This is a genomic window from Desulfobulbus alkaliphilus, from assembly GCF_016918545.1.
Lineage (GTDB): Bacteria > Desulfobacterota > Desulfobulbia > Desulfobulbales > Desulfobulbaceae > Desulfobulbus > Desulfobulbus alkaliphilus.
Genome location: NZ_JAFFQC010000016.1, coordinates 1 through 57,164, shown reverse-complemented (window position 1 = coordinate 57,164; position 57,164 = coordinate 1). Strand labels below are relative to the sequence as shown.

Here is a 57,164-nt window from a genome sequence, read left to right as displayed (position 1 = left end):
CAAGCTGATATCCTGCCACACACGGAGGAAGATGAGGAGGAGTAGCGTCCAAACCACCTTTCGACCGCAATCGCCTTGACCCACCACTATCTGTACATACAGGACCACCGTTGCCCATGGCCTACATCCATGCTTCTCTTGATCGTTTTTCTCCTCTATGCATTTATGGTAAGGTACACCGCATCGTCGGCTTGGTTGTCGAAGGCTCCTGTCCGCGCTCTTCCATCGGCAGCCTCTGCGAAATCTCCCCGTTAAAGGGCGGGCGACCTGTTCCCGCCGAGATTGTCGGTTTCAATAGTGACCGGGCTTTACTGATGCCGCTGGGGGAAATCCGTGGCCTCGGCCCCGGTAGTCGAATCCGGGTCAAAAAAGAACAGGCTGTTATCAACGTGGGGGAAGCTCTCCTCGGCCGGATCCTCGACGGCATGGCCCAACCACTCGACCAGGGTCCGCCGCTGTTATTACCCCGGGAAAAAGCACTGTATTCCCTACCGCCCGGCCCCATGCAACGTCAGACCATCAGCCAGCCCCTTGACCTTGGAATCCGAGCTATCAATGGCCTGCTGACTTGTGGTATCGGCCAGAGAATGGGCATTTTAGCCGGATCAGGAGTCGGCAAGAGTGTCCTGCTCGGCATGATGGCCAATTTTGCCAGGGCCGATGTCAATGTCATCGCCTTGATCGGTGAACGTGGTCGGGAGGTCAAGGAGTTCATCGAACGTAACCTTGGTCCGGAAGGTCTGCAACGATCAGTCATCATTGCTGTCACCTCGGATCAATCACCGCTCCTGCGCATGCGTGGCGCCTTTGTCGCCACTGCCGTTGCCGAGTACTTTTCCAACCAGGGAAAAAATGTCCTGCTGATGATGGATTCCATCACCCGGTTTGCCATGGCCATGCGGGAAATCGGCCTTTCCATCGGCGAACCCCCCACCACCAAGGGATACACTCCCAGTGTCTTTGCCACCCTGCCGAAATTACTGGAAAGGGCCGGTAATTTCCAGGATCAGGGTTCGATTACCGGACTGTACACTGTCCTGGTCGACGGTGATGACCTCACCGAACCGGTCGCGGATGCAGTCCGTTCCATCCTGGATGGTCACATTGTCCTCTCCCGCAACATAGCCGCCAAAAACCATTACCCGGCCATTGATATCATGATGTCGGCCAGCAGGGTGATGCGGGAAATCACCTCCCCCAGACACCAGGAACTGGCCGGTAAAATACGCAGCGTCCTGGCCGTCTACCGCGAATCCGAGGATCTGATTAACATTGGCGCCTACGCGGCCGGCAGCAATAAAAAAATCGATTACGCTCTTTCCCGCATTGATGCCATCAATGCCTTCCTGGCCCAGAAATTCTCGGAAACCTCTTCACTGGAGGAAACCATCACCACCCTGGGTGAACTGGTCAGTGACCGCCAGGGCACTGACCGTCGTCGAGCCGGTCGCAAAGGATATGACCGAAGAAAAACTGATCAACCGGTTCAAGATACGCCATGAAACCCTTCACTATGCACGCTGTCCTCAAATATCGACAACAACTGGAAGACGTTGCCAGAAAAAATTTGCATCGCGCCCTGGAACAGGCGACCCGACTAGAGGAGGCTTTGTTACGCTCGCAGGACGAACTGGCGGCCCTGCACAAGGACCTGCGCCGGGAAAGCGAACATGGCACCAACTCCGACCGTCTCCTGCTTTTTGAACGAAGAATACGTCTGGTTCAAGAGGAGATCATCCGCCGTCAAAAAGACTTTGACAAGCATCAAATCATGGTCACAAAAAAACGGCAACAACTGGTCAGTGCGAGCAAGGACAGAAAGGTGATGGAAAAATTGCGGGAACAACAGAATACAGCCTTCAGAAACAGCCTTGCCCGAAAAGAAGCCGCCATGCTCGACGAAATCGCCGTCCTTTCCCATGGACGGCAGGGAGACTCGGGTACATCATAAAAAAAATAGCTATTGAGGACCAGCAGCCCGTAACGGCCGGCCACTGATCATGAAACATGTTTTTTTCATCCTATTGCTTTTCAAGCTGACCCTTGCCATGTCGATCACCGCCGAAGCCCAGCCTGACGAATCCTCCATACCGGACGGAACGGGACCATTCCAATCCGTGGAAGAACGCCGATTGATGGAATCGTTGCGTGCACCAGACAGTGGCTCCCTGGCGCAAAAACGAGCTGAGCTGGAAAACAGAAAAATGGAGCTAAAGGTCTTGGAAGAGGAGGTCGATAAGAGAATCGGACAACTCAACCAACTCCGCCAACAGATCGAAGCACTGCTTGCGGAAAAGGAGGCAGAGGAACTCAATCGTATTGAGGAACTGGCCCGGATGTATGAACGAATGAATGCAGAGAAAGCAGCGCAGGTTATGGCATCCATTGATGAGCAACTGGCCGTGGCCATTCTCGGGGCAATGCGGACCAAAGCAGCCGCCGGTGTTCTCAATAACATGGAACGGGAAAAAGCTGCCAGCCTGACCCGAGCCTTTTCAACCTTGGACAACCGGTAACCCATGCATTTTTCTCCTTTTATATCCGCTGAAATGCTTTCCGGTGGGCCACCAGATGGAAAACCGGCCAGCAAAGCCGGAGCAAAGGGCCTTTTTGCTGACCATCTCATCTCTGCCGCCCATAAACAGGCCGATATATCCCCGCATATCGCCGCGAAAAAAGCCTCGCGAGACGATCTCATGGCACTGTTCGCCGCCCTCCCCGCCAAGGAGGGACATGATGCCCATAACGAGGCATTCCCATTCAGCCAGCTTGGTTATCCTTATCCGCCAGCTCCGGGGGAGGAGGTCTCCTCGTTGCCGCAAGCAATGAGTGCAGCCACTCCCGCCGTCGTGTTCACCAATGTCCTTTTATCTGACAAAGGTGAACATCTGCCACCGCAAAGATCTGCCAGGGAGATTTCGGCAATAGCAGATTCCGCCAGAGGACTGAACCATCTAGCTGATAGCGATACCGTGGTACAGCAAAGATCCGCCAGGGAGATTCCCGCGGCATCCAAATCTGCCGGAGGGCTCCCCCATACCCTGAAAGAGGCATCTTCCGGAACCAGGGGTTCAATGCCCAAGGATGCTAACGTCGAGGCCGGACCGCAGCTGACAAACATTCCTGCAAGCTCGGTGACCAACGCCTCTGGACGAAACGTCAGCCATGATGGTGGCATACCGCCGCTGGCGGTATTCGACAACACGGGCAACGGACATCGATCAGGACAGGCTATGGAGCGAGGAGTCGGTCACGGCGACCGATTCAAGGAACATCCGGGCGAAGCTGCTGTCATGCGGGACAACGGCGGTAGAACCATCATCGTCCGCCAATTCAACCAGACAGAGGAAATGCCTTCTCCTTCGGCAAGCGGCAACAGGCCTGTTATCGAAACTCATGGCTCGCCTCAGGACACCAGAGCCCATTATATCCACGCCAACCTGCCCAACAGGGTTCCGCAGGGTGAGAGTGATTCAAAAAACGGTCAACAGCAGGAAAACACCAGTAATCAACACAAAGGATCCGATCCGTCAAGATCGGTCCAGCAGGGTCATTCTGACATCCGCACCGCATCGTCCCCCCTGGCAATGACCGGAGGAGAGAGCGAACCGCTTTTGTTCCCCCATGTTACGATGACCACCCCACCGGTCACAACCAGTCCCCAGAGCGAACTGGGCATGCTCCGGCTCCCCTCCGGCATCATGGTCCCCGAGGGCACGGTGATCGATCAGCTCATTGCCCATTTCTCGGCAAACCGGCGGTTGGATTCCGGATCGATCAACCTCCAGATCCATCCACGTGAACTGGGCGCGCTGCGTATGGAAATCAAAGTGGAGCAGGAGAACATCAAGGCCCATATCACCGTTCAGAACCCCCAGGCTCAGGAAATGATCGACCGTCATCTGCCCCGGTTGCGTGAAGCCCTGGAGCAGCAGGGGTTGCATTTGCAACAGATAGAGGTGACCCTTGCCGCCGAAGACAACACCAATGGACGGCCGTTTCAGGAGAACCATCCCCAACAGCAGCAGGCGGGCCGTTTCCCGCGCAACAGCTTCACCCCTTCGACCCCTGTCCTGGAATCCGAGTCAGCCGGCGACCAGCCGCCCGGAACAACGGGTAACATCAGCGTCCACGCTTGACGACGGGAGAAATGCCCATGGTGACCAACGTAGCCGGCCTCAACTCCGCCTCACCCGCACCCACGTCCACCAAGAACAATACCCTTGGTCAGGAACAGTTCCTGACCCTGCTGGTGGCACAAATGCAGAATCAGAATCCTCTCAACCCTGCCGACGCCACGGAGTTCACCGCGCAATTAGCCCAATACAGCCAACTGGAGCAGCTTTTCAATCTCAACAGCACCATGGATAAGCTGGCCGAGGCACAAAACAACTCCGAACGTCTATCCGCCCTTTCCCTGATCGGCAAGGAAGTGGTGGTCGAAGGTTCGTCCTTCTCCTTTGACGGCAATGAAGCGCGGGTTGGGTATAAAGTGGACGGAATCGCCTCGGAGATCACTCTGCAGATCCGCAACGGCCTCGGCCAGACCGTGGCCACCATCAACGCCACCGATACCGACAAGGGAAATCATTTTCTTTCGTGGAACGGACGGGACAGTGCCGGCAACCAACTAGAAGCCGGCACCTATTCCATTGTCATCAATGCTAAAAGCGCTGGTGACGGTTCATCGGTTGCTGTTGCACCGTTAGTGCGTGCGGAAGTCACCGGGGTTGATCTGAGCGGCACTGAACCCCTCATTGTCACCGTCGCCGGTGAATACAGAATCCCCGCCATCCACGGTGCCTACGACAAGGGCGAACATGAAGCGGCGACTATTGCGGACCGGCAACAACAGCCACCACCCACAGCTTCCGTACAGGATCCCGCGGCGGCTAGCAGCACCCTTGAAGAATTCATCTCTGCAGCAACGGACGGCGCGGGGATAATTGAGGAGAACTGGACCGAACTACCGGCTGATTGAGCCGGAACGCCACGATCCTTCTCCAAATTTTTCATCAATTATCCACAGTTTAACCACGCAGGAGGTTGTGTATGAGCATCCAGAGCGCGATGTACAGCGGAGTCAGCGGACTCAACACCAATTCCCAGGCCATGAGCGTCATCGGCAACAATCTGGCCAACACCAATACCATCGGGTTTAAAGGGGCGCGCACCGTCTTTTCCGACCTGCTCTCCAGCAATATCACCGGTTCCGGCGGCTCATCACAAGTGGGGCGCGGTGTCGGCCTGTCAACAGTTGACAACATCTTCAGCCAGGGTACCTTTGAAACCACCTCCTCCGGGACGGATGTGGCCATCGAGGGACCGGGGTTTTTTATCCTCAAGGAACCGGGAAGCGATATCACCTATTACAGCCGGGCCGGAGCCTTCCGTTTCGATGAGGATGGCTTCCTGATCAACCCGGAAGGCCTCAGGGTTCAAGGAAAGCAATTCGATTTTATCAATAATGACGAACTGCTCCCTGCCGACCCCAATGATATCCAGGTGGCAAATGTCGGCCTGCTCGAAGCCAGCGCCACCACCGAACTGTCCTTCACGTCCAACCTCGACGAAAAATCAGTGGAATTAGGTGGGGGAGCAGGTGACATAGATCCCGCAGATCGCGCCACCTACAGCTATTCCGCCTCGGCCCAGATTTTCGACTCCCTGGGGCAATCCCACCTGGTTACCGTCTACTGGCGACATGTCGACGATGCCAATAATACCTGGGCTTCGGGGTACACCATCAACAACGACCCAGCCACCTTCCAGGCAATCCCGGAACTCCTCGTTTTTGATGAAAAAGGTAATCGGGTGGATGGGGATGGAGATGGTTTACCTGATGATTTCACCGTAGCCATCAATTTGCCCGATCCCGGCGACCCCGGAGCCAACTGGCCCAACGGGGCCGCTCCTCAGGTCATCAATCTCACTTTTGACACTACCCAGTACGACAGCAATTCAACCGTCCTTGGCCATAAACAGGACGGCTTCGCTGCCGGTGACTTGATCAATGTGGCGATCAACAACGAAGGCATTGTGGTCGCCTCCTATTCCAACGGTCGCCAAGTCAACATGGCCCAGTTGGTGATGGCCAAATTCCAGAATCCCGGTGGCCTGCAACTGGCCGGTGCCAACCAGTACATAGCCCCGGCCGAAGTCGGTGCCATCCGCGTCGGCCTACCGGGTCCGGAATTGGGTAAAATTTTCACCAACTCCCTGGAACAGTCCAATGTTGACATGGGACAGGAATTTGTCAAAATGATCTCCACCCAGCGCGGTTTCCAGGCCAACTCAAAAATTATCACCACAGTGGATGAGATGCTGGGCGAACTGATCAACTTGAAACGGTAAGACAAGTCAAATCATTGACAAGACCTGAACCCGTGACGACTGGACTCTTGCTTCGGATATATCTTGTGTAATCAGCTTATAAATGAAGCAGCATCCTTAACAATAACCTTCACCAGCCGCCTTCGGGGCGTCCGATCACGGATCCAGGAAGAGGCTGCCCTGTGTATCAGAGCGGCCTCCGTCCCTTCACAAGACGTCCTCGTCGCCAGCCTTGTAGCCGTATATCAGCACCTTATCTCTCACCAAGCAGGCGTACGGAGACAAGCTTGCCTCTATCCGATACCCTGCCACCTCGCAAAAAAAGCGCTGATCATGTATTCCAGGTCCGGCCAATGAAATCGAATGCTTGTGTCCACCCGCCGTCAAGCTTAATCTTTTGAGGAATAAAGTCGCCGGTACTCCTCGAAGGATAACAAATGACCTCGTTTGCGGATAGACATTTGCTCGCTCCAGAAAAGACTTCCCTCCTCAAAAGCTCCCCTCGCAACAAGCCAAAGCATTTGGCACCATGCTTGCAAACTTGCCTTTGCCATTATTTTTCGGTACACTTTATAAAAATATCCGCTAAAAATACGTGACCAATACAATATGCAGACATGGTTCTGTCCACGGTATTGTAGTATCGTCACCGAATAATTAACCTGAAACCCGACCGACCCATTCCTGACACTATCAATCTGGCCGGTACCGATCAGTCTCAATCCGGATTTTTGTCCCACGGCTGCATCGACACCACCATGTAACCATACGTTCTCTGAGAAAAAGACAAGTGGATATTGCAACCATAATCGGTATCGTTGTTGCCTTTACCCTGATGATTTGGGCGATCCTCATGGGCGGTCCCATGAGTATATTCATAAATCCGGCTGCCATGGCCATTGTCTTTGGGGGCACTGCAGGGGTCACCCTGATCAATTTTCCCCTCTCCGATGTTGTCGGTACCATGGCTGTTTTTAAAAAAACTGTCCTCATCAAGGAGACCGACACCAATAAACTGATCGCGCAGATGATGGAGTTCGCCAACAAGGCTCGCAAAGGAGGCATCCTTTCCCTCCAGGGCTCCATTGACTCCATTGAGGACGAGTTCATGGTCAAGGCCCTGCAGATGGCGGTAGACGGCCAGGAACCCTCGGAACTCAAGGCTATGCTCCAGACCGAGATTGACAATATCGCCGCTCGCCACGCCAACGGTGCGGAAATCCTCAACACCATGGGCGTAATCGCTCCGGCCATGGGCATGGTCGGCACATTGATCGGCCTGGTACAGATGCTGGTCAACCTGGATGATCCGACCGCCATCGGCCCGGCCATGTCCATTGCCCTGTTGACCACCTTTTACGGTTCGGTGCTTGCCAACATCCTGTTCATTCCCATGGCCGGCAAATTGCGGACACGCTCGAAAACCGAAATCCTCCAGAAAACAGTCATAACTGAAGGTATGGAGTCCATTCTTTCCGGAGAGAACCCTCGAATCATGGAACAGAAACTGCATGCGTACATCGCCCCGAAAAAACGGGAATCGATTTTCAAACAATAGCTGCGAGCACAACAATGGCGAGAGAAAAACAAAAACAATGCCCCCCAGGACTGCCCATCTGGATATTGACCTACAGTGACATGGTCACCTTGCTGCTTGTGTTTTTCGTTCTTCTCCTCAGTATGGCCAATTTGGATCCCATCAAATTTCTCCAGGCAAAAACCTCACTCAGAGACGCCTTTGGCTGGCGGTCGATTCAGGAGCCGGTACAATTTTCCATTCCGATCATTCCCTCGCCGCCACGGACTCAGTTTACCCCCATTCCCATGGAGACATCAATCCAGCATCTGCGCCGCATCAAGACCGATCTGCAGACAGTCCGCATCGACCACCAGGTTGAGGTTCTCCAGAAGGATAACGATTCGATCATCCTCCGAATCAACGAATCCGTTCTCTTTGATGTGGGATCAGCCACCCTCAAGCCCTCTTCCTACCCCATTCTGCGCAAGGTGGCCTCCATAGTCAGACCCCTGCCGATGTCCAAACGCATTGAAGGGCATTCCGACAACATACCCATGATCGCCGGCCCCAGAACCAACTGGGACCTTTCGGTGGATCGAGCGGTGGCGGTCATGGCATTTTATCACCGGGGTGATCTTTTCCCCCAGGACCGCATGTCCGCTGCCGGGTATGGTGACTTCAGACCAATCGCCGCCAACACCACCGCGGAAGGCCGAGCATTGAACAGACGGGTCGACTTTATCCTGCGCAGTGATCGTTCCATCGCCCAGGAAGGCACACCTTCCACCCCCATCCCCTTCTAGCCCGCCGGCCATCGTTGGCAAGGAAACGACCTTATGGCAGAGAAAGAAAAAAAACAAGACAGTAAAGGCGGTAAAAAAAAGCTGATGCTACTCGTCGCAATGGCTGTTTTCCTCCTTGGCGCCGGAGGTGCTGCCTATTACTTCCTGGTGATGAAAAAAGCGCAGGATATCGATCCCAGCAAGGCGGCTTCATTAATCAGCCCTCCTCCGAGTCAGGCCCACATCGGTCCCATGGTGGAAGTCAGAGAGTTCATCGTCAATATCATTGGGGTGGATACACCCCATTACGTCAAGGCCGCCATGGTCCTCGAACTCGATCGGCAAAGCACCGTGGATGAAGTGAACAGGAGAATGCCGCAGATTCGGGACGCCATCCTTCTCCTGATCGGTAATAAAACCTTTGAGGAGCTACAGGACATTCAAGGGAAAAATCAGGTCAAGGCCGAGGTCAAGGCCAAAATCAATTCTTTCCTTGTCACCGGCAGGGTTGACAACGTGTATCTCACCGATTTCGTCGTCCAGTGACAGCATGGAACCGATACTGACAAAAGAGGAAATCGCTGAGCTGCTTGCGGCAATCAAAACGGGCGACATGGCGCTTGAATCGGAGGAAGAAAACGCGTCCCGCCCTGGGCGCGTGGTACGCTCCCAACATATTGATCTCTTTCACACTTATGAACGCACCCACGGCAGCGGAGAATTACGAATCCCCAACCTCGACATTGTCTTTGACAGTTTCGCGCGCCATTTCGCCACCGGCCTGACCAACTCCCTGCAACGTACCTTCACGGTGGAACGTGATGATATCACCACCACCAATTTTCAAGGCAGCCTGCAGGATATCAACAACCAGGGAGCTGTCGGCATTTACAACTTAATTCCCTTGAAAAATGGCTGCCTGTTTCATTTTGATACGCTTCTGGCTTTCTCTTTGCTGGAAATAATGCTCGGCTCCTCCCAGACCAGCGAATCCCTCGCTTTGGATCGCAATCTCACCACCATTGAAATGGCCATTCTTAAAGGAACCATGGCAAGTATCTGTGTTGACTTGGGTAAAGCGATGCGACCCATCATCGATCTACAGATCCATCTCACCAAGGTGGAAAACAATTTTCGCCTGGTCAGTATCGTTGAACCTGAAACCGAGGTTTTCGTCACCGGCTTCACGATAAAAAACGGTGGCGAACCCTGTGGTCGGATGCGCTGCATCATTCCTTACCTGACTCTTGAACCGTTAAAAGAACAGTTCAAAGCTCTGGTCAATATCGCTCAGGCTGCCAGCCATGGCTGGTCGGAGTATTTTGCCCGCGAATCGTTGCAAATGGAAAGCACGGTCACTGCCCGCTCCGGACTAATCAACATGACTATTGGAACGATCCTTGCATTAAAAACCGGAGACATCATAGACCTGCACTATAACCCTGAACAACCGTTGACCATCATGATTGAGGATCACCCGCTTTTTGCCGCAATTCCAGGAGAGCGAAACGGGAAAAAAGCCATCCATATCACCCGATGCCACAGCAGCACAACAGGAGAGATTCATGGCAGCACCTGATTCGCCTCTTTCTCAGGGCCGCAATACCCTCAACCCCGAGGAAACCGCTGAACTGCTCAAAGAAAACACCCCTTCAATGTCCGCACGGAATGGCAAGACCGACCTCACCCGGGACCTGCAATTCCTTTTTGATGTTCCCTTGCAGGTTTCCGTCGAGGTTGGCCGGGCCCGGATTCTGCTCCGCGACCTCCTGCAGATGGGTGAAGGGTATGTGATCGAATTGGACAAACTTGCCGGGGAACCCCTCGATCTGTATGTCAATGCCCGTCTCATCGCCCGCGGTGAAGCGGTCAAGGTTGGCGACAAGTTCGGCATCAAACTGACCGAAGTCGTCAGTCAGGCCGATCGAGTCGCAAAACTGGGTTGAGCATCATGTTGCGAATACCCATGTACTGCCTCCTGCTCTTATTGCCGGCGACAGCCTGTGCCGATGACAAGAACACTTTTTCTATGGGATCCGCCCTGTTGCAGACAGCCTGGGCGCTGCTGGTGGTAGTCGGCCTTATTCTTGCAATTTACGGCCTGGCCCGCAAACGTTTGCTCTTCACCAAGGCGACCGGTGGAGTTATCCGGATTGTGGAGATACGCGCATTGAACCCCAGGTCCTCCCTGGCCCTGGTGGAGGTTCGGGGGCGGGAATTTCTCTTGGGGGTCGGCACCTCAAACATTCATCTCATTGCGGAACTCTCTCCGGAAAAAGAGCCCCTCCCAGAGTTCGAAACCCTGCTCAAGGAAGCACAATGAAACGTGGAGCCTTTTTTGTCGGCCTTGCACTCTTGTTATTTCCGTGTCTGGCCTCCGCCGTCAATCTACCCACGGTCTCCCTAGGAGTCAGCGAGGCAACGACTCCCGCTGAAGTATCCACCGCTTTACAGGTGCTTTTCATCCTCACCATTCTCTCGGTAACCCCGGCCATCCTGCTGATGACCACAGCCTTTACCCGGATCATCATCGTTCTTGGTTTTGTCCGTCAGGCCATGGGCACCCAGAACACGCCGCCCAATCAGGTGCTTTTAGGACTTGCTCTTTTCCTCACATTTTTCATCATGGCCCCGACCTTCAATGAGATCAACACGGAAGCCCTGCAGCCCTATATGGAGGAATCAATCACCCAGCAGGAGGCTTTTGAGCGCTCGGTGGAGATCATGCGCGACTTCATGTTTTCCCAGGTCCGGGAAGAAGAGCTGCAACTGTTCATTGAAATCGCCCGGGAGGAGCAACCAGCCGATAAAAATGAAATCTCTTCAATGATCCTCATCCCGGCCTTCATGCTCTCCGAATTGAAGCTCGCATTTCAGATGGGGTTCATGATCTATGTCCCATTCCTGGTCATTGACATGCTGGTGGCATCGGTGTTGATGTCCATGGGCATGATGATGTTGCCACCCATCATTATTTCCCTGCCCTTTAAACTGTTGCTTTTTGTTCTGGTGGACGGCTGGCAGTTGGTGGTCGGTTCTCTGATGAAAAGTTTCGGTTAATTCCTCATCGAGAGGCCTGCCATGACTCCCGAAACCGTCATTCATATCGGTAGGACAGCCGTGGAAACCATTCTGCTCACTGCTGCCCCCATGCTCATTGCCGCCATGGTTTTTGGCCTGGTGATCAGCATCTTTCAGGCGGCCACCCAGATCAACGAGCAGACAATGACCTTTATCCCCAAAATTGTCGCGGTTTTTATTACTCTTTTGATCTTCGGCCCTTGGATCATCAACCTGCTGGTCACCTTTACCACCGGCATTCTCACCCAGATAGCCACGGTGGGCCGCTGATCCGCTGAGAACAGGCCTTCGGCCATGGACCTGCAACTGATCCCTGTTCAGCAATTTCAGGATTTCCTGCTCTGTCTGGCCCGGGTCCTGGCCCTGACCACCGCTATTCCCGCTTTTACCGGCGCCACATCCGCAACCCGTCTCAAAATCGGCCTCGCCGTGGGGACCGCCCTGGTGCTCTTCCCGCTCATGGCCCCCCACACGCCCCAGGTGGCGTTAAACCTGACTGAATTCGGCCTGATGATCATCAATGAAGTCCTTCTTGGTGCCATGATCGGCCTGACGGCCCAACTGGTGTTCACGGCGGTCAGTTTCGGCGGTACGGTCATCGGTTATCAGATGGGGTTTGCCGCGGCTAATGTATTTGACCCCCAGACAACCCAGCAGATGTCATTGATGAGCCAGTTCATCAATATCCTGGCCCTGCTGGCCTTCCTTTCTTTCAACGGCCACTATTTTTTCTTTCGCGTCATTGTCGAGTCCTACATCCTTCTCCCCCCCGGTTTCTTTGGTTTCTCCGGGGATGCGATTCCTGAACTGATGCGGCTGGGCAGCCATATGTTCATTCTCGGTGTCAAATTCAGTGCACCCATTCTCGCCCTGCTGCTCATCAATAACATGGTCCTGGGTATCCTTGCCCGGGTCTTTCCTCAGCTCAATGTGTTCATGCTCTCTTTCCCGGTCAATATCGGCATTGCCTTTCTGGTCATAGGTTTGACACTCAACGCCATGTTCTTTGTTTTGCGTCGCGAATTTGACGCCATGGAATTCAATATCCTCAACCTCCTCCAATTGCTGCACTGACCATCGGCAGAATCCGTGACGGCTGGACTTTTTTGCTTTAACTTGCTGTCATAAGATTAAAAATTTGAAGAAACCCTGACAGTTCTCCCGCACCAGCCGCCCCACAGGACGTTCACTCGCGGATCCAGGCATACATTTGGTGCACAGGCCCATTCCATCAGCCTCTGCTTTTTCGTTCGGGTGCGTTAATTGCACTTACCTGTATTGCCGGGGAGACAACACCAGCCCCAGCTTCATCGTACCCATTCTCCCGACACAAAAGCGGCGGAAGGGTCTATCTCATTTCCTGCAAATATTCATGGCAGCAACATCTGCCTTGTCCTGATCTGCGATGGCGGAAGAAAAACCCCCTGGAGAACGTACTGAGGCCCCAACCGCGAAGCGCCGGGCTGATTTTCGTAAAAAAGGTCAGGTTGCCCAGAGCAAGGAGGTGCAAACCGCGGCCTTGTTTACCTTGATGCTACTGTTCTGGCTGTTTTTCGCCCCCTATTTTTGGAATTCGATCCGTGAACTGATGACCGCAATCTGGATAAACAGCGGCGAGTATGCCATCACTGCCTCTTCTCTGATGCATCTTAGCCACTATATCGCCGAGACACTCGCCAGAATGCTTTTCCCTCTGTTCCTGGTCGCCCTGATCACCGGATTCTTTGCTTCCGTGTTTCAAGTCGGCTGGCTGTTCACTGCAAAACCGATCACTCCGGATTTCAATAAACTCGACCCCATAAAAGGCATGGGCCGCTTCTTTTCTAAACGGTCCCTGCTGGAATTGATCAAATCCCTGCTCAAGGTCCTCCTCATCGGCTGGCTCGCTTTCAGTACCGTGGCGGGTGAATTCGATAAAGCCCTGCTGCTTACCGGCATGGAGGTCGAGGAGACCATCCGTTACCTGGCCCGGACAGCAGCCCTGGTCATGGCCAAGGTAGCGGCCTTGATGATATTTCTCGCTGCCATTGACTATGCCTTTGTGCGCTGGGAAATGGAGGAGAAAATGAAGATGACCAAGCAGGAACTCAAGGAGGAAATGAAGGAGACCGAGGGCGACCCCTACATCAAGTCAAAAATCCGTTCCATCCAGCAGCAAATGGCCCGCCGGCGGATGATGGCCGCCGTGCCGGAAGCTGATGTGGTCATCACCAACCCGACCCACTTTGCGGTGGCGATCAAATATGAGCCCGGCAAGATGGACGCTCCGGTGCTGCTGGCAAAAGGCCAGGGCCTGGTGGCGGAAAAAATCCGGGAGATTGCCCGGGAGCACCACGTCCCCCTGGTGGAGAATCCTCCAGTGGCAAGATTATTGCATAAAAAGGTCGACATCGGCCAATCCATCCCCGAGGAACTGTTTAAAGCCGTGGCGGAGATCCTCGCCTATGTCTATTCACTGAAAGGAAATCGGAACTAATGGAAGCACCGGGAATACAGACGTTGTTGAGCCGCATTCGCCCGAGCGACATGCTGCAACGCAGCGACATTTTGGCGTCCCTGGGTCTGGTCGGCATTCTCATGCTGATGATCATCCCGTTGCCGCCGATGATTCTCGATCTCTGTCTGGCCTTCAACATCACCATTGCCATCCTTATCCTCATCATCAGTCTCTATACCAGAAAGGCGGTGGATTTCTCCATTTTTCCCTCGATTCTCCTCGCCACCACCTTGTTCCGGTTGTCCCTCAACGTCGCCTCCACCCGTCTCATTCTCACCCGCGGCAACGAAGGCATGGATGCCGCCGGGTCGGTGATCATGGCTTTTGGCCAGTTCGTGGTCGGTGGCTCCTATGTTGTGGGCCTGGTCATCTTTGTCATTTTGGTCCTGATCAATTTCATCGTCATCACCAAGGGCGCCGGACGCATCGCCGAGGTGGCAGCCCGTTTCACCCTGGATGCCATGCCCGGCAAACAGATGGCGATTGATGCCGATCTCAACGCCGGCCTCATCGACGAAAACACCGCCCGTCGCCGTCGTGAGGAAATCTCCAATGAGGCCAATTTTCATGGCGCCATGGATGGTGCCTCGAAATTCGTTCGCGGCGATGCCATCGCCGCCATCATCATCACCCTGATCAATATCGGCGCCGGTTTTATCATCGGTGTCCTGCAGATGGGCATGCCCATGGCCGAGGCCGCCAGAAACTATACCATCCTCACCGTGGGTGACGGCCTGGTCGGCCAGATTCCGGCCCTGATCATTTCCACCGCCGCCGGTATGCTGGTCACCCGATCCGCCGGTCGAGAGGATTTCGGCACCGACTTGAAGGCCCAGTTCACCCGCTACGCCAAAGCCTTCTGGGTGGTGGCCGCCATTCTCATGGCCTTTGCCCTGATTCCGGGTTTGCCTTTCTTCCCCTTTCTCGTCATTGCCGCACTTCTGGCCTATATCGCCTACCGCCTCGACCGTGCCGAGGAAGCCAGGGAACAGGAAGAAATCCAGACGGAACTCCCCGAGCCTGCCGCCAAACCGGACCAGGATTACGAAAAAATGCTCAACGTCGATCTGATCGAACTCGAGGTCGGATACGGCCTGATTCCCTTTGTCGATGCCGGCCAGGATGGCGAACTGCTCGCCCGCATTCAATCGCTGCGCAAGCAGTTTGCCCTCTCCAGCGGCTTCATCGTGCCGCCGGTGCATATCAAGGATAACCTTCAACTCAACCCCAATCAGTACACCATCAGCCTCAAGGGTGTTGTCATCGCCACCGCCGAAATGATGCCCGGCCATTTCATGGCCATGGATCCGGGGCTGGTAACGGAAACAATCAAGGGCGTCCCCACCAGGGAGCCGGCATTTGACCTCCCGGCGATCTGGATCACCGATGACAAGCGGGAGCAGGCCCAGATAGCAGGGTATACCGTGGTTGACTGCGTCACGGTCATGGCCACCCACATCAGCGAGGTCATCAAACAGCACGCCCACGAACTGCTTGGCCGGCAGGAAACCCAGAACCTGCTCGACAATCTCGCCAGAAGTTATCCAAAACTGGTCGAGGAACTGGTTCCGCATGTCTTCAACCTGGGTGCCCTCATGCGGGTGCTGCAGAATCTGCTCCGCGAGGGTATCTCCATCCGCGACTTGCGCACCATCATGGAAACCATGGCCGATTACGCCACCATGACCCAGGACACGGACGTGCTCACTGAATATGTCCGTCATGCCTTGTCCAGATCCATATCCTCTTCCCACACGCAGAGTGACGGTATCATGCCGGTCATTACCCTGGACCGCCAGGTGGAGGAGAGCATTCAAACCGCGGTGCAGCATCGTGAACGTGGCAGCTATCTGGCTCTGGACCCGAAAACCGCACAGAAGATACTCGACCATCTCAGTACGCTGCTGGCCTCTTTCGCGGGTGGCCAGCAACCTGTCCTCCTGGTCCTGCCGCAGATCCGACCCCATGTTCGCCGGCTGACCGAGCGATATTTCCCCAACCTGGCAGTTCTGTCCCATAATGAGATCACCTCACAGGTTCGCATCCAATCCATTGGCACGGTGACCATAGATGCAAGTTAAGGTCTTTGAGGCAAAAGACATGACCACCGGCCTGAAAATGGTCAAGGAAACCCTGGGGCCGGATGCCCTTATCCTCTCCACCCGCACTGTCCGCAATGGCCGGTTCGGCGTGATCGGCAAGCCGATGCTGGAGATAACCGCGGCGATTGACACCAACTGGCGGGAATCGTCCGGGAGGGCGGGTGGTAACCCCGATAAATTGCGGCTACAGAAAAAACCATCCAAACTAATGAGGGACATCACCTACGAGGAGATTTGGGCCCAAAAGGAAGAACCGCCGCCACCGGCTGAGCCATCCTCCCAAAGTCCTTCATATCCTGACAAGGCCATTCACAGTGAGTTGGCGGAACTGCGCAACTTGGTCAAATCCCTCTCCAGCCGCATCCCTCCACCTGGGCCTTCATTGCCGCGCACACCCATGAGAGCCGGAGGTGACAGCAGTCATCACCCAAGGATCCAGACAAGCATTGATCCGGTGATTACTTTTCTGGTCGGGTACGGCATCAGTCAGGAAACCGCCCAGGTCGTTGCCCGCTTCACCCGGGATACCATTGAACAAACAGATCATCTCAGTCCCTCTGAACTCACCGCTATCCTCAAGGCTGCCATCGCTCGACTTTTTGCCACCGAGCAGATCCTGGCGGAACGACCGACAGCTGCCAAGCAAATCTGTCTCGTCGGCCCCACCGGCGTGGGCAAGACCACCACCCTGGCAAAAATAGCCGCAGATTATCTGGGCCGCTTCGGCCACCGTATTGCCCTTATCACCATTGACACCTACCGTATCGCCGCGGTCGAGCAACTCAAGGTCTATGCCGAAATCATGCATTTACCACTGGAAGTGGTTCTGACCCCACGGGAACTGCGCCAGGCCCTGGAAAAATTCCGCGACTATGAACTGATCCTCATCGACACCGCCGGCCGCAGTCCCAAAAACAGCAGCGACCTGCAGGAACTGGCCGGATTTCTCCTTCCCCATCCGCAAGTCGAAACCCACCTCCTGCTCGCGGCCACTACCAGAGAACGGGAGATAGAGGAGACCATCAGACGCTTTGGCATTTTGCCGATCAACAATTTTATTTTCACCAAGATCGATGAATGCGATCAGTTAGGTGTGCTTTTGAATGTCCACTACAACAACGACACTCCAATCTCTTTCCTCACCAATGGGCAGAGGGTGCCCGAGGATCTGATCACGCCGACCCCGGCCGCGATCGCCGATCTTATCATGAATGAGCATGGGAACCTCTATAATGGCTGAAACACCAGGACGACCAACAGACCAGGCCGGCACCCTGCGCGAAATGAACAGTCAGGAGCAAGCCGGAGCACCAATTCAACATGCCACCACCAGGGTTTTTTCCATTACCAGCGGCAAGGGTGGGGTCGGTAAAACAGCGGTGGTCGCCAACCTGGCGGTGCTGCTCGCCCGACTGGGCAAACGCGTCCTCATTCTCGATGCCGACCTGGGTCTGGCCAACATCGATGTGGTCTTCGGTCTGGCGCCGGGACATAATCTCAACCATTTTTTCACCGGTGAACAGGACCTGGAAACGATCCTCGCCGACGGTCCCGAAGGCATCAAAATTCTTCCGGCCGGATCCGGGGTGCAACGTTTTACCCGACTCGACTCCGAGCAGAAAATGCGGTTGCTCGAGGCCCTGGACGCCATGCACAATGATTTTGATTTCGTGCTCATCGATACAGAGGCGGGGATTTCGGAGAATGTCACCTATTTCAACACCGCGGCGCATGAAATCCTGGTGGTGACCACACCGGAACCAACAGCGATCACCGATGCCTATGCCCTGATGAAACTGCTCTCCAACCAGTATCATGAAAAACATTTCAACCTGATCGTCAATTTCATCAAAAACGAAGAGGAGGCTCTGGATGTCTACCGCAAACTCACCATGGTGGCCAACCGCTATCTGGACATTTCCATTGATTACATCGGCTCCATCCCCCGGGACAAACTGATGGTGGAAGCCATCCGCAAGCAACAGGTGCTGGTGCAACTTTTCCCTGACTCAAAAACCAGCCAGGCCTTTGAAGCCCTGGCCAGAAGCATTATCCAGGAGCCCCAGATCCTGGAACCCAAAGGTTCGATCCAGTTTTTCTGGAAACGGCTGCTGGAATTCGGTGGCAAATGAAGTCGTGCCATTCCCAGGAATTCTTCAGCCCAGACATGGATACCCCACTATGATTCCTCCTGTACCCCCCCTAGATGATCGTTCACAATTGATCCGGGACAATATGCCCTTGGTAGAACTGGTGGTGCAGCGCATGACTCCTCAGGTGCCCACCTTCATGACCAGAGAGGACATGATCAGCGCCGCCATGGTCGGCCTGGTGGATGCGGCCAACAAGTTCGACCCGGCAAAGGGTGCACAGTTTAAAACCTTTGCCGAATACCGGGTTCGCGGCGCTATTCTTGACGAAATGCGAAAACTTGACTGGTTCTCGCGAACCATGCGGGATAAGCAGAATCAATTGACCCAGACCATGCTCCGTTTGGAACGTCAACTGGGTCGCTCACCGGAGGAGGATGAAATGGCCCGGGAAATGGGATTGACCTTGGAGGAATACCACAATCTTCACAGTGAGGTCAGACACCTGGGCTGCGTCAGTCTCCACGAAACCCTGGACCACACGGAAGAAGGACGCAGTTTTCTCGACAACCTGGAGGACATCACCGGTCCTGCCCCCATCGACAACCTGGAAAAAGAGGAATTGACCGGAATCATAGCCGAAATTCTCGAGGAACTGACCGAAAAGGAACGGCTGGTCGTCGCGCTGTACTATTATGAGGAACTGACCCAAAAAGAGATCGCCGAAATTCTCGAAGTCTCGGAAGGCAGGGTCTCCCAGATCCATAGTCAAGCCCTGCTGAAACTCCGCGTCAAATTGATTAATTTCGACCTGTATGAACCGTAACCAGTATCCACCCGGAAACGAGATCTGCTGCCCTCAATCGAGGTTTGCTGGGAATTGTAATCGCAGGCATACACAAAATATTCCAAGGATTACATTTGCCGGTGCAACGAAGAGTGAGGCACATAGAGCCGTTTCTGGATGGGAACCAACCAACATCCGCGTAAGGGAAAGCCATGATTGACCCCATCCATTGCCTCATCGGCGGCAGTATCATTGTCACCCTCCTCTTTGCCATCGTCCTGCTCTGTATTCGCCGTTTCCAGGCCCAACATGCCAGCACAACACAACGAATCAGATCTTTGCGGGAAAAAATCGACACCGCTCTCCAAGACGAGTGCTCTCCCACTCCCAAAGAAGCCTTCAGTACCACCCTGAAAACCGTACAACTGACAACAGGCCTGCAAATGCCCCGGCTGCGGAATCAAGCCAAACTCCACCAGGCGCCCCCGGAAAAATACACCATTCTTCGCCGGTTGGCCTCCCAGGGAATGAAAGCCGAGGAAATCGCCGCCATCCTTGGCATTTCGCATATCGAGGCGACCCAACTCCTCAGTCTCAACAGCATGGCCCGAAGCAACCGCTGAACCACGACCTGCCGATATCCTGAATCCGTGGCGACTGGACTCTTGTTTCGGATATATTTTGCTGTAATCAGATTATAATCGCACTACAACCTTTGACAATAACCTTCACCAGCCGCCCTGCGGGGCGGATTCAGGGATATTTCACGGCTTTCCCTGTTAAGAAAAAAACCGTGCGTGCCGAAAAGAGAAGTACCAGACAATTCAGGACAGTCAACGGAGGAGTATGGGCTCAGGTAAATACAGCGCTCTCAGTGGAGCAGTGGCGAGAGAACAGGCCATGGGAAATATCGCCGCCAATCTGACCAACGTCAACACCACGGGATTCAAGAAGGACCGCATCAGCTTCGCCGCTATCCTGCGAGGAGCCAAGCAGACCGCAGATGCCCGCGGTATCAACTTCACCAGAATCCGCGAAATCGGCACCGACTTCAGCCAGGGCGGCATGCAAACCACCGGCAGATCCCTGGACCTCGCCATTGACGGCGAAGGATTTTTCAAGGTGCAGGGCAACAATGAAGTGTACTACACCCGATCCGGCCACCTGATGCTCGATGAAAACGGCCTCCTCAAGACCTCCGAGGGTTTTACCGTTCTCGGCGAAGGCAATCAGCCACTGCAGCTCGACCCGGCCATTGGGGCCAATATTCACATCAATGAATGGGGAGCTATTGCCGTCAACGGCATCCCGGCCGACGGCAGGCTGCAGCTCTTTGCCGTCAACGAACCACAAAACCTGATTAAATCAGGGACATCGTTGTACCGTCTCGAAGAGGGAGGGGGCGATCAACCCATGGAGATTTTCCGGGTTATCCAGGGTAAGCTGGAAACTTCCAATGTCAACATGATGGAGGAGATGGTGACCATGGTCGCCGCGCAGAGGGCCTTCGAGGCCCATCTCAAGGCATTGGAAGCCTACTCCAAGCTGAGTGAAAAACAGGATGAACTCGGCACGGTATCCTGACCATCGAATGTTTATATATTTTGACATGGATCCGTGAGCGGCCGGTGCAGGATATTACCAAAGGATTTTGCTGCAAGTACAATCTGATGACAGCAAAATATTTCCAAAACAAGAATCCAGCCTTCACGGATTCAGGATAAAGTCAATCTTCACCAAGAGGCGCCGTTTATGCGATCACTCTGGACAGCAACCACGGGCATGTCGGCCCAGGACCTGAACATGGATGTCATCGCCAACAACCTGGCCAATGTATCCACCACTGGATTCAAAAAGAGCCGGGCCGATTTTCAGGATCTGCTCTATCAGATCATGAAAGTTCCCGGCAGTCCGACCTCGCCGGACACCATGGCGCCCACCGGTATCCAGGTCGGCCTGGGAGTCAAACCCGCGGCGGTAACCAAGGTCTTCACCGAAGGGGACATTGTCCAGACCGAAAATCCCCTGGATGTAGCCATCATGGGCCCCGGCTTCTTTCAGGTCATTATGCCTGACGGCAATCTGGCCTATACCAAGGCCGGCAACCTCAAACTGGACGGTGAAGGCCGCCTGACCAACTCGGACGGCTACCCCATTGATCCGGAAATTATTATTCCCGAGGATGCCCGGCAGATCACCATCAGTGAAACCGGCGTGGTCAGCGCCATTCTCGGCGACGACACCATCTCGATCGAACTTGGCGACCTCGACCTTGCCGATTTTGTCAACGAGGCTGGCCTGCTCGCCATCGGCCGCAATCTCTTTCGGGAAACAGAGGCCTCCGGAGCCGCCATCATCGGTATTCCGGGCAATGATGGCTATGGGACCCTTTTGCAGGGCTACGTGGAAAACTCCAATGTCAACCTGGTGGAGGAAATCGCGTACATGATCACCACCCAACGGGCCTTTGAAATCAACTCCCGAGTGGTTTCCACTTCGGACGAAATGATGCAGACCGTTAACAACATGGCGTGATACCGTGAAGAACCTGTTCCTGTTTGTTCTCCTTCCCTGCCTTCTGATCACTGCTGCTCCGGCCGCGGCCCGAGTATCGGTTCATTTCCAGAGCGAAGCCGTGGTGACCGGAAACAGAATCGTGCTGGCGGATATTGCCGCCATCGTTCCCGAGGCCGGCGCCGAGGCCATCGGCGCCCTGCCGGTGGCCTCGGCGCCGGCTCCGGGAGGGACCAGACGAGTCCACACGGCCTCGGTCATCACGTCTCTACGCAATCGCGCGGAGGTCGCCGAAGTCGAATGGATGGGCAGTGAATCCATTCTGGTTCACCGCAGGGGATTCCGTGTCGATCACGACAAAATGGGGGAAATCATCGGCGAGTATCTCCTTGAAAACGCCCACAGACTGCCCAGGGGAGAAATCCGCTTCACCCCGTTGCGGGCCCCCGAGGAATTGGTCCTTCCCTGGGGCGAAATCAACTGGTCGGTGACTCCCTCCCGACCCGGCATCATCAACAGCACAAGCTTTTCCATCTTTTTCACCGTGGACGGTGCACCCGCGGGCAACTGCATCATCAGCGGCCGATTGGAGGTTATCGCGGAAGTTCCCACCGCCGTCACCACCCTCCACCGGGGCGACCTGATTACCAAGGACAATATCACCATGGAACGGCAGGTACTCTCCAGGCCGGATCGCCCGATTCTCGACAAGGAGGAGATTGTCGGCATGCAGATGACACGGACCGTCAATGCCGGCAGGGTCATCGAAGAGGTCCACATCACCGTGCCGCCCGTTGTCAAGGAAGGAGAGATGGTCAAAATTCATGCCCGTAAAGGGAGTCTGTACATATCCACCAGTGGTATCGCCAGGGATGACGGCGGCCTGGGCGAACAAATTCGGGTTCGCAATATCGCCTCCAACAAACTGATTCATTGCCGGGTCGACGGACCAGGCATGGTTTCCGTGGAGTTTTAGTCATGCACGATACACCTCACCGCCACCAAGGTTCCGCGGCAACCCAGCGCCAGAGATTCTGGATCACATTCCTGCTGGTCTTCAACCTGACCCTGCTGAGCAGTTGCGCCCGCCAGGCTCAGGAAGTCATCGTCCTGCCCGACCCTTTTACCGAACCCGTGGTGACCGCTCCCCAAAGGCTCTCCCCTGGCTCACTGTGGACTGATGACGAAAGCAACCTGCTGGCTGACATCAAGGCCCGTCGCATCGGTGATATCGTCACGGTTATCATTCAGGAGAAGGCCAGCGCTTCCAAGGAGGCCAGCACGGCCACCGATCGCTCCTCCGGAATGAGCGCCGGCATATCCAGCCTGTTTGGCTACGAAAGGATTCTTGAAGATAAAAATCCCAACCTGGACATGAGTGCCCTGGTGGACGCTTCATTCAACAATTCCTTTTCCGGAGGAGGCAAGACCACCCGCTCGGAAAATCTGGTGGCGACCCTCACCACGCAGGTGATTGATGTCTACCCCAACGGCAACCTGAAAATCCAGGGGGGCAAGTCGGTGACTGTCAACAATGAAAGTCAGATCATCTACCTGACCGGCATTATTCGTCCTTTTGATGTCAATTCCGATAACACCATAGATTCGGGCAATATTCTCAATGCGCAGATCGCCTACACCGGTAAGGGGGCGGTTTCCGACAAACAGAAACCCGGCTGGCTGATGCGCATTTTCGACAATACCTGGCCCTTCTGAAGACGGGCTGCTCCAGGAGACACCCAATCATGCCGCGAAACCTGATACCAGTCTCTGTTTTTCTGCTTTTCTTTCTGGTCCTTTGCCCCTTTGCCCATGCCACCCGCATTAAAGACCTGGCGGATATCGAAGGAGTCCGTGACAACCACCTCATTGGCTACGGACTGGTGATAGGCCTCAACGGCACCGGCGATGATATCAGAAGATCCGTCTTTACCAGACAGGCCGTTATCAACATGACCAAACGTGTGGGGATGAGTCTGACTCCTGACCTACTCAGGCAGCTACGTACCAGAAATGTCGCCACGGTTATTGTCACCGCTGATTTGCCCCCCTTCGCCCGTCCAGGGTCGGCCATTGATATCATGGTTTCCTCCATCGGCGACGCGTCCAGCCTCTCCGGTGGCACCCTGATGATGACGCCCCTCAAAGGACCGGACGGTATCACCTATGCCGTTGCCCAGGGACCGCTGGCGGTGGGGGGCATTGCCTTTGGTGGACGGGCGGCCAGAGTGCAGCAAAATTTCCCCACCGCCGCCCGGGTCACCGGTGGCGCCATTGTCGAACGATCAGTCAACTATGCCCTGCCGCCCTCGGGTGATCTGCTTTTTCAGCTGCGGGAAACCGACTTCACCACCGCCACCCGGATGACGGATGCCATTAACGGCTCGTTCGGAGAAGGAACTGCCCGCTCAATAGATTCCCGAACCGTGCACGTCCGCAAACCTCCGACCTACACAGGGGACCTGGTCACCTTTATCGCTGACCTGGAACGAATAGAAATCGAACCGGATACGCCCGCGCGGGTGGTGCTCAATGAACGAACCGGGACCATTGTCATGGGGCAGAATGTGCGCATTTCCACCGTGGCGGTCTCCCATGGCAATCTCAATCTGGTCATTTCCGAGTCCATCGAGGTTTCCCAGCCCGACCCTCTCAGCGACGGTGTCACCGTGGCCGCTCCGGCAACAACCATTGATTTGCTTGAGGACGAGGGAAATCTGGTGGTCATGGAAATGGGGGTCAATATCGGTGAAATCGCCAAAGCCCTCAATGCCATCGGCGCCACGCCCAGGGACCTGATCGCTATTTTTCAAGCTATCAAGGCAGCCGGGGCATTGCACGGCGAACTCGTCATCCTTTAAGCTTGGTGCAAACACGGCCGCCCCCGCAGGCGCTCTCTTTGCGAATCTTCGGAATCATAAGGAAATGGGCAACCCGTGGCCGCCTGCCCATCATTTGTTCAACTCTGCACAGGTAATAATGCGCTTATGAAAACCACCTTGGACCCCATGATCCTGCTTCCTCCCGTTTCTCGGGAACCAGATATCAACCATGCTTTGCGAGACAGGGAATCACTGAAAAAATCGTGCCGGGATTTTGAAGCGCTCTTCCTTCAGTCCTTGTTTCAATCCATGCGAAAAACCGTTCCTGAAAGTGAACTATTCGAGGAGAACACCACCACGGATTTTTATCGGGACATGCTCGACATGGAAATCGCCACCAAAATAGCCCATCACCAGAGTACCGGCCTGGCCGAACAGATGTATACGCAGATGGAACAGCATCTGCCCCCTTTGAAGTAGTGCTCGCATGCGTCCTGCAACAGGATCTCGGCGAGAAGTAAAAAAAAACAAGAAGAAGGGTAAAGTTTCTTTGCCGCGCTGCCGATAGAAAAGAACAGGAAAGAATTTCTCCTGTTCAACCGGGCCAGGAAGGCCCCGCAAACACTGCAGGGAGGCAGAACAACATGGTACAAGGCATCAGTCACAACCGGATTCCCAACTCGCTGATCAACCCGAATAACAGGGGAATGGAGATTGAACATCTCCCCAAGGGCAATGAACGTAGCCCAGGGCCCGATGTATCAGACCGGGTCAACCTGCGAAGCGAGTCCAGCTCAACTGTCACGTATTCCGGCGCTGCCCAGTTGCACGCCGCTGACAGGGCGCGATACGGGATGCTGCAAAACCTGGTAGCCAACCTGCTCCAAGAGCAAGGCATACACACCAAGATCGCCATTGGCGACAAAGAGATCGACATCGCTGCGCTGACGCCCGAAAAGGCTCGCGAACTGATCAGTGACGACGGATATTTTGGTGTGGAACAGACCTCCGACCGGATTTTCCAATTTGCCGTGGGCACAGCCGGCGGGGACCCATCTCGCATTGAAGCGATCAAGGAAGGAATCGACAAAGGGTTTGCCGAGGCAAAAAAAGCCTTTGGTGACTGGTTGCCGGATATATCCTACCAGACCTACGATGCGGTGATGGAAAAACTGGATGCCTGGGTGGCGGAATCCAAGGCTGTGGCCTGATACATTTATCTGACAGGTGAACGTGATGACCGTGAATTTTTTCGGAGTTAACGGAATGGGGCAGATCGGGGGACCAAACAAGGTGCACCGACCCGGTGAAACGCAGAAAACCACCAAAACCGAAGGGAAAGAGGGACCCAGTTTCTCCTCCGCCCTCCAGGGGGCGACCGCTGCCCAGACTGGGCCCAAGGTGGAAGACCCCGAACGGGCTGCCCGTGTTCAGGCGCTCAAAGCGCAGGTCGCCAGTGGCCAGTATCAACCGGACCTCAACAAAGTTGCCGCCAGCCTGATGAAATTTCTGGTGGAAGGATGACAACCATGGACCGTGAAACCGTCCGCGATCTGCTGTGCCAACTGCGCGATACCATCCGCGATGAACGCGAGCATGCCAAGGCACTGGATCTGGAAGCGATGGCCGCTGATGTCATACGCAAGGAAGCCCTCATCGGTATGCTCAACAAAGTCGACCGTCTCCACCCGGACGACGAGCCCTATGCCCGTGAGATACAAGAAGAGAATCGGCGTAATGCATTCCTTTTTCGTGCCTCCCTCAACTGGATTCAGGAAACCATGGAATTCTTCGGCCGCAAGACTGTGCCGGTAACCTACAGCCAACAGGGGGTCTCACAAAACAACGCCATCAATGGCCGCCTGCTCTCCGGTCGTATCTGATCCCCTTCCCCTCTTTTGCCGGCTTCTCCCCCTGGCGGCAGATCCCTTCGTTTTTTGTCCCTGCCTTGCAGTCAGCCTTCTTTTTTCTCCAGCCTTCTAAAGTCCACCGCTGATTCAACCGATACAACAGTACCTGACAAACCGTCTCTGTGCGCATGATCACCGCCCGGAAACGTAAGCTACCAAAGCCCCTCCCGCGGCCTTTTCCGTCGGCTCGGGGCATGGATTGGATACGGTACCCCCATGACCAGCCTGCTCAACGCACTCAATTCCGGCAGAACCAGCCTGCTCACCAACCAGAAATCAATCGAGATTGTCGGCAACAACGTTGCCAACGTCAATACCGAGGGGTATTCGCGGCAACGCGCCGACCTGACGCAGATCCCGGCGGTCAATTTCGGTGACTTCTTCATCGGTCAGGGAGTGACGGTCTCCAATGTCACCCGGGATTACAGTGTGTTCATCAACCGGCAACTCCAGGATAAAACCATTGAATTCGGCACGGAAACCGGCCGCTCCGGATCCCTGACCCAACTCGAACGGATTTTCAGTATCGCCGGCGACAATCTTGCCGGCGAAATTGATAAATTTTTTGATGCCTGGCAGGAACTGACCACCAATCCCAGCGGTCAGGTGGAACGGGACGTGGTTGTCCAGCGCGGTAAACTCCTGGGCGACGCTTTTCGCGGCCTCACCGACGAACTGGACACAGTGACCCGGAACATGAACACCGAAATCATCTCCGAGGTGGAATACCTCAATGAAAAAGTCGGGGAAATCGCCAACCTCAACCAGCGGATCAGCCTGGTGGAAATATCCGGCCAGACCGCCAACGCGGCCCGCGATCAGCGTGATCTCCTGGTTCAGGATCTCTCCGAAATGCTGGGGGTAAAGACCTATACCGACAATCGCGGCATGCTCGCCGTGATGTTGCCCGGCGGCCTGCCCCTGGTGCAGGGCAATATGGCCATGTCCATCCAGACCGTGACCAGCGGCTCCGATGTCGACCTGCAATTGGTTGCCGCCGGCAATACCATTGATCTGGACCTTGAAAACCTTGGTGGCAGGTTCAAGGGCATGTTCGAGATGCGGGATGTGTTCATTGCCGATCTGCGCAGCGACCTCGACTCCCTGGCCGTTGAGTTGACCAGTGCGGTCAACGATGTCCACACCACCGGCTGGTTCATTGATCCGGTCAGCGGTAATCCGGCCACCGGCCAGCTCTTTTTCAACGACCTGACCGGCCCGCCGGTGATGGAAAATGCTGCCCGCCATGTGGCCATGGCCTTCACGGACGGTCGGTATGTAGCCGCCGCCGGCCAGGACAGCGCTGCTCCCGGCGACAACGAGACCGCCCTGGCCATCGGCCGCCTGGAGACGACCCATGCAATACCCGGAACCAACGACACCTTTGACAGTTTTTTCAGTCAGATGGTGGCCACGGTCGGCATCGAAGCCTCGCGGAACAAACTGGCGCTGACCGGAAACAAGGATGCCGTCATCCAACTGCAGAATCTGCGTGATGGCTACTCAGGGGTTTCGCTGGAAGAGGAAATGATCGACCTCATCCGCTTTCAGCGCGGTTTTGAATCCTCGGCCAAATTTCTGGCCACGGTCGATGAAATGATGAATGCCCTGCTCCAGCTCAAGAGGTAAGATATGAAAGCCACCCAGGAAACCACTTACAGAATGCTCGGCTCTCGTCTCAATGATGTGGCCCTCCAGTTGGAAGAACTACGCCGCATCGGGGCCACGGGCAAAAAACTCAATGTCCCCTCCGATAATCCGGCCTCGATCCGCCCGGTGCTCAATACCCGCAAACAGATCTCCAATGTCGACCGTTATCTGGAAACGATGGGCAAGTCCCTGGATACCATGCAGGCCACCGATGGGCACCTGAACCATGTGGAAAACATCATGCAGCGGGCCAAGGAGATCATGACCAATGCCATCAACGGCTCGCTCAACGATGCCGACCGGACCGTCCTGGCCGACGAACTGGTGCAAATGCGCCGGGAACTGCTCGATGCCGCCAACGGTACCGTGGATGGGAAACACCTGTTTGCCGGCTATCGCGAGGATACCCGGCCCTTTGTTGAAAACCCGGCCTATGATCCCGACCTCTACGATCCCGGTGACTCAACCACCTGGCCGGTCTTTTATCAGGGCGATGAAAATGCCACCTCCCTGGAGATTACCCCCGGCGAACTGATCCAGGTCAATCTCACCGGCAACGAACTTTTTTTTGGTACCACCACCTGGGACCCGAACAACCCCAACAGTATCGAGGCCGGTCGCTACGACCTTTTCGCCGAATTGACCCGGGCCGAGGAAGCGATTCGTACCAATGACCCGGCAGCCATGCAACAGAGCATGGCCGACCTGGAGGGGGCAGCGGAACAGAACCGCCGACTCCGCTCCAAACTCGGTAATCTCGCCAACCGGGTGGCAACCGCCATGGACTACCAGCAGGGAGTGCGCATCGACCTCAAACAAATCCTGTCCCGGTATGAGGATGCCGACGCCATCGAGACCTTCAACGCCATTGTCCAGCAGGAAACCGCTTTCCAGGCTGCGCTTAATGTCACGGCCAAGGTCTCCCGACTCTCCATCCTCGATTATCTCTGATCCAGCCAACCAATCAAAACGCTTGCCTTTTCCATCTGTTTGCAGGATAGTAGGCCAATATTTTTCCCACTCCGCAGGCCAATGACGTTGTGTTGGGGATTGAACCCTCCGCGGCATGCCGATTATTCGACATTGCGATCCCGGATCGTTGTCCCGAACTTTGAGCAGGTGTACGTATGCTGGTGCTGACCAGAAAACCCGGTGAAGGTATTATCATCGGGGACAATATCACGATCAAAATCATTGAGATGAAAAGTGGCGGCATCCGCATAGGCATCGATGCGCCCCGTGACACCAAGATCTACCGTCAAGAGGTCTTTGAACGTATCCGCCAGGAAAACATTGACGCTGCGGCCGGCTGGAACATGACCGACCTGGATATCCTCAGTGACAAGCTTGCAGACAGGACCTTAAAAAAATGAAAACCATACACACCCGTTTTGGTGAAGTGGAGTACGATCCGTCCAATGTGATTCATTTTCCTGATGGCCTGATCGGTCTGGATCAGCTCAAACGCTTCCTGGTCATACCCAACAAAAAGCAAGGCCCCCTATTCTGGATTCAATCCATTGATGATCCGGCCTTCGCCTTCGTGGTCACCGACCCGACCAACTTTTTCCTCGATTATGTCGTCCTGCCGGACGACAAAGAACGTGAGAAACTGGGCATCGATCCCCAGGGCACCTGTTTTGTGCTGGCCATTGTCTCGGTCTTGGAAAATAAGGACATCACCCTCAACCTCTCCGGCCCCATCCTGTATGCGCCGGAAACCAACCGAGCCATGCAGGTGATCCTGGAAGACTCCTGCTACGATACCCGCACGCCACTGCCGAAGGTCGAAACAAAATAAGCATTCAGGCGTGCCCTTTGTCCAGGAGCAGGTCTGAGCGCTCTTGTCTCTGCATATCCATCCCGTGGCAATTCATCCCACCCCACAGATCCATCCCAGGCGCGAGGGCGGGTAAACGATTGTATCTTTTGCTCACACGGATCCCGCACAGGTTTGTGCGATGAAGCACGAACCGCCGACAAAAAAATCTTTCCTCAAAAAAAGGCCGCCATTTCAGGCCACTTCTTTTTTTAAAAAAAAACTTAAGCTCTACGCAGCACTGTCCGAAAAGCGTATCGAGAGACAGTACAGCATTGAGCATTGAGAGTACAGTTACGTTTGTATCGTTAGCCCCCAGGTCAACCTCTGGACGACCGAGGCTAAGAAATTCATGGAGGAAACCATGGCTTTAACGATCAATACAAACGTCGCGTCCCTGAATGCTCAAAGAAATCTGGGCCGTTCCCAGGGAGACCTTGCCACGTCCATGGAAAGGCTCTCCTCGGGCCTGCGCATCAACTCCGCCAAGGATGATGCCGCCGGCCTGGCCATCTCCAACCGGATGACCTCCCAGATCCGCGGCCTCAACCAGGCGGCCCGCAACGCCAACGACGGCATCTCCCTCTCCCAGACCGCGGAAGGCGCCATGCAGGAATCGACCAACATCCTGCAGCGTATCAGGGAACTTGCCGTGCAGGCCGCCAATGCCACCAACTCCGCCGCCGACCGTGCCGCCCTCCAGGCCGAGGTCAATCAGCTGAAGACGGAGATGAACCGCATTGCCCAATCCACCACCTTCAACGGCCTCAAGATCCTGGACGGCACCTTTGTCGCCCAACAGTTCCAGGTTGGCCCCAATGCCAACGAGACCATCGGTGTGTCCATCAAATCCATGTCCGCCGATGACCTGGGAAGATACACCCTTGATGCTCCCGACGCCGTTAACACTCAACCCAACGCAGGCACAGGTTCGGTGACGGTTCCGGCCGCCACTCTTCCGGACCCGATCACCAACACCGTCCCCGCGCAGGACCTCACCATCAACGGGAGCAGAGGCGCGGCAGATATTCCCATTGAGGCCAACGCTACTGCTTGGGATATTGCCACCCAGATCACCAACAATGCTTCCAAGACTGGAGTCACCGCCACTGCCCGTACCACGGTAACCCTTGGCAACCTGGTACCTGATGGTATTGTCTCCATGACCATTGGCAGTGGCGGCAATACAGCCACGGTGAACGCTGCTGTTTCCGCCACGGATATGGGCAACCTGGCCGCGGTCATCAATGACCAGAGCGGTGCCACCGGGGTGGTGGCCTATCTCGAAGGCAGCTCCCTGCAACTTGTTCAGGCAGAAGGCAAAAATATTGAGATTTCCGGCTTCACCCACTCCGACGGAGCCGGCGTAATTCAGATAACCGGTACGGACACCAACCCGGCAACATTAGACAATACCAATGGTAGTACCGTTGCCACTGGTACGGTTGAATTGTCTTCCCAGGATTCCTATACGGCAACATCCAGCGTCAGTGCCGCCGATGGCAGCGTTTTCAACAACCTCGCTGCCGGTGACACGGTCATCGCCATCCTCGAGGAAGTGACAGCTATTGATATCAGTGACATTCTCGGCGCCAACGACGCCCTCAAGATTGTTGATGCCGCCCTCGGCAAGATCGATGCTCAGCGGGGGGATCTGGGTGCACTCCAGAACCGGTTCGAATCGACCATCGCCAACCTGCAGAATGTGGCCGAGAACCTGACCGCGGCCCGCTCACGGATCCGGGATGCGGATATCGCCCAGGAAACCTCGGAGATGACCAAAAACAACATTCTCCAGCAGGCCGGTGTGTCCATCCTTACCCAGGCCAACCAGACTCCGCAACTCGCCCTGCAGCTCCTGCAGGGATAAGCCGCTCTCCCCTCGCCTTCCTGATCCGGAGGGGTCTCTGCCCCTCCGGGTCTTTCATCCGAGAATCAGCCCATGAAAATCCTCATATTTCAGTATAACAGGGAAAACTCCGCCATTATCACGGAAAGCACCCTGGCAAGCGAACAACCGCCGGGGCACAGCGGTCTGGTCACCAATCGTTTTCTGGCCAATGGGTATGCCGACCGATTGCTTTGGGAAGAAGCCGCCTCCCTGCGCCTCAAGGAACCGCGGGAATATATCATACCTGGAACCTGGCAATAACCATCACCCACGGGGGTGAGTTTCTGCCGGAAACAGAAAAATTTTTTATTTATAAAAAAAACTAAAGTTTTCTCACCGTCGGTTCGATACATACATCAAGGGCATGACGCCCTCGACAAACCACAACCGACCATTGACATAAAACAGATAATCATTAGCTCAGGAGGCGCCAATCGGCGGCACTTGAAAACACAGTACAGCTGGATCGCAAAAAAACGGCAAGGATGCCGCAAGAAGACAAGCCAACATAATATTCATGGAGGAATATCATGGCACTGACAATCAACACAAACGTAGCTTCTCTCAACGCTCAACGCAATCTCGGGGCAACCCAGAACAACCTGGCAAACTCCATGCAGCGTCTCTCAAGTGGTCTGCGGATCAACTCTGCCAAGGACGATGCCGCCGGTCTGGCGATTACTGACCGGATGACCTCGCAAATCCGCGGCCTTAATCAGGCCGCTCGCAACGCTAACGACGGTATTTCCCTGGCCCAGACCGCGGAAGGGGCCATGCAGGAAAGCACCAATATTCTCCAACGTATGCGTGAGTTGGCCGTCCAATCGGCCAATGCGTCCAACACTTCATCCGACCGGGCATCCCTTCAGTCTGAAGTCAATCAGTTGAAAAGCGAGATGGATCGGATCGCCAACACCACCACCTTCAACAGCCTCAACATCCTGGATGGCTCGTTCATCACGCAGCAGTTCCAGGTCGGTGCCAATGCCAATGAAACTATCAACATCGGCATAAGCTCCATGCGTGCGGGTGACCTTGGCCGCTATGTTGATTCCTCCGTCAATGAAACGGCCAATCAAGGCAGTGGTTCCGCAGCAGCAGCCGCCAACGCTCGGGTGGCAAACAACACTATTGGCGCACAGACCCTGACCATTGCCGGTAATCGCGGCAGTGAAGAAGTGTCCGTGGTGGCCAGTGCCACCGCTGAGGCGATTGCCAACTCAATAAACGAACAATCTGCAAATACCGGAGTTGAAGCAACAGCGAGAACAACAGCTACCCTCTCTGGCCTCAGTGCTTCCGGAACGGTTACCCTGACCCTGGACAGTGATGGTGCCGAGGCAACAGTATCCGCAGCCGTCACCGATGGAGACCTGGAAAATCTGGCCAGAGTCATCAATGACAGCTCCGGCACGACCGGTATCACTGCCCAATTCAGCGGTGGCGAGATCACCCTGACGCAGACCGAAGGAAAAAATATTCATATTACCGGATTTGACCACAGCGGCGGCAGTGGTGAAACCATTAATGTTGCCGGTCCTGCAGACGGTACCGCTGTAGAGTTGACGCAAGGTGGGAATAATTCCACGGTTGTCGCCGGAACCATCGAGTTGACATCAAACGCCTCGTTCTTTGCTTCCTCAAGTGTGGCAGCTGCAGCCGGATCCATTTTTAATGTCGATGCAGATACCAACGTTGCTGCTCAAGGTCAATTTATTTCGGCGGTGAATATCAGCAGCCAGGAAGGCGCTCAGGATGCCATCGATATTATCGATAAAGCCATAGGTAAAATCGATGAAGAGAGGGGTAACCTTGGTGCTCTTCAGAACCGCTTTGAATCCACTATTGCCAACCTGCAGAATATCTCCGAAAATATATCGGCTGCCCGGTCGCGGATCCTGGATGCAGACATCGCGCAGGAAACCTCCAACATGACCAAGCAGAACATTCTCGCCCAGGCCGGAATTTCTATCCTGGCCCAGGCCAATCAGAGTCCGCAATTGGCCCTGAGCCTGCTCGGCTAATGTATCTTCCCCCGGGGGACCACTTTGGTCCCCCGGCTTTGATGTGTTTCTCACTACGCTGGAGGCAGCACGATGAATATTGACACCATGGGCGCAACAGTTTTCACTCCTCCCCGAGCCAACGAACCGGCTCAGCAGGTGGTGCGGCAACGGCAGGACAGCCAGCAGCCGCAAAGCAGTCCTCAGGAAAACAAGATGCAGCCGGAGGAACTGCTCAGCCAGATCAAGACTATTACCGAGGACGGCCTGTACAGCGTCCGGTTCGAACGGGACTCCGGGAGCGAGCAGCTGGTGGTCTCGATCGTTGACAGCAATACCGATGAAATCATCCGGCAGATCCCACCGGAAGAACTGCTCAACCTTACCAAGCAGCTCAAGGAGCTGAGCGGCAATGTCGTCAACACTCAGGGCTGATTTGCCAGGCACGCACCAAGGAAAACGCCTGGCAAGAACCGGCAGCCACACCCAGGCAGAATGACCCCATCCTGAACATGCGAAGGCACCAACCATGACTATTCAATTCAGCGGCTTAGCCACAGGACTGGAAACGGGCAGTATCATCGAACAGTTGATGAATGTTGAACGTATGCCCATTGCCCGGCTGGAAGCGGATAAAACCTGGCTCAGCAACCGTTTGTCGGCCTTTACCGAACTCGATTCCAAACTGAAATCTTTTGCCGATGGGATCAAGGATCTCAATTATCGGGATACCTTGCTGCAACGTTCAGTCAATCAGAGCTCCACCGAAACACTCACCGCTTCGGTGTCACGGGAGGCCCATACTGGTGCCAACTATCAGGTGGAAGTTGTTGCCCTGGCCCAGGTCCAGAAATCAGTTTCAAGCGGATTTGCGGAAGATGCTCGGTTCGGCACCGGCTCCCTCACCCTGACCGTAGGCGAAAACATTCATACCATCGAGCTTGAGGAAGCCACTAACTCCCTGCAGGATATCATGGCAGCCATCAACACTGCCGACCTCGGGGTGACCGCCGCTATCATCAACGACGGGACCGAGGCACCTTTGCGACTGATCCTCACCGGTGCTGATGTTGCCAGTACCTTTTCCCTGGATGACAGCGGCCTGACCGGCGGCACCACCAGCCTCGGCTCCTTCAACCTTGACGATGGCACCGGAACCATCATCAACCCTCCGATCCAGGCTGCTTCTCGAGCCCATATCCGCGTCGACACCATTGACATCTATAGCGACTCGAACACGCTGACCGAAGCCATACCCGGCGTCACCGTGGATCTTCTCAAGGTGCGGGAAGGGGAAACCACCACCTTGAACATCGGCCTGGACAAAGGCAGTATCAAAGCAACCATCGAGGCCTTTGCCAAAGGGTACAATGAAGTCATGAGTTTTATCAGCAGCCAGTCGGTGATTGACCAGAAAGGCGGCGGTATCCTCGGCGGTGATGCCAGCATGAACACAATCAAGCGCCGGCTGCAAAACATGCTTACCCAGACTACCCCTAACTCCGGCGTCTTTTCCACCATGTCCCAACTCGGATTCGAGACGCAGAGAGACGGTACCCTGGTGGTCAACGATCAGACCCTGTCCGCGGCCATCGACAACAACCTGGACAGTGTGGTCAGTCTATTGGCTGGAGAAGAGGGTGCAGTTGGCGCGGCAACACAGTTCAAGGATTACCTCTTCGCCATGACCAACTCCGGCACCGGCATGCTCAGCGGCAAGAAAGAAAGTGTCGACAATAACCTCAAACGCATCGATACCAGGATAACCTCCATGGAATCACGACTGGAGCAACGGCAAAAAACCCTTGAATCCCAGTTCAGTGCCATGGAGATGCTGGTCAGCGGCCTCAATGCCCAATCCTCCTACCTGACCCAGCAGATGGATTCGCTGAGTAACATGATGAACTACAGGAGACGATAATGAATGGATACACCAATCAATATGTGGCCAACTCCGTCAATGCGGCCTCGCCGGAACAACTGATGCTGATGCTCTATGACGGTGCCGTCCGTTTCATCTCCCTGGCCATCCAGGCCATCGATAACGGTCAGATCGACAAACGGGCTTATTATATCAATAAAACCTCGGCTATTGTCTCGGAATTTGCCGCCACTCTCGATCACAATCAGGACGCCAAACTGGCGGAAGACCTGGACGCTCTCTATAGCTACATGCTGGGCAGGATGATGGAGGCCAATCTGAAAAACAAGACCGAGCCCTTGCATGAAGTGAAGACAATGCTGAGCGACCTGCGAGCTACCTGGGCCCAGGCCATTGAGATCAACAAGGAGAAAAAAAGCGGGACCGCCGGAACCGATACGACCTCATCCGGCACCAATGCCTACCGACCGCTGGTGGCGGCTATGTGAGGGCGGGCAATGCTTCTTGACCAGACCCTTGCCGGGTACCAGGAAATCGACCGATTGAGCCGGGAGATTGAACAGGCCCTGCAGGCGGAAAACTTCGACCTGCTGGCCCCTCTCCTCGAGCGCATGAACATATTGCAGGAGGCCGTCAAGCACCAGGACACGGAAATGCTCGACCTGGTCCGATCCCGGCAGCCTGAGACGGATGATGAGTACGAGCAAATCAATGCACTTGTTCGCCTCATGCAGACGATCATAAACCGCAATCAACGGTTACTACCTCGAGTTCACGCCATTATGGCGGTTAAGCGTGACGATATGCGCAAACTGTCGACAGGCAACGCCCTGCTGAAAACCTACCAGAATATGCCCCGACAAAGCGGCGGTCGCATATCTTCCTCCAACTGAACATTCCCGGCCGGTACATCAAGGCTGGTCCGATACCTGGCATCGGTGTCATTTTTTTGCGCGCTACAGGGGTGTTGTCGAAAAAATTCTTCCTTTCTCATCCAGGTTGTGGCAATCTGAAAAAAAAAGATCGATTATTTCCAACTGGATCCGTGAGCGTTCGTCCGTGCGTCAGCTTTGTTGTTCGTGACCGTTCGATTAAAGTAGACTTTATCGGAAGGTTAGGGCAATGAAGATGGCGTGCGGACTGACGCTCCGAAGGGCGGCTGGTGAAGGTTATCTGCAAGGATTCTGCTGCGATTATAATGTGAGTACAGCAAGATATATCCAAAATAAGAGCCCATCCGTCACGGATTCAGGTTCCAGGGAGAAGGAAGACCTTGCCATCACTGAACAGTTTTCTTGCCAATATCAAGGATGGAACCGTGGCCCGGGTGACCGTGCCTTTGATCGGAGTTGCGGAAAAAGAACGGTTGAACTGTGTGTATGAAAAGACAGAGCCGCCCAAATTCCACCTGATCTTTCCCTGTGGAATCCTGGCCATCGATCAGGTCGATACCAGCCGAACCTGTATGCTCACCGTGGATGCGGCACAGCAGAGCATTGCCCTGTCCGCAGGTATCAGTGCCATCAAGGATCCACAAACACTGGAACTGGTGGCGCTGGACACGGTGGCGTATGACCAAACCCGCAACTTTTTCCGGGTTGATGCCACAACCCGGGTGGCTGCATCCTCGCTCATCCCCCCGGAAATGGCCAAAAACGGAGAGGATTGGCGGCTGCTCGGCGACACCATCGATCTCAGTGGCAGCGGTCTGTTGTGCAGTTTTCCCGAGCCTCTGGAGGCTGGGAAACAGGTGCGCATCGAATTGACGCTTCCCACCGGTGAAGTGGAAGTGATCCGTGCCCTCGGTCATGTGGTGCGCTGCCGGAAAATTAACGACCAGATGTACCATGTCGCCTTGCACTTTGACCTGATCGACTCGGAAAGCCAAGACAAAATCATGGCCTGCTGCTTTGAATTGCAGCGAAGATACCTGCGTTTACGGGTGCGGGTGCAAAACGTCAGGGTGTAGCGCCCATTCAGAGCACCTGGGAAACTTCCATATCGCGGCGGGTTCCACCGCGATATGGACAAGAGAACTCTTTACAACCAGAAAAGGAATGTCCACTGTGGCCAGAATTGATGATATTCTCAGCAAACTCGACAACGGCGCCCCCACGGTGGTCGACATCCCGGGAAAGCGGGATGAAGTCTTTCGCTGCGACGCGCTGTTGGTCAAGAAAGAAGCCCCCGGCCTGGAATTGATCTTTTCCCCCAACGCCTGGCAACTCGATGATTTGCAACTAGGAGCCAACTGTCCCCTGGCTGTGGAACACAACGGGCGGCACGTGAACCTCATCGCCCGTCTCGATGGGGCCAACGGCGACCGGCGCCTGCTGTTCACCGCTCGAGAACCGATTGCACCGGAAACGCTACGCGATTTTTTCAGAGTCGGCATCAACACAACCATTGAGGCACAATACCTTGCCGGTCCCAGGGAGATCAATAATCGAAGCTGGAAAATAAGCGGCACCACCATTGATCTGAGCGGCAGCGGTGTCCTGGCCCTCTTCCCTGAAAAACCTCCCAGCAACAAGCATATCCAGCTCAACATCACCGTGCCGGAGGAAGAGCAGCCCATCATTTGCCTGGCCAACGTGGTCAGGACGTACAGAGTGCGGAAAAACCGCTACCAGGTCGCTTTTCATTTCGAAAATATATCGGCAAAAGCACGAGACCAGCTCATTTCCTGCTGTTTTCAGGAACAGCGTCGACAATTGCGGGAAAATGTCCGCACGCTGTAACAACAATCAACATACCCTCTGAATATTTGGTTGAATTTTTAGTTTTTTTTTCAAAAAAAAATGTTATAAAAAAATTTACTAAGATATCATTCTGTCCAAATCAATTTCGCCCAAAAAGGAGGAAGCATGAAAAAGGGAGTGTTTGCAATGGCGCTGGCGTTATCCATGGCTGTCACCGCCACGGGAATAACCTTTGCCGCCGGCAGTATCGGCCACGGCAACATTGATGTCTACAAGGGTGGTCAACTTGCCGATAAACTATCCGGACAAAACCCGGTCGAGGACGGTGCTCTGCTGGTCTGCGATGGAAAATGCATGATCAGGTCCGAGGGTATCTCCCTTGTCGCCGCCGACCAGGCCAAACTCGCGATCCGCAACGAGGATCAGGCTTTCAATCTGTATCTCCGCGAAGGACAGGTCAACTACACCATTACCAACAATACCCGCCAGATTGCCTTCCATACCCCTCAAGGGACCTACACCACGGCTGAGGTCATTTTCAATGCCGACTCCAACCCGGTTGTCCGCGGTTATGCTCTCGTGAACCAAGATGGGAGCACGGAAATAGGTGTTGAAGAAGGTCGCCTGGTGTTCGCCACAGCCGAAGGCATGAAAACCGTAGACGCTCATCATAAGATTATCCTGGCTGTCAGTGAAGTCCCTGGTGATCCAGTCCTTACCAGCGATAAGAAAAAAGAGCGCACTGTCCTGTTTGGAGCCTTGGGCGCCGGTCTGATCACTACCGCCATAGTTGCGGCCGATAGCAGCGGTGGCAGTGGCTTTACTCCCACGGTTACCGACCCGACACCTGCTCCTCCTGCACCGACGCGTACGACGCCCTCGCCCAGGCGGACAGCAACTCCCTCGGCCAGCCCGAACACCTGATAAGCCGAATGTGTTAAGAAGGGTTGCCCCGCCAAGGTGGGGCAACCCTTCTCAGTTTATTCACCATCCCAGCAACGCCTCTTTCTGCGCATCATGACACTTCAAGCACCCCGCCGCGGCATCAGCCCTCTGTTCTCTCTATTTCTCGTTCTCGTTTTGCTGGCCACTTTAACCGGCTGCGCCAAAGAGCAATTCCAGGCGACAACGGATGTGGAAACCTTTCAGCGTCTACACCTTGAGGTGGAAAGGGAAAACAACCAGCGCGAGGCCCTGCCGGTGACGGCCGCAATTTTGCACGATGACAGCCCTGGTGATTACATTCTTGGTGCCGGTGATCTGATAGCGGTATCGGTTTTTCAGGTGCCGGAACTCAACGCCGAAGTTCGGGTTTCCTCCCGGGGCTTTGTCAGCCTGCCCCTGCTCAACAATGTGGAAGTCGCCAACCTGAGTGCCGCCGAAGCGGAAGAGTTGATTGAAAACCTCTACCGCGAGCGATACTTGCACAATCCTAACGTGACCGTGTATATCAAGGAACATGTCAGTAAACAGATCACTCTGGTAGGGGCCTTGTCACGGCCCGGCACCTACGATTACATAGCGAAACGGAGATTGCTCGATGTCATTGCCATTGCCAACGGTCTCAACGACAAAGCCGGCTCCATCGCCTATGTCAACCGCCAGGATCCCATCTCCGGGCAACCGGTGAATTATCAGGTGGATCTGGATGAATTGATCAAACGGGGTAACATGGCCCAGAACATGGCCATTCAGGGCGGTGATGTCATTTTTGTGCCGGAATCCGGTCAGGCTTTCATCGATGGCGCTGTCCGCAAACCGGGCATTTATTCCATCAGGTCGCAAATGACGGTCACCGAGGGCATTGCCCTGGCTGGTGGCCTGGCCTCCTATGCCGATGCCGACAGCATCAAACTGATTCGCTACATGGGGCCAGGTCGACAGCGCGAGATCCTTAAACTCAGTTATACCGACCTCCAGGGGGGGGTGGGCGACGGCATCGTCCTCAAGGACCAGGATATCATTTTTGCCGAATCCAGTTCTTCCGGAACCTTTGTCTCCGGCACCGGCTTCTCCCTGGGGTTCATGGGCACAGGCATCAATTTCAGAGACCCGAAGTGATTTTTCCGCCGGCACGGCAATCTTACCTGCACAACTCGTGATCGGATCAACACTCTTCACCCGGCTCCCCGCCTGGACCTTCCTGGGCATTTTGGCCACAATCCCCTTGCTGTTTGGGGCTGTGCACCCGATTGTGCAAGGGGGCTATGTTGCCCTTGTCTGCATCGTATTGGGGGGCTGGTTGCTCTATGCGCAATCGGAACAATTCTTTGCCGCGATCCGATCCCGCTGGGCAATGCCGCTTCTGCTCCTGCTCGGGTACACCGTTTTCCAGGCCTTTCCTGTGCCGTTTGCCTGGGTCGAAATGCTCTCTCCGGCCCGCGCCGAGCGTGTGGAAATGGTCAACCTGCTGGCCCAGGGTGGCCAACACTACTTTGCCCTCAGCGATCAGGGATGGAGCAGCCTCCGCCACACCACCCTGTTTTTGGCGCTGCTGATCTATTTTCTCACCGCCCGGTCCCTGCTGCTCTCCGATAAAACCTTCCTGCGGACCCTGGTACTGGTCATCGCCATGGTGGGCAGTATCGAAGCGGTGTATGGTCTCTTTCAGTTTCTCCAGCCCCGGCTGGGCCTGCTGTGGTTGCCCCTTACCGGCGGCCGGGCCGCTCACGGGACCATCATTTACAAAAACCAGTACGCGGCGCTGCTCAACCTGTGCTGGCCGGTGACCCTGGCCATGGCTCTGGTCCATCTGCGCGGTTTGACAGACCCGTACCAGCCGGCTGAATCATCTCGATCTTCCCGGACTTCGCGGCGACGTGGTGCACCGCGCCGCTGGCTGCGCCGGCTGGGTGAAACCGGCAAGGAGGCCCCCTTGCTCCTGTTTGCCACCGGTCTCATGCTGCTGGCCATCCTCTTTTCCCTGTCCAGAGGCGGCATCCTCACCATGCTGTTCATTTTTTTTCTGTTGAACCTGTTCCTGCCCATCAACAAAACACTCAAACGCATCACTCTGTCCCTCATCGCCCTCTTCCTGACCGGCTATGGACTGATGCTCGGCATGGACACGGTCATCCATCGATTCAACACCCTGGATGCCTCTGGGAACACCCGTCTCACCCTGTATCTGGCCAGCCTGCAAATGCTCTATGACCATTGGGCCACGGGTATCGGCCTGGGTTCGTATACCCTGCTCTCCCCGGTCTACCTGAAAGGGTTTGCTGCCAACATCCATTTTGACCATGCCCATAACGAATTCCTCGAATTGACGCTGGAATTGGGCTTGCCGGCGGTCATGCTGCTGTTTGGCTGGCTCGCCTGGATCATGACCAAAAATGGCGAGAAACTCCTCCACTGGTCCTCTACACAAAGGCAGCCCCCCCCGGCTTCAGTCCTCATTGGCAGCGCTGCTTTCTGCGCATTGCTCGGTTTCCTGGCACACAGCCTGGTGGACTTCAACTGGAGGCTGCCCGCAAATCTCTTTTTCGCCGTGACCATGGCCGCGCTGCTGTCCAACGTACCGGCGTACAAAACCGCGGCCGTCAACAAACCACGATAAACACCCTGTTTCTTTTTCTGAATTGTTATGGCGGATCTTTCCCAGTTCATCGACATCCACAGTCACATCCTGCCAGGCCTCGATGACGGCCCCAAAAATCTGGCGGAAAGCACTGCCATGGCCCGCTGCTATGCGGGCGCCGGCATCCGGACCATTATTGCCACCCCCCATTACATCAATGGCACCGCCTGGGCAGCCCAGGCCCACAAGGTCCGGGAGACCGTGAACGAACTGAACAGACACCTGGCCCGGGAACAGATTGATCTCCAAATCCATACGGGGATGGAAATCGCCTATCATCCAAAAGTTACCGAGTATATCAGCAAAAATCTCTTGCTCTCTCTGGCCGGTACCACCTATTATCTTATTGAACCCTCGTTCCAAGGTTCACAGGAGCACCTCCTGCACAGCGCCAGAACCCTGCTGCAGGCGGGAAAAAAGATCATCATCGCCCATGCCGAACGTATCGATGCTTTTCAAAGAGATCCGCGTCCGCTCCTGCAACTGGTAGAGCGGGGCCTGGAAATTCAGGTGAACATGGACAGCTTTCTCGACAAGTTCGACGAGCGCTGCCAACAGACGGCCTGGCAGCTCCTGCGGGCGGGGGGGGTCCACTACCTGGCGTCGGATGCGCACGCAACCAAACACAGATGTCCGCCAACCCCCGCGGACTGGGATGCCCTGGAAAATCTTCTTGGGGTTGAGACCCTGACCAACCTCTGCATCAACAATCCGAGGCGATTGCTCGCCGCATCGTAATTTTTCTCCACAACCCTTGATCAGTACACCATGAAAAACAACCAACACCCAGACATGAACAGGCAGCTGATACGGCGGGACAACAGCCAACAGCATCTTCCCAGCGTTGACGTACGGGAAGTCGTCCCCGAGTATGACGATGAAATCGATCTCCGCGATCTGCTCGATGTCCTCATCCGCAGAAAATGGACCGTGGTCACCGTGCTGCTGGTCTCCTTCTTTTCCGCCGCCCTGTATACTTTCAGCGTCACGCCGCAATTCAAGGCCACCAGTTCGCTCAAGGTTTCCGCGCAGTCGGCGAATCCGACCAAATTCGAGGGGTTGGAAAGTGGGGCCCTCAGGACCATGGAATTTCAGCAGACCCAGGTCCGCATGCTGCAGAGCGAACAGCTGGCCCAAAGAGTGATCGACCAGCTGGCGCTTGCCAACAATCAAGTCTTCAATCCAGCTTTAGCGGCAAAACCCGGCGAAGCCCAGGCCAGCCCCTTGTTCGACAGCCTCAAAAGTTTCATCCGGCCCAATGAAACAGCGGATTCCATTGACCTGCTCTCCGAGGAAGTCAAGCAGCAGGTCCTCGAAAACAGGATGCTGCAGACGTTTAAAAGCAGATTCAGCGTCACCCCGATCAGGAACAGTGAACTGATCGAACTCAGCTTTACCAGCCCGGATCCAGAGCTTTCCGCGGCCATCATCAATGCGGCCATGGACGAGTTCGTCAACATGCACATGGACGGCAGCATCCGGGCCTCCCAGGATGCCGGCCGTTTTCTTGAACAGCAGATCCATAACGCCCAGATCAACCTGGAAAAATCCGAGATTGCCCTCCAGGCTTTTGGCCGGCAGATCGGCGTGGTTTCCCTGGACCCGAAAACCAACCCGACCTTCCGGCAGATGGAGGCACTCAACGAGGCCCTTGCCAAGGCCCGGGCCGACAGAATCGCCAAAGAAGCCCGCTATGTCCAGAACCAGGGCCTGGGCAGTGGTGAACTGGCCCAGTTCATGGAAAACACTCTGATCCAGAACCTGAAAAACCAACACGCCACCTTGAACGCGGAGTATGAGAATCTGGCCATCACTTTCAAGGAAGATTATCCGAAAATGCGGCAGCTCAAGGCCCGCATGGATGACATCGAACATCGCATTGTTCTCGAAAAAATAAATATATTTCAATCCATTAAAAACGATTACGATACCGCCTTGCGCACAGAACAGGTCCTGACTGAACGTCTCGAGGAACAAAAACAAAAAGCCCTGGATCTGGAAGAGCTGGCCACCCAGTACAAAATCTACGAACGTGAGGTGGAAACCAACAAATCCATCTATCAGAGCCTGTTGCAGCGCTCCAAAGAGATCGAGGCCACGGTGGGTACCACACTCGCCAACATCCAGATCATCGACTCTGCCCGGGCACCATTGTACCCGTTCAAACCCCGGGTGGCCATGAATCTGCTCCTTGGCATAGCGCTGGGGCTGATGGCCGGCATGGGCATGGCCTTTGTCTTTGAGTTTTTCGACAATACCATCAAAAACCCCGATGAACTGGCCGATCGTTTCCACATCCCGGTGCTGGGTCTCATCCCCTTTGACAAGCAGGTGGTGGATGATCGCAAAACCATGGCCTTCAAGTTTTACGAAGACCCTCGCTCGCCGATTGCCGAGGCCTTCCGCACCACCATGACCTCGGTGCGACTCTCCGTGGCCGACAATCCGCCCAAAACCATCCTGATCACCAGTATTCTTCCCGGGGCCGGCAAGAGTTCACTCTCGGTGAACGCTGCCTTGTCCTATCTGGCTGAAGATGAAAAATGTCTGATCATCGATGTGGATCTGCGCAAACCAAGCCTGCACAAAATTTTCCAGGATGGTGACCGGGGTAAAGGGTTGTCCAGCCTGCTCACCGGCCAGGCCTCCCTCGGCGATGTGGTCGAACCAACCCGGTTCCCCGGGCTGGATTGCATCAGCAGCGGCCCGCTGCCGCCGAATCCGGCGGAACTGCTGTCCTCCAAGCGGATGCGCCAGCTGCTTGAATTGGCGAGCACCCGATACAACCGGGTTATCCTTGACGGTCCTCCATACCAGGGTTTCGCTGAAATTCTGGTCCTGGCCAATATGGTGGACGGTGTCATTCTGATCACCACCGAGGAAGACACCCCCCGCGAAGGGGTCAAGCATTTCCGCAATTCGATTGCCAATGTCGGCGGTCGGCTCCTGGGCGCCATTGTCAACAAATGCGGCCGGAAAAAAGGGTACGGGAGCTATGGCGGGTATAAATATTACGCCTATAATTACCAATACGGCCAGGACAGACAAGGGTGACCAATCCCATGGTTCCGTTGTCCCGGCATAAGGGGGCACGGCTGCTGGTTTTTGCCCTGCTCACCGGCCTGGCCGTGCTGCAGTTACGGCTGGCCCTGACGGCCCAGCACGAGTACAGCAGTCACCCGGTGCATGATCCGCTGACCGCCTATCGCGGCAATCCCCGCATGCTCACCTGGCATGCCAAGCAGGCGCACCTGTTCAACGGCGATCTGGGCGCCGCGGAAACCTTATATCGTCAGGCCCTGATCGCCAACCCGGTCTTCATCCCCGCATGGCTGGGGTTGGCGGAGCTGCGCAACGATACCGGCAACAACCCTGCCGCCCACGCCATCCTCGAGCTGGTCAGCGGGTATACGGACAACGTCAAACGATGGAGCTGGGACAAGGTCCTGGTGGCGTATCAATTCCGCCGCCTGGACCTGCTGGCAACGGACCTGGCCTACATTATCGCTGAAGTTCCCGGAAAAACCCAAGCCGATGCTCTGCGTATGGCCGGTACGGTCTGGCCGGACCCCATCGAGCGCGCCGACACCCTGGGGCCAGCGGTTGTTGGCCACTTGTTTCGCCATGCGGTACGAACCCGGGCACTCGATGATGCCATTGCCCTGTGGCCCCGGTTCGAGACGCTGGAGAACGATCAGCGGCAAGGCGATGTGCTTCGTTTCCTCAACCTGCTCATCGCCGAGGACCAGATCCGCCTGGCTGCGGAGATCTGGCGGCACACCATTGGCGGCACGCCCCTGTTGCATAACGGTGATTTTGCCACCCCCCCTTTGCAAGCGGCCTTTGGTTGGCGGATCCGCCGCCATGCGGCCTTTGTCTGGCAGCTGGCACCACCCAATATGAACCACTCCTTTCCCGCCTTACACCTTCGTTTCAATGGTCAGGAAAATATTGCCTTCCACCACGTCTGGCAACTGGTCCCCCTCCGCGGCGGCCAGGACTATCTGTTGCAGGGGCAGTGGCAAAGCACCGCTCTGACCACCAATGAACGACCGTTGTTCGAGGTGACCGGCCACAAATGCCAGGCACCCCGGACACGTACGGATATGATTGCAGCGGACCAGGCCTGGCAGCCTTTTACCCTTCGTTTCCATGTCCCCCACGACTGTGAGGCCATGGTGGTCAGGTTGCGCCGTACCCCCAGCCACCACATCGACAACCGTCTCGGTGGCGAACTCCGGTTGGCTGATCTGCGTCTCACCGCCGTCGATACTTCCGGGCAGCCATGATCACCGATCGTGACAGGGATCAGATCGCGTGGTTGATCAAACGCCGTGCCGAGGGGATCCCCACCGAAGAACTGTTCATTCTTATCGCCGAACACAAAGATGTGCTCGATGCCTGCCGGCAATTGATCGAACAGACCGGAGGTGATGCCCGGAACATCCCGCAATGGCTGACCAGCGGTTGTCGAGCCGCACACATCGACACCCGGGAATTCTTCAGTGAAATCAACGAAGCCGTGGTTCTGTTCACCCCTGCCCGGCCTTCGGAGACCGGGCATCACGCCGTATTGGGTCTGCAACCCGGCGCGGACCGGGAAACGATCAAACAGCGCTATCGCCAGCTCTGCCGCCGCTACCATCCGGATGCCACCGGTGATGCCTCTGGGCGGGACACGGACACCTTCATCTCCATCACCAATGCCTATCAGGCCCTGATGCATAGCGCGGAGCACACCACGGAGCTGCCCCAACCGCCCGCAACCAGGCCCCGGCACTGGCGACGTACGGGAAAGACCGCCAAGAACAAGCAGAAACAAGGCAATATTCTCTTGTTCGGCCTGCTGGCCATGGTGCTCGTTGTTACCAGCCTGATGGTTGCCCGGGCCTATAATACCAAAATGATGATGTCCGGCCTGCAGAATAAAAACACGGCCTTTGTACCGCCCCCCAAAGAGCAGGCCCCGCCGAACAACCACCGCCAACAGCTGAGCACCGAACCGCGGGAATATACAAGAGTGCCTGCCATCCAGACCACCAGGCCGCAACCAGGTGCTGATCCCCCCGAACACCACCCTGCCCGCTCCAGCCAATCAGCACCAATGGCTCAGAATAGTGATCAGCAATCTGCTGTTGCCCTGTCGACGGTCCAGCCTTCGCAACCTCCCCCGGACCTCGCACTGCCCGCTCCTGAGCGGCAGATCCCGCCACCGGCCGCACAAACCAATGTGGTAACCTCCCAGGATCCCCAACAAAATGACCAGAAACAGCAGCCGACCACGACACTGTCCCTGCCAAAGCAGAAGATAATACCAGCAGAAACCACCAAGACCCGGGTTGCCGGCACAACCAGCCGCGATCAACACTTCGCCGAGGCCGATTCCCGACAACCAGGCGCGACAGCCCCTGATGGATCAACCACACAGCACCGGGCGACAACTGCATCCCCACCCGCAACCGCGGTTCACACCGCCAAAAACCAGAAAACCGAGCCAGGGAAACAAACCACCAGTCCAGCGGTTACGGCCTCTCTTGCGGCATCCGAACAACCGTCCGCAACCCTTTCCCAACCGCCTCCGGAACTGCCGGCAGTGCCAACCGAACCTCTGCCATATACCATAGCCGCGGATCCTCCGGATCCGGCCGCCGCACCTGATTCGAACGTCTTCATGGCAGCACAGAAACGGCGCACCCAGCAACAGATCGATACCTTTCTCCGCCAGTACTCCACTGCCTATCAGCAGAAAAATCTGACCAGCTTCCGCTCTTTTTTCAGCCCTGACGCCACGGAAAACGGCAAGCCCCTGCAAGAGATTATCCCGGTCTATACTCAACTGTTTGCCCAAACCAGAACCTTGCACTTCCATGTCGACCCGCGCTATTGGGAGCAACACAACTCGACCATCGATCTGCACGGCCGCTTTACCATTAACCTTACCTATCTCAACGGCACCAAGATAGAGGGCCAGGGGGATATCCGTTTTCTCCTCATCGAGGATGGTGAACAATTTCTTATTCAAAGCCTCAACTATGTTTTTGACCAATAACCTGGATCCGTGAGCATTCATCCGTGCGTCAGCTTTCATTGTCTCCTGCACGGAACTCACTCGATACCTGGACATCCTCAACCCAAAAGCCAAAGACCTGGACAGCCGGGGCATCAAGGAAACCCTGCACCGGATTGCCCCTGAATATGTGCCCGATTACACCATCGAATGAAATACCAATGAACAGGGGAGACAGATTCTCGTCGACAATGACAAACCGTGACGAGATCCCGCCTTGGCCACGACCTGACGAAGCTGACACCACCCCGCTCTGGTACGTCGTCCGCACCAAACCAAACCAGGAGCAATTGGCTCGCCTCAATTACCAGAATCAGGGCCTGGTTGTCTACCTGCCCCTGATGCAGACCCTTCGCCGCCATGCCCGCCGCACGGAAGAGGTTCGACGTCCGGTCTTTCCCAGTTTATCAATTGAAATTATTGATTTTTTGAAATTCCAGGCACTCTAATTCTCTGAATTAGGGTTTCTTTGAAAAATATGAGTTAAAATTTCCAAGAATCATAATCAAACCACCCCATGCCACAAGACATAGCCAATCCCCACGACAAATTGATCAAGCAGATCTTCGGTGAACCGGAAAACGCCGCCAGTTTCCTCGCCGCCAACCTGCCCGCGGAACTGGTCACCCACCTGGATCTGAAGACCCTCACCGTGGTGCAGGCATCCTTTATCGATGCGCAATTCACGCAATCCGAAGCGGATCTGCTCTTCTCGGTCACGATTGCCAATCGGCCGGGATATGTGTATCTTCTCATTAAACACCAGAGCAGCCCGGATGTGTGGATGAAGCTCCGCCTGCTCAGCTACATGGTGCGGGTATGGAAACGCTTTCAACGGGAGAAACCCGCAAGGCAACGGTTACCGGCAATCATTCCCCTGGTGGTGTTTCATGGTGCTAAAGGGTGGCAGGGGCCGGTGACCTTTGATGCCCTGGTGGATATACCTCACCAGTGCTTTCTCCCGTACACACAGACATTCCAATGCAAACTCTTCAAAAATTAGGGACACTTCCCCTATTTTCATGGGAAATATTGGCCACTCTCTTGAAGTTCGTAAAATAGGGGAAGTGTCCCTAATTTTTTTCTGCCCATGGCATGGAGGAACTGGCCGGCAATGCCATGGTGCGGGTCATCAGCGATCTACTCCGCGCCCAGAGCCTTTCCCAAACGAAAGAAGGACTGGAAAAACTGAGAAGCGCGTTTACAACCCTGAACGAACTTGCGCAGGCTCCAGGATTTGCCCAATACCTTGAAATCGTTTTCCGGTATGTCCTGCAGATAAGCGATATGCCTCAAGAACAACTGGGTCAGATGGTCAGCCAGACCATCAAACACGATGTGGAGGATGTTATCATGACCACCTATGAAAAATTGAGACAGGAAGGCGAGCTAATCGGTTTGCAGAAAGGCAGGATGGAAGGCAGGGTGGAAGGCAGGATGGAAGGCGCCGGCCGGGTGCTGCTCCGCCAGCTCGCCAAAAGATTTCCCGAGGGGGCAAACCATCTCCTCCCCCTGCTCCAGGAGCTTACCCCGGAACAGCAGGATGAGCTGAGCGAAATGATCCTCGATGCAACCAGCCTTGAGGAAATTCACGCCTGGCTCAAGTCCATCCGCGGCAATTGAACACAGGGGATGTGTTGGGGTTCGTTGCTCACCGCCAACCAGATAAGCATACAATGAACTGTACGTTAATCGGACTTATGGACGTAGAGGCACATTATGCGAGGGGAGGTTCAAAGCCAGAAGCAAACTCCATAAAAAGAGCCAAGGGCAGACTTGACCCCCCTTTCACTCTCACCGGCCCAATACCTTGAAATCGTTATCCGGTACGACCTGCAGATAAGCGATATTCTCCAGGAACAACTGGGCCAGATGGTCAACCAGACCATCAAACACGATGTGGAGAATTTTATCATGACCAACTATGAAAAATTGAGGTTGTAGGGTGGGCAGGCGTCTTTTTGCCTGCCCACACGGTAGCGGACACACCCCTGCCATAAACCACCAAAAAACCATTCCATGCCACAAGACATAGCCAATCCCCACGACAAATTGATCAAACAGATCCTCGGTGAGCCGGAAAACGCCGCCAGTTTCCTCGCCGCCAACCTGCCCGCGGAACTGGTCAGCCACCTGGATCTGAAGACCCTCACCGTGGTGCAGGCATCCTTTATCGATGCACAATTCACGCAATCCGAAGCGGATCTACTCTTCTCGGTCACGATTGCCAATCGGCCGGGATATGTGTATCTTCTCATTGAACACCAGAGCAGCCCGGATGTGTGGATGAAGCTCCGCCTGCTCAGCTACATGGTGCGGGTATGGAAACGCTTTCAACGGGAGAAACCCGCAAGTCAACGGTTACCGGCAATCATTCCCCTGCTGGTGTTTCATGGAGCTAAAGGCTGGCAGGGGCCGGTGACCTTTGATGCCCTGGTGGATATGCCTCACCAGTGTTTTCTCCCGTACACCCCGACATTCCAAAAAATTAGGGACACTTCCCCTATTTTCATGGGAAATATTGGCCACTCTCTTGAAGTTCGTAAAATAGGGGAAGTGTCCCTAATTTTTTTCATGGCATGGAAGAACTGGCCGGCAATGCCATGGTACGGGTCATCAGCGATCTACTCCGCGCCCAGAGCCTTTCCCAGACGAAAGAAGGACTGGAAAAACTGAGAAGCGCGTTTACAACCCTGAACGAACTTGCGCAGGCTCCAGGATTTGCCCAATACCTTGAAATCGTTTTCCGGTATGTCCTGCAGATAAGCGATATGCCTCAAGAACAACTGGGACGGATGGTCAGCCAGACCATCAAACACGATGTGGAGGATGTTATCATGACCACCTATGAAAAATTGAGACAGGAAGGCGAGTTAATCGGTTTGCAGAAAGGCAGGATAAAAGGCAGGATGGAAGGCGAAATGTTAGGACTGCAGAAAGGCGCCAGCCGGGTGCTGCTCCGCCAAATCGCCAAAAGATTCTCAGAAGGTACGGATCACCTCCTCCCCCTGCTCCAGGAACTCACCCCGGAACAGCAGGATGAGCTGAGCGAAAAGATCCTCGATGCAACCAGCCTTGAAGAAATTCACGCCTGGCTCAAATCGATCCGCGGCAATTGAACACGGGGATGTGTCGGGGTTCGTACCTCACCGCCGATCCACGGACTTTGTTTCGCTATACTGCCCCCCGAAATTCACCAATTTCAGCAGCTACATTTACCGGCAATCATTCCCCTGGTGGTGTTTCATGGTGCTAAAGGGTGGCAGGGGCCGGTGACCTTTGATGCCCTGGTGGATATACCTCACCAGTGCTTTCTCCCGTACACACCGACATTCCAAAAAATTAGGGACACTTCCCCTATTTTCATGGGAAATATTGGCCACTCTCTTGAAGTTCGTAAAATAGGGGAAGTGTCCCTAATTTTTTCATGGCATGGAAGAACTGGCCGGCAATGCCATGGTACGGGTCATCAGCGATCTACTCCGCGCCCAGAGCCTTTCCCAGACGAAAGAAGGACTGGAAAAACTGAGAAGCGCGTTTACAACTCTGAACGAACTTGCGCTGGCTCCAGGATTTGCCCAATACCTTGAAATTGTTTTCCGGTATGTCCTGCAGATAAGCGATATGCCTCAAGAACAACTGGGTCAGATGGTCAGCCAGACCATCAAACACGATGTGGAGGATGTTATCATGACCACCTATGAAAAATTGAGACAGGAAGGCGAGCTAATCGGTTTGCAGAAAGGCAGGATGGAAGGCAGGATGGAAGGCGCCGGCCGGGTGCTGCTTCGCCTGCTCGCCAAAAGATTTCCCGAGGGGGCAAACCATCTCCTCCCCCTGCTCCAGGAACTCACCCCGGAACAGCAGGACGAGTTGAGCGAAAAGATTCTCGATGCAACCAGCCTTGAGGAAATCCACGCCTGGCTCAAATCGATCCGCGGCAATTGACCACAGGTGATATGTTGGAATTCGCTGCTCACCGCCAACCAGAGAATGAACTGTACGTTCATCGGATTTATGAACGTAGAGGCGCATTATGCGAGGGGTGGTTCAAAGCCAGCAGCAAACTTCATAAAAAAAAGCCAAAAGCAGACCTGACCCCCTTCGACAAGGATCCGCGTGGGCAAACGATACAACCGTTTGCCCACCCTACCGGCCCAATACCTTGAAATCGTTATCCGGTACGACCTACAGATAAGCGATATTCCCCAGGAACAACTGGGCCAGATGGTCAACCAGACCATCAAACACGATGTGGAGGATTTTATCATGACTACCTATGAAAAATTGAGATTGAAGGGTGGGCAGGCGTCTTTTTGCCTGCCCACGCGGTAGCGGACACACCCCTGCCATAAACCAACAACAAACCACTCCATGCCACAAGACATAGCCAATCCCCACGACAAATTGATCAAACAGATCCTCGGTGAACCGGAAAATGCCGCCAGTTTCCTCGCCGCCAACCTGCCCGCGGAACTGGTCAGCCACTTGGATCTGAAGACCCTCACCGTGGTGCAGGCATCCTTTATCGATGCGCAATTCACGCAATCCGAAGCGGATCTGCTCTTCTCGGTCACGATTGCCAATCGGCCGGGATATGTGTATCTTCTCATTGAACACCAGAGCAGCCCGGATGTGTGGATGAAGCTCCGCCTGCTCAACTACATGGTGCGGGTATGGAAACGCTTTCAACGGGAGAAACCCGCAAGTCAACGGTTACCGGCAATCATTCCCTTGGTGGTGTTTCATGGTGCTAAAGGGTGGCAGGGGCCGGTGACCTTTGATGCCCTGGTGGATATGCCTCACCAGTGCTTTCTCCCGTACACACCGACATTCCATTGCAAACTCTTTGATCTCTCTGCCCATGGCATGGAGGAACTGGCTGGCAATGCCATGGTGCGGGTCATCAGCGATCTACTCCGCGCCCAGAGCCTTTCCCAAACGAAAGAAGGACTGGAAAAACTGAGAAGCGCGTTTACAACCCTGAACGAACTTGCGCTGGCTCCAGGATTTGCCCAATACCTTGAAATCGTTTTCCGGTATGTCCTGCAGATAAGCGATATGCCTCAAGAACAACTGGGTCAGATGGTCAGCCAGACCATCAAACACGATGTAGAGGATGTTATCATGACCACCTATGAAAAATTGAGACAGGAAGGCGAGCTAATCGGTTTGCAGAAGGGCGAAATGTTAGGCCTGCAGAAAGGAGCCAGCCGGGTGCTGCTTCGCCTGCTCGCCAAAAGATTTCCCGAGGGAACGGACCATCTCCTTCCCCTGCTCCAGGAACTCACCCCGGAACAGCAGGACGAGTTGAGCGAAAAGATTCTCGATGCAACCAGCCTTGAGGAAATTCACGCCTGGCTCAAGTCCATCCGCGGCAATTAAACACAGGGGATGTGTCGGAGCTTGTACCTCACCACCGACCAGATAAGCAGGCAATGAACTATACGTTACTCCGACTTATGGACGTAGAGTCACATTATGCGAGGGGAGGTTCAAAGCCAGTAGCAAACTCCAAAAAAGAGCCAAAGGCAGACTTGACCCCTTCGTCTTTGGATGAGTCACGGCGTCAAGTAGTGCCAAAAAGCAGGTGGACGCAAAAAAAAAGCTGGTTGTGCAGCTCATGAGGAGCTGCAAGCCTGGTTGATTGAGTTACTTTTCAACACCTTTTATATATGTGCCACTAAAAGTGGCTATTCAAAATCCATGTAGATGGAGGCTGTTAGTGAAACACTTACTGGTAAAGATTGCGAATACCCTAACGGCACCAGTTAAAGCCAAGCGGTTTTCATTATTGAAAGAGCAAGGCCTACCAATTCCAATAGCAGCGGCGCTTTCATATTTGTTAAATGATGACGGCGGGACAGCCGCAGTGATTCATGAAATTGAAGAAGTCCGAGAGGATATAAAGAAAGCTGGTAACCAGCTGGTAGAAATCCTGTACTCACCCAAGCCTGGCTCTAGTGGACAAATGACGCACCCGGAAATAAGGCCGGAGCCAGGCACCAGGTTGAATTTCAGTATGGAGCGTGTAGCTCTGACTGGCAAGAATAAAATTTGGGGCAGCGTTCTTTATCTTCTAGCTAGAGAGTCCAAAGCACAAACTATCCTTGAGCTTGGCAGCTGTGCTGGCATTTCAGCAGCTTATCTCTCAGCATCCGAGCATTGCGAGGTGCTGCATACAATCGAGGGTTCAGCGGCATTGAGTAGGCTGGCGCAAGACACGCTGGAAAAGCTAGATCGTAAGGCGATTGTCCATAATGCGCTATTTGACGATGCCCTTGATGACATTCTCCCGCAAATAGAATTGATTGACCTGGCGTTCATAGATGGGCATCATGAGAAAGTAGCGACAATACACTATTGGGAGAGAATTGCACCCAAGACACGACCTGGTAGCATCATAATTTTCGATGATATAGCATGGTCTCAAGATATGCGAGATGCCTGGCTCTATTTGTCTAAACAGCCAGCCTTCTGTGATGCTGCAGATTTTGGACCCATTGGTGTATGTATCTGTGGAGAACAATCTGGCGTGGACGAAACACGCTACTGGGATCTCCAAAGCCTGCTCGGCAAACAGCAAGTCGGACAACCGCATGGTTGGTCAAGGAAGGAAGGCGATGTTGTTTTGTAGTCCAAAGAACTCAAAGCTTGCGCAGGCCCGCCCTTTCAAAATTAAACCTTTAAATTTCCAATTAGTTATGATCGCCTTTCCACTGATGTTTGCTTTCTATCGTCGAGCAAAAAACTACCTGCACAACAGTTTCTGGATAATCGGTGAACGAATTTTCGCCTTGGGGCTTGTGTTCGTTGCCACGATTTTTGTTGCCAGATATTTAGGGCCTGACCTGTGCGGCTCACTCGCTTATGCGATATCGCTTACCGCGCTGTCCGGCGTTGCGGGTCACTTGGGGCTCCATGGTCTTGTTGTTCGAGAGATCGTGAAAGAGCCCAGTTTGAGAGGACAAACTCTAGAAACAACGGCGGTCCTGAAGTTCATTGCGTTGGCCACCGGTTACCTGATGATTATTGAATGTCATGACGACCTTCAACGCGCTCAAGAACCAGGTCTGCAACATCGTTGACAACTACGACTTGAGAAAAAATACCAAAGCGCAGCTTCAGGCCATCAGTTTGAAAGAGTGTAGAAAAGCGCATCGTGGGAACAAACAGGCCGTTGTTTCGACATGCTCATCGCCCCTCATCCATGGAGACGATTGTATCGATGAGCGGCCATGGATGTGAGGGGCAACACTATTTGCTTGCAAGTGTCCATTGACAAGCATCAGGCCCTTTGGCAAAGATCAGGCATCTGTCGAAAAATACTCTCGGATTTCATCACCTGATGTTGCGGGAAAAGAAGATCAAAGATCAATTATTGGGCTGATTGGATGATAAAGATGAAAAATGATGTTTCAAGACTTGATAATCATATAAAAGGCACCTCCTTCAGTAGATCGGTGGAGAACTCCTCTGTTATACTGAAAAGAAAGCGACCAAACTTTCACCAGGAGGTGCCATATGAAACTATACGCTGGAATCGACTTGCATTCAAACAACAATTTTTTGGCAATTTCTGATATCCAGGATAAACGGGTTTATCAAAAACGACTGCCAAATCAGGGCGATGTCGTACTGGCCGAGTTAGAGCCGTTTCGTGAAAAAATAGTTGGTGTTACCATAGAGTCAACATACATCTGGTACTGGTTGGTCGATGTATTGATGGACAATGGCTACACGACCTATCTGGCGAATCCGGCGGCAATTCAGAAATACAAGGGATTGAAATACAGCAGCGACAAACACGACGCTTTCTGGCTGGCTCATCTTCTCCGGTTGGGGATTTTACCGGAGGGATACATCTATCCGAAAGCGGATCGACCGACGCGCGATCTCCTGAGGAAACGCGGACATTTGGTCCAATTGAGAACATCATTGATCAACAGCTTACAGGGCATAATCAGCAGAAACTGTGGATGCAAGTTGAGCGGCAGCAAGATCAAGCGGGTGAAAGAAAATCATATTGGCCCACTGTTGGCAGGCCAGGAAGACCTGGAGTTGAGTGGTGAAGTGAGCAAGGAGAGTATTGACTTTTTATCCAGGCAGATTGTCAAAATAGAGAACACGGTTGTCAGTAGAGTCAAGCTCCGCAAACCGTTTCTCGGCTTGCAGACCATTCCCGGGCTTGGCAAAATTCTCTCTCTGACGATTATGCTGGAGACAGGCGCCATAGAACGATTTGCCAAGGTCGGCAATTTCTCCTCATACTGCCGTAAGGTGCCAACCACATGGCAAAGCAACGATAAGATAAAAGGAAAAGGAAACAGCAAAAACGGCAATAAATATTTAGCCTGGGCGTTTTCCGAGGCGGCAGAGTTTGCTCGCCGTCACGACGAGGTAGCCAGGGCATTTTACAACCGCAAGGCAGGCAGAACAAACCGGATGATAGCTCACAGCGCTCTGGCCCATAAGCTGGCGCGAGCGGCATATTACATCATGAGGGATAACGTCGAATTTGACCATCGAAGACTTTTTGCATGACAATTGGCCGGGGCGGTGAACCAGCAGTGGGGTTGGCAAAACCACCAGATTTGATTGGCAGCCGTCCCGTCCGGTGATTTTTGGTTTCTTTACCGCCCATGTCGTGAGCCATCGTAGGGTTGGTTCAAAACCATCTGATTTGTAAGCAGTTATATTTTGGACACGGCATGGAACCGCTGATTTTCTGGACCGCCTTCCGGCGGTAAGGGCTAGAGCGGAGAGAGGAAGAACTACCTCCACATTCCGTTTCTATAGCCTTGATCCTGATGGGTGACTGGTGCGGCGGATCATTCGTCGACACGCACAAACGAAATACCGGGCGCGGCAAGGTACTGAAAACACAGACCAAGTAAATTCTACCATCAACCCTTGCAAGAAAAAATTGTGTTTTTTCTTGAATGGGGGAGTTTATTCATTGACAAGAGGCCTTTTAATGGGTGACCCCCACATGACCCCCACTTCTGACCCCCACTTCAGATACAAATCGAACCAGATCAGGCTGACCACTAAGGGGTTGCCTCTCGTGCCTACGCTCTGCGTGGGGATTGCATGAGGGAAGCTCCCGCGTCCAGCTACCAACCAGGGGCTG

63 protein-coding genes and 1 pseudogene (1 of these 64 running past the window's edge) are annotated in these 57,164 nt (G+C 54.5%); all 64 read left to right on the top strand.

The window, feature by feature from the left end; all coding sequences use genetic code 11:
- A protein-coding gene (locus tag JWG43_RS10160; RefSeq protein ID WP_205242810.1) for a FliH/SctL family protein crosses the window boundary here: on the top strand, positions 1 to 45 show its end. Its footprint begins 690 nt before the window's first position; 45 of the gene's 735 nt are visible here — the last part of the coding sequence; its start codon lies off the left edge, out of view; its stop codon occupies positions 43 to 45.
- Positions 46 to 116: 71 nt separating this feature from the next.
- Complete coding sequence (locus JWG43_RS10155) at positions 117 to 1,502, top strand: FliI/YscN family ATPase (protein WP_205242809.1); 1,386 nt, start codon at positions 117 to 119, stop codon at positions 1,500 to 1,502.
- A complete protein-coding gene (gene fliJ, locus JWG43_RS10150) occupies positions 1,499 to 1,951 on the top strand; it encodes a flagellar export protein FliJ (RefSeq protein ID WP_205242808.1) in 453 nt (150 codons plus the stop codon). The genes JWG43_RS10155 and fliJ overlap by 4 nt, the downstream gene beginning before the upstream one ends.
- Before the next feature lie 49 nt (positions 1,952 to 2,000).
- On the top strand, positions 2,001 to 2,516 hold the full coding sequence (locus JWG43_RS10145) for a MotE family protein (protein WP_205242807.1): 516 nt from the start codon (positions 2,001 to 2,003) through the stop codon (positions 2,514 to 2,516).
- 3 nt (positions 2,517 to 2,519) lie between these two features.
- Positions 2,520 to 4,139, top strand: a complete 1,620-nt coding sequence (locus tag JWG43_RS10140) for a flagellar hook-length control protein FliK (protein ID WP_205242806.1) — start codon at positions 2,520 to 2,522, stop codon at positions 4,137 to 4,139.
- A gap of 17 nt (positions 4,140 to 4,156) precedes the next feature.
- Positions 4,157 to 4,981 (top strand): flagellar hook assembly protein FlgD, encoded by an 825-nt coding sequence (locus JWG43_RS10135; RefSeq protein ID WP_240193515.1) that lies wholly within the window; start codon positions 4,157 to 4,159, stop codon positions 4,979 to 4,981.
- 71 nt (positions 4,982 to 5,052) lie between these two features.
- Positions 5,053 to 6,354: a flagellar hook protein FlgE gene (locus JWG43_RS10130; RefSeq protein WP_205242805.1), complete on the top strand. Its 1,302-nt coding sequence runs from the start codon at positions 5,053 to 5,055 to the stop codon at positions 6,352 to 6,354.
- A gap of 769 nt (positions 6,355 to 7,123) precedes the next feature.
- Positions 7,124 to 7,891, top strand: a complete 768-nt coding sequence (locus tag JWG43_RS10125; protein WP_205242804.1) for a MotA/TolQ/ExbB proton channel family protein — start codon at positions 7,124 to 7,126, stop codon at positions 7,889 to 7,891.
- A 14-nt stretch (positions 7,892 to 7,905) separates the two neighbouring features.
- Positions 7,906 to 8,655 carry an OmpA/MotB family protein gene (locus JWG43_RS10120; protein WP_205242803.1) on the top strand — a complete coding sequence of 250 codons (750 nt, stop codon included), beginning with the start codon at positions 7,906 to 7,908 and terminating at the stop codon, positions 8,653 to 8,655.
- A gap of 33 nt (positions 8,656 to 8,688) precedes the next feature.
- Positions 8,689 to 9,180 carry a flagellar basal body-associated FliL family protein gene (locus JWG43_RS10115; RefSeq protein WP_205242802.1) on the top strand — a complete coding sequence of 164 codons (492 nt, stop codon included), beginning with the start codon at positions 8,689 to 8,691 and terminating at the stop codon, positions 9,178 to 9,180.
- Between the two features lie 4 nt (positions 9,181 to 9,184).
- A complete protein-coding gene (locus JWG43_RS10110) occupies positions 9,185 to 10,213 on the top strand; it encodes a flagellar motor switch protein FliM (RefSeq protein WP_205242801.1) in 1,029 nt (342 codons plus the stop codon).
- Positions 10,200 to 10,580, top strand: coding sequence for a flagellar motor switch protein FliN (fliN, locus tag JWG43_RS10105; protein WP_205242800.1), 381 nt, complete (start codon positions 10,200 to 10,202; stop codon positions 10,578 to 10,580). The genes JWG43_RS10110 and fliN overlap by 14 nt, the downstream gene beginning before the upstream one ends.
- Before the next feature lie 5 nt (positions 10,581 to 10,585).
- Complete coding sequence (locus tag JWG43_RS10100; RefSeq protein WP_240193513.1) at positions 10,586 to 10,957, top strand: FliO/MopB family protein; 372 nt, start codon at positions 10,586 to 10,588, stop codon at positions 10,955 to 10,957.
- Positions 10,954 to 11,694 (top strand): flagellar type III secretion system pore protein FliP, encoded by a 741-nt coding sequence (fliP, locus tag JWG43_RS10095; protein WP_205242799.1) that lies wholly within the window; start codon positions 10,954 to 10,956, stop codon positions 11,692 to 11,694. Before JWG43_RS10100 ends, fliP begins: the two co-directional genes overlap by 4 nt.
- A gap of 21 nt (positions 11,695 to 11,715) precedes the next feature.
- A complete protein-coding gene (gene fliQ / locus JWG43_RS10090) occupies positions 11,716 to 11,985 on the top strand; it encodes a flagellar biosynthesis protein FliQ (RefSeq protein ID WP_205242798.1) in 270 nt (89 codons plus the stop codon).
- A gap of 24 nt (positions 11,986 to 12,009) precedes the next feature.
- Positions 12,010 to 12,789: a flagellar biosynthetic protein FliR gene (fliR, locus tag JWG43_RS10085; protein ID WP_205242797.1), complete on the top strand. Its 780-nt coding sequence runs from the start codon at positions 12,010 to 12,012 to the stop codon at positions 12,787 to 12,789.
- 331 nt (positions 12,790 to 13,120) lie between these two features.
- Positions 13,121 to 14,191, top strand: coding sequence for a flagellar biosynthesis protein FlhB (gene flhB / locus JWG43_RS10080; RefSeq protein WP_205242796.1), 1,071 nt, complete (start codon positions 13,121 to 13,123; stop codon positions 14,189 to 14,191).
- A complete protein-coding gene (gene flhA, locus JWG43_RS10075; RefSeq protein WP_205242795.1) occupies positions 14,191 to 16,293 on the top strand; it encodes a flagellar biosynthesis protein FlhA in 2,103 nt (700 codons plus the stop codon). Before flhB ends, flhA begins: the two co-directional genes overlap by 1 nt.
- Positions 16,283 to 17,554 carry a flagellar biosynthesis GTPase FlhF gene (gene flhF / locus JWG43_RS10070; RefSeq protein WP_205242794.1) on the top strand — a complete coding sequence of 424 codons (1,272 nt, stop codon included), beginning with the start codon at positions 16,283 to 16,285 and terminating at the stop codon, positions 17,552 to 17,554. The genes flhA and flhF overlap by 11 nt, the downstream gene beginning before the upstream one ends.
- Positions 17,547 to 18,446: a MinD/ParA family protein gene (locus JWG43_RS10065; RefSeq protein WP_205242793.1), complete on the top strand. Its 900-nt coding sequence runs from the start codon at positions 17,547 to 17,549 to the stop codon at positions 18,444 to 18,446. The genes flhF and JWG43_RS10065 overlap by 8 nt, the downstream gene beginning before the upstream one ends.
- Before the next feature lie 49 nt (positions 18,447 to 18,495).
- A complete protein-coding gene (locus tag JWG43_RS10060; RefSeq protein ID WP_205242792.1) occupies positions 18,496 to 19,230 on the top strand; it encodes a FliA/WhiG family RNA polymerase sigma factor in 735 nt (244 codons plus the stop codon).
- 173 nt (positions 19,231 to 19,403) lie between these two features.
- Positions 19,404 to 19,814, top strand: coding sequence for a hypothetical protein (locus JWG43_RS10055; protein ID WP_205242791.1), 411 nt, complete (start codon positions 19,404 to 19,406; stop codon positions 19,812 to 19,814).
- Positions 19,815 to 20,037: 223 nt separating this feature from the next.
- On the top strand, positions 20,038 to 20,775 hold the full coding sequence (flgF, locus tag JWG43_RS10050) for a flagellar basal-body rod protein FlgF (protein WP_205242790.1): 738 nt from the start codon (positions 20,038 to 20,040) through the stop codon (positions 20,773 to 20,775).
- Between the two features lie 168 nt (positions 20,776 to 20,943).
- Positions 20,944 to 21,726: a flagellar basal-body rod protein FlgG gene (flgG, locus tag JWG43_RS10045; protein ID WP_205242789.1), complete on the top strand. Its 783-nt coding sequence runs from the start codon at positions 20,944 to 20,946 to the stop codon at positions 21,724 to 21,726.
- A 4-nt stretch (positions 21,727 to 21,730) separates the two neighbouring features.
- The gene (gene flgA / locus JWG43_RS10040) at positions 21,731 to 22,681 is read left to right on the top strand and encodes a flagellar basal body P-ring formation chaperone FlgA (RefSeq protein ID WP_205242788.1); all 951 of its coding nucleotides are present in this window, start codon (positions 21,731 to 21,733) and stop codon (positions 22,679 to 22,681) included.
- A 2-nt stretch (positions 22,682 to 22,683) separates the two neighbouring features.
- Positions 22,684 to 23,421: a flagellar basal body L-ring protein FlgH gene (locus tag JWG43_RS10035; RefSeq protein ID WP_205242787.1), complete on the top strand. Its 738-nt coding sequence runs from the start codon at positions 22,684 to 22,686 to the stop codon at positions 23,419 to 23,421.
- 29 nt (positions 23,422 to 23,450) lie between these two features.
- A complete protein-coding gene (locus tag JWG43_RS10030; protein ID WP_205242786.1) occupies positions 23,451 to 24,566 on the top strand; it encodes a flagellar basal body P-ring protein FlgI in 1,116 nt (371 codons plus the stop codon).
- A gap of 126 nt (positions 24,567 to 24,692) precedes the next feature.
- Entirely contained in the window at positions 24,693 to 25,007 is a 315-nt protein-coding gene (locus JWG43_RS10025) for a rod-binding protein (protein ID WP_205242785.1), read from the top strand.
- A gap of 164 nt (positions 25,008 to 25,171) precedes the next feature.
- A complete protein-coding gene (locus JWG43_RS10020; protein WP_205242784.1) occupies positions 25,172 to 25,738 on the top strand; it encodes a hypothetical protein in 567 nt (188 codons plus the stop codon).
- 25 nt (positions 25,739 to 25,763) lie between these two features.
- Positions 25,764 to 26,051: a flagellar biosynthesis anti-sigma factor FlgM gene (flgM, locus tag JWG43_RS10015; protein WP_205242783.1), complete on the top strand. Its 288-nt coding sequence runs from the start codon at positions 25,764 to 25,766 to the stop codon at positions 26,049 to 26,051.
- Positions 26,052 to 26,056: 5 nt separating this feature from the next.
- Positions 26,057 to 26,410, top strand: coding sequence for a flagellar protein FlgN (locus JWG43_RS10010; protein ID WP_205242782.1), 354 nt, complete (start codon positions 26,057 to 26,059; stop codon positions 26,408 to 26,410).
- A 243-nt stretch (positions 26,411 to 26,653) separates the two neighbouring features.
- Positions 26,654 to 28,066 (top strand): flagellar hook-associated protein FlgK, encoded by a 1,413-nt coding sequence (gene flgK / locus JWG43_RS10005; RefSeq protein WP_205242781.1) that lies wholly within the window; start codon positions 26,654 to 26,656, stop codon positions 28,064 to 28,066.
- A 3-nt stretch (positions 28,067 to 28,069) separates the two neighbouring features.
- Entirely contained in the window at positions 28,070 to 29,038 is a 969-nt protein-coding gene (gene flgL / locus JWG43_RS10000; RefSeq protein ID WP_205242780.1) for a flagellar hook-associated protein FlgL, read from the top strand.
- A gap of 176 nt (positions 29,039 to 29,214) precedes the next feature.
- Positions 29,215 to 29,460, top strand: a complete 246-nt coding sequence (csrA, locus tag JWG43_RS09995) for a carbon storage regulator CsrA (protein WP_205242779.1) — start codon at positions 29,215 to 29,217, stop codon at positions 29,458 to 29,460.
- Positions 29,457 to 29,888 (top strand): flagellar assembly protein FliW, encoded by a 432-nt coding sequence (locus JWG43_RS09990; RefSeq protein WP_205242778.1) that lies wholly within the window; start codon positions 29,457 to 29,459, stop codon positions 29,886 to 29,888. The genes csrA and JWG43_RS09990 overlap by 4 nt, the downstream gene beginning before the upstream one ends.
- Before the next feature lie 382 nt (positions 29,889 to 30,270).
- On the top strand, positions 30,271 to 31,776 hold the full coding sequence (locus JWG43_RS19905) for a flagellin (RefSeq protein WP_205242777.1): 1,506 nt from the start codon (positions 30,271 to 30,273) through the stop codon (positions 31,774 to 31,776).
- Between the two features lie 72 nt (positions 31,777 to 31,848).
- Positions 31,849 to 32,058: a hypothetical protein gene (locus JWG43_RS09980; protein ID WP_205242776.1), complete on the top strand. Its 210-nt coding sequence runs from the start codon at positions 31,849 to 31,851 to the stop codon at positions 32,056 to 32,058.
- 269 nt (positions 32,059 to 32,327) lie between these two features.
- Positions 32,328 to 33,071: pseudogene (locus JWG43_RS20230) on the top strand (flagellin N-terminal helical domain-containing protein); the annotation flags it as partial.
- Positions 33,072 to 33,443: 372 nt separating this feature from the next.
- Entirely contained in the window at positions 33,444 to 33,821 is a 378-nt protein-coding gene (locus JWG43_RS20225) for a flagellin (RefSeq protein ID WP_371925172.1), read from the top strand.
- A 72-nt stretch (positions 33,822 to 33,893) separates the two neighbouring features.
- Positions 33,894 to 34,235 carry a flagellar protein FlaG gene (locus tag JWG43_RS09970; protein ID WP_205242774.1) on the top strand — a complete coding sequence of 114 codons (342 nt, stop codon included), beginning with the start codon at positions 33,894 to 33,896 and terminating at the stop codon, positions 34,233 to 34,235.
- A 94-nt stretch (positions 34,236 to 34,329) separates the two neighbouring features.
- Positions 34,330 to 35,721: a flagellar filament capping protein FliD gene (fliD, locus tag JWG43_RS09965; protein ID WP_205242773.1), complete on the top strand. Its 1,392-nt coding sequence runs from the start codon at positions 34,330 to 34,332 to the stop codon at positions 35,719 to 35,721.
- Positions 35,721 to 36,170: a flagellar export chaperone FliS gene (gene fliS, locus JWG43_RS09960; RefSeq protein WP_205242772.1), complete on the top strand. Its 450-nt coding sequence runs from the start codon at positions 35,721 to 35,723 to the stop codon at positions 36,168 to 36,170. The genes fliD and fliS overlap by 1 nt, the downstream gene beginning before the upstream one ends.
- Before the next feature lie 9 nt (positions 36,171 to 36,179).
- Positions 36,180 to 36,575, top strand: coding sequence for a hypothetical protein (locus JWG43_RS09955; protein WP_205242771.1), 396 nt, complete (start codon positions 36,180 to 36,182; stop codon positions 36,573 to 36,575).
- A 380-nt stretch (positions 36,576 to 36,955) separates the two neighbouring features.
- Entirely contained in the window at positions 36,956 to 37,651 is a 696-nt protein-coding gene (locus JWG43_RS09950) for a PilZ domain-containing protein (RefSeq protein WP_205242770.1), read from the top strand.
- 97 nt (positions 37,652 to 37,748) lie between these two features.
- The gene (locus tag JWG43_RS09945; RefSeq protein ID WP_205242769.1) at positions 37,749 to 38,423 is read left to right on the top strand and encodes a PilZ domain-containing protein; all 675 of its coding nucleotides are present in this window, start codon (positions 37,749 to 37,751) and stop codon (positions 38,421 to 38,423) included.
- A 126-nt stretch (positions 38,424 to 38,549) separates the two neighbouring features.
- On the top strand, positions 38,550 to 39,308 hold the full coding sequence (locus JWG43_RS09940; protein WP_205242768.1) for a hypothetical protein: 759 nt from the start codon (positions 38,550 to 38,552) through the stop codon (positions 39,306 to 39,308).
- Positions 39,309 to 39,401: 93 nt separating this feature from the next.
- A complete protein-coding gene (locus tag JWG43_RS09935; protein WP_205242767.1) occupies positions 39,402 to 40,445 on the top strand; it encodes a polysaccharide biosynthesis/export family protein in 1,044 nt (347 codons plus the stop codon).
- 37 nt (positions 40,446 to 40,482) lie between these two features.
- Entirely contained in the window at positions 40,483 to 41,943 is a 1,461-nt protein-coding gene (locus JWG43_RS20050; RefSeq protein ID WP_205242766.1) for an O-antigen ligase family protein, read from the top strand.
- Positions 41,944 to 41,970: 27 nt separating this feature from the next.
- A complete protein-coding gene (locus tag JWG43_RS09925) occupies positions 41,971 to 42,702 on the top strand; it encodes a tyrosine-protein phosphatase (RefSeq protein WP_205242765.1) in 732 nt (243 codons plus the stop codon).
- Positions 42,703 to 42,732: 30 nt separating this feature from the next.
- Positions 42,733 to 45,018 (top strand): GumC family protein, encoded by a 2,286-nt coding sequence (locus tag JWG43_RS09920; protein WP_205242764.1) that lies wholly within the window; start codon positions 42,733 to 42,735, stop codon positions 45,016 to 45,018.
- Positions 45,015 to 46,253, top strand: a complete 1,239-nt coding sequence (locus JWG43_RS09915; RefSeq protein WP_205242763.1) for a tetratricopeptide repeat protein — start codon at positions 45,015 to 45,017, stop codon at positions 46,251 to 46,253. The genes JWG43_RS09920 and JWG43_RS09915 overlap by 4 nt, the downstream gene beginning before the upstream one ends.
- Positions 46,250 to 48,013: a J domain-containing protein gene (locus JWG43_RS09910; protein WP_205242762.1), complete on the top strand. Its 1,764-nt coding sequence runs from the start codon at positions 46,250 to 46,252 to the stop codon at positions 48,011 to 48,013. The genes JWG43_RS09915 and JWG43_RS09910 overlap by 4 nt, the downstream gene beginning before the upstream one ends.
- A gap of 209 nt (positions 48,014 to 48,222) precedes the next feature.
- Positions 48,223 to 48,480, top strand: a complete 258-nt coding sequence (locus JWG43_RS09905) for a transcription termination/antitermination NusG family protein (RefSeq protein WP_205242761.1) — start codon at positions 48,223 to 48,225, stop codon at positions 48,478 to 48,480.
- Between the two features lie 68 nt (positions 48,481 to 48,548).
- Positions 48,549 to 49,034 (top strand): Rpn family recombination-promoting nuclease/putative transposase, encoded by a 486-nt coding sequence (locus tag JWG43_RS09900; protein ID WP_205242760.1) that lies wholly within the window; start codon positions 48,549 to 48,551, stop codon positions 49,032 to 49,034.
- Positions 49,035 to 49,126: 92 nt separating this feature from the next.
- Positions 49,127 to 49,654 carry a DUF4351 domain-containing protein gene (locus JWG43_RS09895; RefSeq protein WP_205242759.1) on the top strand — a complete coding sequence of 176 codons (528 nt, stop codon included), beginning with the start codon at positions 49,127 to 49,129 and terminating at the stop codon, positions 49,652 to 49,654.
- Between the two features lie 153 nt (positions 49,655 to 49,807).
- Positions 49,808 to 49,975, top strand: coding sequence for a hypothetical protein (locus tag JWG43_RS09890; protein WP_205242758.1), 168 nt, complete (start codon positions 49,808 to 49,810; stop codon positions 49,973 to 49,975).
- Positions 49,976 to 50,050: 75 nt separating this feature from the next.
- Positions 50,051 to 50,707 carry an Rpn family recombination-promoting nuclease/putative transposase gene (locus JWG43_RS09885; RefSeq protein WP_205242757.1) on the top strand — a complete coding sequence of 219 codons (657 nt, stop codon included), beginning with the start codon at positions 50,051 to 50,053 and terminating at the stop codon, positions 50,705 to 50,707.
- Positions 50,611 to 51,150, top strand: coding sequence for a DUF4351 domain-containing protein (locus JWG43_RS19605; protein WP_240193511.1), 540 nt, complete (start codon positions 50,611 to 50,613; stop codon positions 51,148 to 51,150). The genes JWG43_RS09885 and JWG43_RS19605 overlap by 97 nt, the downstream gene beginning before the upstream one ends.
- Positions 51,151 to 51,463: 313 nt before the next feature.
- Positions 51,464 to 51,979 carry a DUF4351 domain-containing protein gene (locus JWG43_RS09875; RefSeq protein ID WP_205242755.1) on the top strand — a complete coding sequence of 172 codons (516 nt, stop codon included), beginning with the start codon at positions 51,464 to 51,466 and terminating at the stop codon, positions 51,977 to 51,979.
- 171 nt (positions 51,980 to 52,150) lie between these two features.
- Positions 52,151 to 52,366, top strand: coding sequence for a hypothetical protein (locus JWG43_RS09870; protein ID WP_205242754.1), 216 nt, complete (start codon positions 52,151 to 52,153; stop codon positions 52,364 to 52,366).
- A gap of 39 nt (positions 52,367 to 52,405) precedes the next feature.
- Positions 52,406 to 53,416 (top strand): Rpn family recombination-promoting nuclease/putative transposase, encoded by a 1,011-nt coding sequence (locus JWG43_RS09865; RefSeq protein ID WP_205242753.1) that lies wholly within the window; start codon positions 52,406 to 52,408, stop codon positions 53,414 to 53,416.
- 340 nt (positions 53,417 to 53,756) lie between these two features.
- Entirely contained in the window at positions 53,757 to 54,668 is a 912-nt protein-coding gene (locus JWG43_RS09860) for a class I SAM-dependent methyltransferase (RefSeq protein ID WP_205242752.1), read from the top strand.
- Positions 54,655 to 55,119: an MATE family efflux transporter gene (locus JWG43_RS09855; protein ID WP_205242751.1), complete on the top strand. Its 465-nt coding sequence runs from the start codon at positions 54,655 to 54,657 to the stop codon at positions 55,117 to 55,119. Before JWG43_RS09860 ends, JWG43_RS09855 begins: the two co-directional genes overlap by 14 nt.
- Positions 55,120 to 55,555: 436 nt before the next feature.
- Complete coding sequence (locus JWG43_RS09850; protein WP_205242750.1) at positions 55,556 to 56,575, top strand: IS110 family RNA-guided transposase; 1,020 nt, start codon at positions 55,556 to 55,558, stop codon at positions 56,573 to 56,575.
- Positions 56,576 to 57,164 lie beyond the last annotated feature (589 nt).

What these genes read in the sequence shown, in the direction of transcription:
- JWG43_RS19605 (WP_240193511.1), top strand. Translation starts at nt 50,611, where the DNA reads ATGGAAGAACTGGCCGGCAATGCCATGGTACGGGTCATCAGCGATCTA.
- flhF (WP_205242794.1), top strand. Translation starts at nt 16,283, where the DNA reads ATGCAAGTTAAGGTCTTTGAGGCAAAAGACATGACCACCGGCCTGAAA.
- JWG43_RS09980 (WP_205242776.1), top strand. Translation starts at nt 31,849, where the DNA reads ATGAAAATCCTCATATTTCAGTATAACAGGGAAAACTCCGCCATTATC.
- JWG43_RS09850 (WP_205242750.1), top strand. Translation starts at nt 55,556, where the DNA reads ATGAAACTATACGCTGGAATCGACTTGCATTCAAACAACAATTTTTTG.
- flgF (WP_205242790.1), top strand. Translation starts at nt 20,038, where the DNA reads ATGGGCTCAGGTAAATACAGCGCTCTCAGTGGAGCAGTGGCGAGAGAA.
- csrA (WP_205242779.1), top strand. Translation starts at nt 29,215, where the DNA reads ATGCTGGTGCTGACCAGAAAACCCGGTGAAGGTATTATCATCGGGGAC.
- fliS (WP_205242772.1), top strand. Translation starts at nt 35,721, where the DNA reads ATGAATGGATACACCAATCAATATGTGGCCAACTCCGTCAATGCGGCC.
- JWG43_RS09925 (WP_205242765.1), top strand. Translation starts at nt 41,971, where the DNA reads ATGGCGGATCTTTCCCAGTTCATCGACATCCACAGTCACATCCTGCCA.
- flgL (WP_205242780.1), top strand. Translation starts at nt 28,070, where the DNA reads ATGAAAGCCACCCAGGAAACCACTTACAGAATGCTCGGCTCTCGTCTC.
- flgK (WP_205242781.1), top strand. Translation starts at nt 26,654, where the DNA reads ATGACCAGCCTGCTCAACGCACTCAATTCCGGCAGAACCAGCCTGCTC.
- flhB (WP_205242796.1), top strand. Translation starts at nt 13,121, where the DNA reads ATGGCGGAAGAAAAACCCCCTGGAGAACGTACTGAGGCCCCAACCGCG.
- JWG43_RS10155 (WP_205242809.1), top strand. Translation starts at nt 117, where the DNA reads ATGGCCTACATCCATGCTTCTCTTGATCGTTTTTCTCCTCTATGCATT.
- JWG43_RS10060 (WP_205242792.1), top strand. Translation starts at nt 18,496, where the DNA reads ATGATTCCTCCTGTACCCCCCCTAGATGATCGTTCACAATTGATCCGG.
- JWG43_RS09910 (WP_205242762.1), top strand. Translation starts at nt 46,250, where the DNA reads ATGATCACCGATCGTGACAGGGATCAGATCGCGTGGTTGATCAAACGC.
- JWG43_RS10135 (WP_240193515.1), top strand. Translation starts at nt 4,157, where the DNA reads ATGGTGACCAACGTAGCCGGCCTCAACTCCGCCTCACCCGCACCCACG.
- JWG43_RS09935 (WP_205242767.1), top strand. Translation starts at nt 39,402, where the DNA reads ATGACACTTCAAGCACCCCGCCGCGGCATCAGCCCTCTGTTCTCTCTA.
- JWG43_RS09955 (WP_205242771.1), top strand. Translation starts at nt 36,180, where the DNA reads ATGCTTCTTGACCAGACCCTTGCCGGGTACCAGGAAATCGACCGATTG.
- JWG43_RS10140 (WP_205242806.1), top strand. Translation starts at nt 2,520, where the DNA reads ATGCATTTTTCTCCTTTTATATCCGCTGAAATGCTTTCCGGTGGGCCA.
- JWG43_RS10120 (WP_205242803.1), top strand. Translation starts at nt 7,906, where the DNA reads ATGGCGAGAGAAAAACAAAAACAATGCCCCCCAGGACTGCCCATCTGG.
- JWG43_RS19905 (WP_205242777.1), top strand. Translation starts at nt 30,271, where the DNA reads ATGGCTTTAACGATCAATACAAACGTCGCGTCCCTGAATGCTCAAAGA.
- fliD (WP_205242773.1), top strand. Translation starts at nt 34,330, where the DNA reads ATGACTATTCAATTCAGCGGCTTAGCCACAGGACTGGAAACGGGCAGT.
- flgG (WP_205242789.1), top strand. Translation starts at nt 20,944, where the DNA reads ATGCGATCACTCTGGACAGCAACCACGGGCATGTCGGCCCAGGACCTG.
- JWG43_RS09855 (WP_205242751.1), top strand. Translation starts at nt 54,655, where the DNA reads ATGTTGTTTTGTAGTCCAAAGAACTCAAAGCTTGCGCAGGCCCGCCCT.
- fliR (WP_205242797.1), top strand. Translation starts at nt 12,010, where the DNA reads ATGGACCTGCAACTGATCCCTGTTCAGCAATTTCAGGATTTCCTGCTC.
- JWG43_RS10025 (WP_205242785.1), top strand. Translation starts at nt 24,693, where the DNA reads ATGAAAACCACCTTGGACCCCATGATCCTGCTTCCTCCCGTTTCTCGG.
- JWG43_RS09940 (WP_205242768.1), top strand. Translation starts at nt 38,550, where the DNA reads ATGAAAAAGGGAGTGTTTGCAATGGCGCTGGCGTTATCCATGGCTGTC.
- JWG43_RS10010 (WP_205242782.1), top strand. Translation starts at nt 26,057, where the DNA reads ATGGACCGTGAAACCGTCCGCGATCTGCTGTGCCAACTGCGCGATACC.
- JWG43_RS09900 (WP_205242760.1), top strand. Translation starts at nt 48,549, where the DNA reads ATGCCACAAGACATAGCCAATCCCCACGACAAATTGATCAAGCAGATC.
- flhA (WP_205242795.1), top strand. Translation starts at nt 14,191, where the DNA reads ATGGAAGCACCGGGAATACAGACGTTGTTGAGCCGCATTCGCCCGAGC.
- JWG43_RS09970 (WP_205242774.1), top strand. Translation starts at nt 33,894, where the DNA reads ATGAATATTGACACCATGGGCGCAACAGTTTTCACTCCTCCCCGAGCC.
- fliJ (WP_205242808.1), top strand. Translation starts at nt 1,499, where the DNA reads ATGAAACCCTTCACTATGCACGCTGTCCTCAAATATCGACAACAACTG.
- JWG43_RS10030 (WP_205242786.1), top strand. Translation starts at nt 23,451, where the DNA reads ATGCCGCGAAACCTGATACCAGTCTCTGTTTTTCTGCTTTTCTTTCTG.
- JWG43_RS09905 (WP_205242761.1), top strand. Translation starts at nt 48,223, where the DNA reads ATGACAAACCGTGACGAGATCCCGCCTTGGCCACGACCTGACGAAGCT.
- JWG43_RS09885 (WP_205242757.1), top strand. Translation starts at nt 50,051, where the DNA reads ATGCCACAAGACATAGCCAATCCCCACGACAAATTGATCAAACAGATC.
- fliN (WP_205242800.1), top strand. Translation starts at nt 10,200, where the DNA reads ATGGCAGCACCTGATTCGCCTCTTTCTCAGGGCCGCAATACCCTCAAC.
- JWG43_RS10115 (WP_205242802.1), top strand. Translation starts at nt 8,689, where the DNA reads ATGGCAGAGAAAGAAAAAAAACAAGACAGTAAAGGCGGTAAAAAAAAG.
- JWG43_RS10055 (WP_205242791.1), top strand. Translation starts at nt 19,404, where the DNA reads ATGATTGACCCCATCCATTGCCTCATCGGCGGCAGTATCATTGTCACC.
- JWG43_RS09875 (WP_205242755.1), top strand. Translation starts at nt 51,464, where the DNA reads ATGGAAGAACTGGCCGGCAATGCCATGGTACGGGTCATCAGCGATCTA.
- JWG43_RS09920 (WP_205242764.1), top strand. Translation starts at nt 42,733, where the DNA reads ATGAAAAACAACCAACACCCAGACATGAACAGGCAGCTGATACGGCGG.
- flgM (WP_205242783.1), top strand. Translation starts at nt 25,764, where the DNA reads ATGACCGTGAATTTTTTCGGAGTTAACGGAATGGGGCAGATCGGGGGA.
- JWG43_RS10130 (WP_205242805.1), top strand. Translation starts at nt 5,053, where the DNA reads ATGAGCATCCAGAGCGCGATGTACAGCGGAGTCAGCGGACTCAACACC.
- JWG43_RS10020 (WP_205242784.1), top strand. Translation starts at nt 25,172, where the DNA reads ATGGTACAAGGCATCAGTCACAACCGGATTCCCAACTCGCTGATCAAC.
- JWG43_RS09865 (WP_205242753.1), top strand. Translation starts at nt 52,406, where the DNA reads ATGCCACAAGACATAGCCAATCCCCACGACAAATTGATCAAACAGATC.
- JWG43_RS10110 (WP_205242801.1), top strand. Translation starts at nt 9,185, where the DNA reads ATGGAACCGATACTGACAAAAGAGGAAATCGCTGAGCTGCTTGCGGCA.
- JWG43_RS10035 (WP_205242787.1), top strand. Translation starts at nt 22,684, where the DNA reads ATGCACGATACACCTCACCGCCACCAAGGTTCCGCGGCAACCCAGCGC.
- JWG43_RS09895 (WP_205242759.1), top strand. Translation starts at nt 49,127, where the DNA reads ATGGAGGAACTGGCCGGCAATGCCATGGTGCGGGTCATCAGCGATCTA.
- JWG43_RS10100 (WP_240193513.1), top strand. Translation starts at nt 10,586, where the DNA reads ATGTTGCGAATACCCATGTACTGCCTCCTGCTCTTATTGCCGGCGACA.
- JWG43_RS10145 (WP_205242807.1), top strand. Translation starts at nt 2,001, where the DNA reads ATGAAACATGTTTTTTTCATCCTATTGCTTTTCAAGCTGACCCTTGCC.
- fliQ (WP_205242798.1), top strand. Translation starts at nt 11,716, where the DNA reads ATGACTCCCGAAACCGTCATTCATATCGGTAGGACAGCCGTGGAAACC.
- fliP (WP_205242799.1), top strand. Translation starts at nt 10,954, where the DNA reads ATGAAACGTGGAGCCTTTTTTGTCGGCCTTGCACTCTTGTTATTTCCG.
- JWG43_RS10065 (WP_205242793.1), top strand. Translation starts at nt 17,547, where the DNA reads ATGGCTGAAACACCAGGACGACCAACAGACCAGGCCGGCACCCTGCGC.
- JWG43_RS09990 (WP_205242778.1), top strand. Translation starts at nt 29,457, where the DNA reads ATGAAAACCATACACACCCGTTTTGGTGAAGTGGAGTACGATCCGTCC.